This is a genomic window from Halogranum gelatinilyticum, assembly GCF_900103715.1.
GTDB lineage: Archaea > Halobacteriota > Halobacteria > Halobacteriales > Haloferacaceae > Halogranum > Halogranum gelatinilyticum.
Window position 1 is genome coordinate 1 of the sequence record NZ_FNHL01000002.1, and the last position, 55,162, is coordinate 55,162.

The window sequence follows — 55,162 nt, forward strand, 5'->3', positions numbered from 1 at the left end:
CCGAGGCAACGAGGCGTTCAGCCCGCGAGCACTAACAGTCCAAGCCACATTCATACCGCATGGGAACCCGTGTCCGTAAACGGGTCCAGGTGCTAACTGGAATGCACGAACACATTGGTTGTCAAAGCGAATCCGATCCGATCCTGGTGTTAACTACGGTTCGATTCCGTAGATCGGCATTCGGACGGCCACAGCGGTGAGGTTCCACCCGTACCCATCCCGAACACGGAAGTTAAGCTCACCAGCGTACGAGCAAGTACTGGAGTGCGAGAGCCTCTGGGAACACCCGTTCGCCGTCCACCATTCATACTTTAGCCTCCGACGCAGTGCGTCGGGGGCTTTCTTCATTTATACAGAGAGCGGCAGCACTATCGAGAGCGACAGCACGAGCGCGAGTAGTTCCTTAGCGACAGCATCGCAACCGCGACGATACCGCGCCGGCAACGACATTACAACACGACAGCACCGCGCCAGCGACAGCACCGCGACCGCAACACCGACAACACAGCACCGCCCCAACGACAGCAGTAGAACGGGTGACGACCCCATCGCGCCTGCGGCGCGAAGGGGCCGCCGGCTTACCGGTCCCGTCGTCGTTCGAGTTCCGTCTCGAAGTCGTCGACGGAGCGGTTCGCGAGCGACGCTGCGGTCGATAGCGAGATGTCGAAGCGGTCGAACGCGACGAGTGCACCCGCGACGAGCGGTTCGTTCCGGTCGGTCGGATCGGCCGTCGCCAGTCGGTCGCGGCCGTTGGAGCCGTCACCATCGAGGTGGAGACTGAGGAGACAGGAGAGCATCGCCGCACCGGAGAGCGACAGCTCTCGGTCGCCGCGCCTGTGTGTCCGTTCGAGCGCGCCGACGAAGGCGACGTAGTCGCTGTTGCCGGTCGGAGAGAGGAGCGCGCGTTCGAGCGCGGCGTCCTGTATCGCGCGGATAGGCGAGGCTGCCGTTCCGGCCGAGAGGTCCTGAGAGAGCGAGTCGTCGCCAGCGTCCATATCGGCTTCAACGGTGTCGAGCCTGGAAACAGCCACGGTTCAGGCGAACTCGGGGCAGCATCGGTGAGGTTGTGGAGTCGGATTCACTCAGTGTGATCCGGTTCGCGCAGCGAGTGATCGACGACCGTCCCGTCGGGGGTGAGCGTCACCGTCCCGAGTCGGACCGAGTCGCCGGGCTCGGCCGTCGAGGCGATCTCTTGGAGTACCGTCTGTTGGTCGAGCTGTTGCCAGACGACCTGTTCGACGAGTCGTTGGAACTCTTCGGGGTCGGTCCACTGCGAGTCGATATCCGAAGGCACCTGGACGAGAAACTGGAGATCAGTGTCGGTGACGCCGATGCCGACGCCGAAGGTGTCGCCATTCATACCCCACACTTAGCCGGGGATGTTCAAAGGCGCGTCGGGAAGGAATCACTGCCAGGGGTCGCCGACACCGGCGAGCGTGGGTCTCTCACGCACACGTCGCACAGGTAGAATCGCTTTTCACCGTCGCTCGTCCAGGGCGAGTAATGAGTTACAAGATCGGCCTCGTCGGCAAGCCCTCTGTCGGCAAGTCGAGTTTCTTCAACGCGGCGACGATGAACGACGTGCCGGAGGGTGCGTATCCGTTCACGACCATCGACCCCAGCATCGGGGAGGCGTACGTCCGCGTCGAGTGTGCGGCACCGGACTTCGAGGAGTCGTGTACGCCGAGCGTCGGCTACTGCGACCACGGGATGCGGTTCGTCCCGGTAAAGCTCGTCGACGTCGCGGGTCTCATTCCCGGCGCGCACGAGGGCAAGGGGCTCGGGAACCAGTTCCTGACCGACCTGAACGAGGCGGACGTCCTCGTCCACATCGTCGACTTCTCGGGGAAGACCGACATCGAGGGCGAGGCGACGGAGGGCCACGACCCCCGTGACGACATCGACTTCCTGGAGAACGAACTCGATATGTGGTATCTCGACATCCTGGAGAAGGGTATCGAGCGGTACCGAAGCGGCTACCACGGCGAGGAGAAGCAGATCGAAATCGATCTCGCAGAGCAGATGAGCGCGTTCAAGACGAACAAAGACGAGATCAAGCAGATCATCCTCTCGCTGGGTCTCGACCTCGACCCCGACGAGTGGGAAGACGAGGACCGTGAGGCACTCGCCCGCGAGATCCGCAAGCGGACGAAGCCGATCATCATCGGTGCGAACAAGATGGACACGGCCGAGGCACAGGCCAACTTCGAGGAGATCACGCAGGACCCGGAGTACGAGCATCTGACGTTCGTTCCCGCGAGTGCGCACGCGGAGAAGGCACTGAAGAAGGCCGCAGACGCGGGCGTCGTCGACTACCGCCCCGGCGACGCGGACTTCGACATCGTCGGCGACATCAGCGGCGAGCAGGAGCAGGGGCTCGAGCAGATCCGGGAGTTCATGAACGAGTACGACGGCACCGGCGTGCAGGACGCGCTCGAACGTGCGTTGTTCGACGTGATGGGGGCCATCGCCATCTTCCCCGGCAGTGCCAACGGGTCGAAGGACGAGAAGGGTGTCTTCCGCGACTGTTTCATCCTGCCCGAAGGGTCGACCACCGAGGACTTCGCGTACCACCTGCACTCGGACATCGGCGACGGTCTCCTCCACGGGATGGACTGTCGCGCGAAGCGACAGATCGGGTCGAGCCACGAACTCACCCACCGCGACGTGGTCGAGATCGTCTCGACGAACTAACGAACCACGTTTTGAGAGTTTGATTCGAATACGGTATTCGGTAGTAAGCCGTTCACATTCCTTGTTGAAGAGCTATGTCTGGCGGTTGTGATTCGTGCAGGACTGTCAATCCAGACACCTAGTTAAACAGTACTGTCGTTGTTTTGGAATCTGTCTAGCAACAACCATCATTGTTCCTCGTGGTGACGTTACAGACATAGGTGTGTAATCACACACTCACGAAACGGCGTCCTCGATAGACCACCGTTCCACTGTGCGGAACGATGGTTTCGATGACGGTTCGACTATTTTCGCGTGAATGTGTGACACAACCACACGAACGTCGGATTCGTCCTCGTCTCACTCACGATAGCGTGGTTCCGGTGTCTCCGACGGCCGCGAAACGAGCGTTGACCGCTGTTCGATTCTGCGGGATGGTTTTGCCGTCTCTTCCGGTTGTTCGTCGTCGAGATTCCGGGTGAAAGTCCTGAATTCGACGATAGCGGCCGTCTCGTCAGCGGTCGGCGACTCGGCTAGCCGGCAACACTGTCCGCAGACGTTCGGGCAGACAGAACGGCTTATTGGGGCTTGATACCCCGTTTTAACGCCGTTTTCCGCCGGAAGGCCGCCAAATGTGTACCGAATTGCGTCCCGCCATGCGGAACATTTAGTAGGTGGTAGTCGAGAGACCACAGTCACGATGAACGCCCAGACGAACACCGTCTCGTCGGTAGAACGCGCCCTCGACGTGGTGGAACTGCTCCGTGAACGGGGGACCGCTCGGTTATCGAGCGTCGCTCGCGAGCTCGATCTCTCGAAGAGTACCGCACACCGCCACCTCAAGACCCTCGAGAGCCGAGGCTACGTCGTCGAGACCGACGAGGGTTACGCCCTGAGCCTCCAGTTTCTCGACCTCGGCGAGTTCACTCGAACGCGACGGCCAGCCTACCAGCTGGCGATGGAGAAGGTCGACGAGTTGGCCCACCGGACCGACGAACGTGCGCAGTTCATGGTCGAAGAGCACGGCCGCGCGGTCTACGTCTACCGGAAGACCGGCAACCACGCGGTGAAGGCGGATTCGTACCCCGGCAAGCGCGTCCCGGTCCACGCGAGCGCGGCCGGACTGGCCATCCTCTCGAAGCTCCCGCGGTCACGCGTCGAGGAGATCATCGACCAGCACGGGTTGGAGGCACTGACGCCACAGACCATCACCGACCGCGATACGCTCTTCGCCGAACTCGACACGGTCCGTGAGCGCGGCTACAGCATCAACGACCAGGGAACGATCGAGGGGCTGCGCGCGATCGGCGCGCCCGTCACCGACGCCGACGGCGAGGTTATCGGCGGGTTGAGCATCTCCGGTCCCATCAATCGGATGCGTGGCGAGCGGTTCGAGGAGGAGTTCCCCTCGCTCCTGCTCGGGGCGACGAACGAACTCGAACTCAATATCGCCTACCAGTAGGTCTCTCTCGGCCATTATCGTCATTTCACGACCTTGCTCGCCCCGACGACAGTGGCTGGTGGGCACCGCCACCGAGGGGCGAACGGTTAAGTCCCTGCCTTGGGACAGTCGGGTGTATGCTTGACGGCTATGAGATGCACGATTTGACCCAACCGTGGTCACAGGACACGCCCGCGTGGCCGACGTACGACAACCCGAAAGTCTGGTACGAAAAGAGCCTCGACACCGAGAAGGTCAACGGCCAGAAGATCGAGTTCATGAACCACACGGGGACGCACCTCGACGGCGAGAAACACTTCGTCGGCAACGGCCGCGACATCGCGGATATGCCGCTGGACGAACTCGTCGGCGACGCCGTCGTCGCGGACATCTCCGACATGGTCGGCGACTACGACGTCTACACCAGCGAGATGATCGAGGAGGTCTGTGACGTCCAGGAGGGCGACATCCTGTTCATCCACACCGGCTACCAGAAGTACGCCTACCACCGCGAGGAGGCCGACCCCCACGCGTTCTTCTGCAAGCACCCCGGCCCGAACATGGAGTTCGCCGAGTGGTGCCGCGACATGAACCTCAACTACCTCATGCTCGACTGCGGGAGCGCGGACCACCCGATGAACACCATCGTCCGCGACGTGCGCCCCGAGCTCGCCGAGGAGGCCTGCGAGAAGCTCGGCGTCGACGACCTCGACGAGATCTTCCCGCCGGAGGGCTACCAGCTGATGCACACCGAACTCTTCCCGGAGGGCATCGTCCACGTCGAGAACGCCCAGGTTCCCGAGGAACTGCTCAACGAGCGGTGTCAGATCGGGACCTTCCCGTGGCGTTTCGAGGGCGGCGAGTCCTCGGTCTGTCGCTGTGTCGCGTTCACCGAAGCCTAACTCACGACCCCGACATCCTCTCCTTTCTCTCAGCCACGTAGAGACCCGTCTCCGCGCGAAGCTTTATCTGGGAACTCGCGAAACGCCGTGGCATGACCCCAACGAAAGCCGTCGTCCTCGACGAGTGGGGCGGCGAACTGACGACCGACCGTCTCGACGTACCCGACCCCGGCCCTGGCGAAGCACTCGTCGACGTCCGCGCCTGCGGTGTCACCCGGACTATCGAGAACGCGATACAGGGCGGGCTCTCCGACGATCCCGCGTTCACGCCGCGTGTCCCCGGCCACGAGTTCGCGGGCGTCGTCGAGGACGTCGGCCCCGGTGTCGAGACCGTCGACCCCGGCGACCGCGTCGTCTGCTACTTCTATCTCACCTGCGGCAGCTGCGACAACTGCCGCCGCGGCGACACCGCCCGGTGTACCGACTTCGGCGGCTGGCTGGGCGTCCAGCGCGACGGTGCCTACGCCGAGCGGACGGTCGTCCCCGCCGCGAACCTCCTGCCCCTGCCCGACGGGGCGACCTTCGAGATGGGCGCAGTCGCGGCCGATGGACTGGCGACGCCGCTGCACGTCTGCGAGCGCGCGGCCGTCGACGACACCGACACCGTCCTCGTCGTCGGCGCGGCGGGTCGGGTCGGTATCCACCTCTCACAGCTCGCGGCACTGCGCGGTGCCCGCGTGCTCGCGGCCGACGTCGACGCCGACCGGCTGGCCCACGTCGACAGCGTGACACCCGATGCGGTGATGCCAATCGACGCCCGCGGCGACGATGTCGCCGAGCGACTCCGTGCGACCACAGACGGCGACGGCCCCTCTGTCGTCGTCGACACCGTCGGCGACACCGACACGCTCGCGGCGGCCTGGGACGTGCTGGCGATGGGCGGACAGATAGTCTCGCTGACGACTCACCACGACCGCGCGTTCGCCCCGCCGATGAAGGAGTTCGTCGTCAAGGAGGCCTCGTTCCTCGGCTCGCGCTACGCGACGAAGGACCAGGTCGTCCGTGCGGCTCGTCTGCTGGCCGACGGCCGCGTCGACCCCGTCGTCACCGAGCGCGTCGGTCTCGACGAAGTGCCGACGCTCCACGAGCGGATTCGCTCCGGCGAACACCACGGGATGGCGATTCTCGAACCCTAGCTCACTCGGGCCAACAATTTTCTCGCGGCACGCGGTACGGGAGCTATGCACGACCACGACGACATGCTCGCCCGCGAGACGGCGGTCGACCGCGTGCTCGCTCTCCGCGAGGAGTTCCTCCCCACACGACCCACCGAACGCGTCCCGCTCGACGCCATCGGCGGTCGCGTCCTCGCCGAGTCTATCATCGCCGACAGCGACGCGCCGGCGCACAGCCACGCGACGATGGACGGCTTCGCCTTCGACGCGAGCGAGACGTACCCCTTCACCCTTCGTGAGGGCGAGGTCTTTCCCGAGTCCGATCCGGGTGACCTCGCCTCGGGACAGGCCGCCCGCGTCGCCACCGGCGCGCCCGTCCCTCGCGGCGCGACCGCCGTGATCAAGCGCGAGGACGCGACCGTCGAGGACGGGGACCTCGTCGCGGGACCCGACGTCACGGCCGGCACCTACGTCTACGAACGGGGGAGCAACTTCCGCGCGGGCGAGGAACTCTTCTCTCCCGGTGAGCGACTCGGACCGAAAGACGCCATCCTGCTCGGCGACCTCGGCCGCGAGACCGTCGCAGTCTACGAACCGTTCTCGGTCGGCGTCGTCGCCACCGGCACGGAAATTCACGAGGGCGTCAGCAGCGACCTCGACTCGGCGATGTTACAGGGACTCGTCAGCGCGTGGGACCACGAGGCGACGTACGAGGGGAGCGCGCCCGACGACTACGAGCGGGTGAAGGGACTCATCGCGGACACCGCGAGTGCCCACGACGTCGTCGTGACCACTGGGGGAACCAGCGTGGGCCACAAGGACCACGTCGTCCGCGCGCTGGCTGACCTCGGCGAGGTGCTCTTCCACCGTGTCCGTGTCCGGCCGGGCAAGCCCATCGCCGTCGCGCGCCTGCCCGATCACGACGCCGTCGCTATCGCCATCCCCGGCAAGCCACTCGGCGCGCACACCATCGCGACGCTCGTCGCCCGGCCCTTCTTCACCGGCGACGCCTCGTTGCCGACGGTCGAGGCGACGCTCGCTCGCGACGTGGGACTCGGGCCCTCGGGCTTCGACTACGTGGTTCCGGTGGTCCTCGACGCGTCCGCCGGTGCCTCGGCGGACGGGGGATGTCCCGAGGCGATGCCGCTCGGCCACGTCGACTCGCCGCTGTCGGTCTACGACGAGACCTTCGACCCCAGCGTCCTCTCGTCGTCGACGCGGGCGACTCGTGCGGACGGCGTCGTCGTGACGGACGAACCGCTCTCGGCAGGCGACACGGTGCGTGTCGTTCCGTACGCTGCACTGGAGTAGCGTCGGCGGGAGCAAGAAGCGGCGGTCGGTACGGGTCAGGGTAACGCTTTTCGTGGCACGAACGATTGGGACGGTATGGACTCACACGGCTATATCTTGGATGGGGTGCGGGTCGTCGACCTCTCGACGTTCGTCACAGGGGGCTTCTGCTCGCTGATGCTGGCAAACCAGGGGGCGGACGTGATCAAAGTCGAGCGGCCGGAGGTCGGCGACGACATCCGCCACAGCGGCCCGCCGTTTGTCGACGGCGAATCGCCGTACTACTGGACCATCAACTACGACAAGCGGAGCGTCGAACTCGACCTCAAGAGCGACGCGGGCAAGGCCGCACTGTTCGACCTCGTCTCCGAGGCCGACGTCTTCATCCAGAACTTCCGGCCCGGCACGGCGGAGCGACTCGGCGTCGACTACGACGCCGTCACCGAGGTCACGGAAGACATCGTCTACTGCGACATCTCCGCGTTCGGCGCGACCGGCCCGTGGCGCGAACGCCCCGGCTACGACCTGCTCGTCCAGGGGCTGTCGGGCATCATGAGCGTCACCGGCGAGGAGGGTGGCCGTCCCGTCAAGGTCGGCCTGCCGCAGACGGACCTCATCACCGGGATGTGGGCCGCCTTCGGCATCGTCTCCGCGCTCTACCGTCGCCAGCGGACCGGCAAGGGCGAGTATATGGACCTCGGGATGCTCGACGCGACGCTCCCGTGGCTGTCGAAGCAGGCAGGGAAAGTCTTCGCGGGCGAGGAGACGGGCCGGATGGGGACGAAAGACCCCGTGCTCGCGCCCTACCAGACGTTCCGGACGAAAGACAGCCACCTCAACGTCGCCTGTCTGAACCAGAAGCTCTGGACGGCGTTCTGTGAGGCTATCGGCCGACCGGACCTCCCCGAGGACGAGAGGTTCGAGACGAACGCCGACCGGGTCGACGCGATGGCGGAACTGGAAGCCGAAATCGAGGAAACACTGGGCGAGCGCACGACCGACGAGTGGATGGACGTCCTCGTCGAGGCGGGCGTCCCGGCCGGGCCGGTCCAAGAAGTCAAAGACGCCCTCGACAACGAGCAGACCGAGGCCCGGGAGATGGTCTGGACGATGGAAGAGGACGACCGAGAGATTCCAGTCGTCGAGCATCCCCTGAAGTTCCGCCACTCCGAGAGCGGTTTCCGGCAGCCGCCGCCGAAGCTGGGCGAGCACACACGCGAGGTGTTCGCCGAACTCGGCTATGAGGACGAGGACATCGACGTCATCACCGGCGAGACGGACGAAGACTGATAAGCCATGACGTCACACACGTTGGTATGACTGACGACACCGACGTCCCCTCGCCCGCAGTTGCCACGGACGGTGGGACCAGTCCCTCCGACGAGGGAGCCGACGGCTGGGATGCGACACCGCTCGGGAGCTACCGCGCGCTCCGCGCCTCGCTCCGGACGGGACGACCCGCCGCCGTCGCCACGGTGACGAACGTCCAGGGGTCGGCCTACCGACGTCCCGGCGCGAAACTCGTCGTCGCGGGCGACGGCAACTCGACCGGTGCCGTGACCGCGGGCTGTCTGGAGGACGCCGTCGCCGACCTCGCGCGCGCCGCCGTCGACGACGGCAAGGCCCGCGTCGAGCGGTTCGACCTGACGGCCGACGCCGGGGGCGAGGTCTGGGGGATGGGTCTCGGCTGCAACGGCGTCATCGACTTGCTGGTCGAACCGGTCGACGAGAGCCTCGCCCCGGCGGTCGACGAACTCGACGCCAAGCGGACTGTCGTCGTCGCCACCGCCGTCGGCTCCGACTCCTCGGAAATCGCCGTCGGCGACCGGACGACACTCACCACCGACGGCGACCGCGTCGCTCGCGACCGGCCGGGGCTTCCCGACGCCGTCCTCGACGCCATCGCCGACGACGTGGCCGCCCTCCGCGAGTCGGGCGCGTCGGCGACCGTCACCGTCGAGACCGACGCGGGCACAGTCGAGGTCTTCGTTGACACGCTGACGCCCGCGCCCGAACTGCTCGTCTTTGGTCGGCAGCGCGACGTCCCGCCCGTCGCCCGGCTCGGCCGGGAGGCGGGCTTCCGCGTCCGGGTCGTCACCGGCCGTGGCGGGAGTGCCGACGCCGACCGATTCCCCGCGGCCCACGAGGTGCTCCCGACGCGGTCACCCGACCTCGCAAGCCTCGTCGACGCGCCCGCGACGACCTACGCGGTCGTGATGAGCCACAACTTCGTCGACGACCGCCTCGCCCTGGAGTCGCTACTCGACACACCGATACCGTACATCGGATTGATGGGGCCGCGCAAGCGCTTCGCGGAGATGCGTGAGGCGTTCGCCGAGGAAGGGTCGCCCCTCGGCGACGCCGACCTCTCGCGGGTGTCGACGCCCGTCGGTCTCGACCTCGGCGGCGACCACCCGACGCAGATCGCGCTCAGCGTCGTCTCGGAAGTTTTGGCGGTTCACAACGGTCGCACCGGTGGCCGACTCGCCCACCACGGGGGACCGGTCCACCGGCGGGCGACCCCTCCCGGCAGCCACGACTGAGTGCCGCGACACCCCGCGGCCGCGGAAAGGTTTATCATGGTAACTTGCCTCATTCGGAGTATCCCTATCCATGAGTACTGATACACCGGATCAGTCGGCGCGTCCGACCCAGGAGATCTCCCTCACGCTCAACGGCGAGGAGGTCACCGCCGAGGTCGAACCCCGACTGAAACTCTCCGACTTCCTCCGGAACCACCAGGGCCTGCGCGGCGTCCGCGTCGGCTGCGAACACGGCGTCTGCGGGGCCTGTACCGTCTCGCTGAACGGCCGCAACGCGAAGAGCTGTCTCGTCTACGCCGTCCAGGCCGACGGCGGCGCGGTCGAGACCGTCGAGAGCCTCGACGATGACGGCGAACTCCACCCCATCCAGGAGGCGTTCAACGAGGAACACGCCCTGCAGTGTGGCTTCTGTACGAGCGGCTTCGTCATGGCCGCAAAGGAGCTGTTGGAGGAGAACCCCGACCCGACGAAAGAAGAGATCAAGACCGGTCTCGCCGACAACATCTGTCGCTGTACGGGCTACGAGAACATCTACGACGCCGTCCGGCGGGCCGCCGACGAGATGGACGGTGAGCAGGCGGCCGATACGGCAGGTGACGACTGATGTCGCGAGCCGACGCACAGACCGAGTCCCGAGCCGAAGCGAAGCAGGAGGCTAAGCGCGAGACCTTCACCGGGACGGGCATGAACCGCGTCGAGGACCACCGCATCCTCACCGGGCAGGCCGAGTACATCCACGACATCACGCCGGAGGGCTGTCTCCACATGGCCCTCTTGCGGACGACCCACCCGCACGCAACCATCGAGTCCATCGACACGAGCGAGGCGGAGGCTCACCCCGACTGCGCGCTCGTCCTCACGGGCGAAGACGTCGTCGCGAACTACCGGCCGATGCCCTGTGGACTCGACGGCTTCGAGGAGTGGTCGCTCGCGACCGATAAGGTCCGGTTCGTCGGCGAACCCGTCGCGGCGGTCGTCGCCACCGACCGCTACGTCGCCGAGGACATCGTCGACCTGATTCGCGTCGACTACGAGCAACTGGACCCCGTCACCGACGCGAGTCAGGCACTCGAGGACGAGACCGTCATCCACGAAGACGTCGGCACGAACGTCCCCGACGGCGAGGTCATCGAGTTCGGCGACCCCGAGGCCGCCTTCGAGAACGCGGCCCACGTCGTCGAACGCGAGTACTCGTGGGGCCGCATCTCGGGCGTCCCCCTCGAGACGGCAGGCGTCGTCGCCACCTACGACCCGCAGGACGACGAGTTCGACATCGACTGCAACATCCAACTGCACACGCTCGTCGACGACACCATCTACGAGACGCTCGGCTACCCGCCCGAGAAGGTCAGAGTCAACGTCCCAGCCGACATCGGCGGCAGCTTCGGGACGAAGATTGCCATCCACCGCTACTGCTCGTTGGCGTCGATGGCGAGCCAACAGCTCGGCGGCACGCCGGTCAAGTTCGTCGAGGACCGCGTCGAGAACCTCCAGGGCGGCGACATGCACTGTACCGAGCGAGAGTACCGCGTCAGACTCGCCCTCGACGACGACGGCCGGATGCTCGGTCTCGACACGTGGTTCGTCGACGACTTCGGCGCGTTCCCGCGCTACCCGGTCAACCAGGCGCTCAAACCGCTCTCGGTGGTCTCCGGTGCGTACGACGTCCGCGACGTGCGTTACGACTACGACCTCGTCCTGACGAACAAGACGTCACAGACCGCCTACCGCGGCTTCGGCGTCCCGCCACATCTCTACGCGATAGAGATGGCACTCGACGAGGCGGCCCGCGAGCTGGACATCGACCCCGTCGAGCTTCGCCAGCGGAACCTCGTCCAGCCCGAGCAGATGCCCTACACTATCGCCTCGCACAACGTCTACGACTCGGGCGACTATCCGGCGGCACTCGACAGCATCCAGGAGATCGTCGCGGAGAAGGAGATCTGTGAGGGCGGCCTGCTCGACCCCGAGGTCGTCGAGGCCCGTCGCGAGGAGGGCAAGTACCGCGGCGTCAACTACACGCTCCTCATCGAGCCCGGCGTCAGCGGCTCGGACTGGACCGACCGCCAGCGGACCGACCGTGACTCCCTGCCGAGTCGCAAGCGTGAGGAGGTCGCCGAGCTACCCGAACATCTCCGCGCGGAGATCCGCCCCGATGGCTCGGTGCAGGCGTGGCTCGCCGCCGACTCCTCCGGACAGGGCCACCAGACCATCGTCGCCCAACTGCTCGCCGACGAACTCGAAATCCTGCCGAGCGACATCGAGACGGACTACCTCGACAGCGTCGACGGGCCGACCGTCTACGGCTCCGCGGCCTCGCGGATGGCCGTCATGGTCTCCGGCGCGGCGAAGGGCCTCGGCGAGGCACTGAAGGAGAACCTCCGGCAACTCGCTGCGACGGAGTGGGGCGTCGGGTCCGAGGACGTCGTATACCGCGAGGGCGGCGTCGAGCGGGCTGACGGCTCCGACCGCTTCACGCTGGCCGAGTTGGCCGAGCGCGACCGCGGGCTGACGGACCGGTTCACGCGCGCCAGCTACGACTACGAACATCCGGCGACGGAACTGCCGGAGTTCGACGAGGCGTTGACGCGGAAGTATCCGGTCTACCCGACGGCGGCGTTCGCCGCGAACGCCCCCATCGTCGAGGTCGACACCAAGACCGGCCAGGTCGAGATCCTGAAGTTCTACTCGCTGCGCGACTGCGGGACACAGCTCAACCCGACCATCGTCGAGGGGCAGGCCCACGGCGGCATCGCCCAGGGAATCGGTGCGACGCTGCTCGAAGAGTTCGGCTACGACGACTCGGGGCAGCCCCAGGCCGTCACGTTCTTCGACTACCGGCTGCCGTCGGTGAAGAACATCCCGGACGTCGAACTCCACCACACCGAGACGCCCTCGCCGTTCACCGTGACCGGCGCGAAAGGGACGGGTGAGGGCGGGATGATCGACGGCCCGGCCGCCATCGCCTCCTCGATCAACGCCGCGCTCGAACCGCTCGGCATCGTCGCCGACGAGATTCCGGCGACGCCCGACCGGCTGCGCCGGAAGATCCGCGACGCGACCGGCGAATAGCGCGAATAGAACGAACCGCGGGGTTCGCGCGGCTCGCGCGGTTCACGACTCCCTCTCGTTTTTCGTGTCCCACAGCACGCTCGCCGAGTGTCGACGGCGACGAGACGACTGCTGTGCTGTGGCTCAGGAGTCGGGTGAGAACAGGTTTCGGCGTGAAGATGCGTATCGACGTGAGACAGCGTGAGAGTCCGGAAAGAAGCAGCGACTATCCTTCGAGCGACGCTTCGGCGTCGGACTTGGCTTCGAGTTTCGAGGTGGCGGGGACGCCTTCGTCGACCTTCGCCTCCAGGTCGTTGAAGAAGTTATCGACGATTCGGCCCGCGACGCTGCCGAGTGCGCGCTGGCCCATGCTGGCGATGAGTCCTGATGCATTCGCTTGTGCCTCCCACTCGGCCGTCGTCGTCCCGTCGTCGTTCTCGACGAGGCGCATCTCGGCGGTCGTATCGAAGGAGTTGCGGCTGGCGTCGCCGTCGACCTGCATCTGCAGGACCTCGGGACGGTCCGCGCGGACGACGGTCATCTCGACCTCGAAGGTCGGTTTGACGCTGCCGACGCCGACGGCGATTGTCGCTTCCAGCTCCGAGGGTGTGACCAGTTCGATGTGGTCACAGCCCGGCGCGCAGGCAGCGAGGATGTCGGGGTCGGTGAAGTAGTTCCAGAGCGTTTCGCGGTCGTAGTCCGAAGTGAAGTCGCCGTTGAATTCCATCATTGGTGGGTGTCCGTGTCGTCAGTGGTTGCGTTCGTGTACGATGCCTGCAGCGACCGGCGGGTGTACTCGCCAGCCAGTTCGAGTTTGTACTCCTCGTCGGCGTGGAACTCGCCCTGCGGGCGGGCCTCGGCCATCGCCGCCTCCGCCGCGGCGTCGAGGGTCTCGTCGGTCAGGGGTTCGCCCTCGACCGCCTCTTCGGCGGCCTCGACGCGGAGCGGGACGTCCGAGGCGTTCGCGAGCGCGACGCGGGCGTCCTCGACGACCGGCTCGTCCGCCTCGGGGTCGTCGACGCGGACGGACGTGCCGGCACTGATGGTCGGCCACGTCTGCGTCGCGGGCTTCTGTTCGAGGAAGGCCATCCCCGTCCGCTCGGGCGGGAACGGCTCGCGGGAGACGGAGACGCCCGTGATGAGCTCGTCCTCGGCGAGGTCGGTGAACATATAGGCGATGAAGTAGTCCCGCGCCGACACGGTCCGTTCGCCCTCCGAGGAGGTGATGTGGAGGTCGGCGTCGAGTGCCGCCAACACGGTGGGATAGTTGCCCGCGGGGTCGGCCTCGGCGATGCTGCCGCCGATGGTGCCGAGGTTGCGGACGGTCGGCCCGGCGATCTGTTCGGCGGCCTCAGTGAACATCGGCAACGCCTCGGCGAGTGCCGGGTCGCCGGCGAGGTCACGGTGCCGAGTGAGCGCGCCGATGGCGACGGTGTCGTCGTCGACGTCGATGTAGGACAGCTCGTCGAGGTCGTTGATGTCGACGAGATGCTCCGGCGTCGCCAGCCGGTTCGCCATGATGATGCCGAGCGACTGGTTGCCCGCCATCAGCTCGGCGTCGTGGCTGTGTTCGGCGAGGAGCGCGGTTGCCTCCTCGACGGTCGCGGGGCGGTGGTACTCGAAGGTGGCCGGCTTCATCCGACGACCACCCCCAGTCCCGACGGTCGGGAGAGCATTCTCTCCCGGATGGGTGTGTGGCTCATACAGGTACGTGTCGACAATGAATAGCACCTGTATAAGTGTTGCCGTGGCACGGAGTACCAACAGCCATAGCCCGACCGCTGAGACGACAGGCCTCGGAAAAACAGGGGGGTGATGCGGGTCGGGTCGGGCGAGAAAGGTCGAGCAGAGAGTCCCGGCGCGTTACCGTCGCTGGATCGGGAGTTCGATGTGAGTCGGATACTGTGCGTCGTGGTGGACGGTGTTGGTCGCGACCTCGTACTCGCGGTCGCCGTAGAGCGGGCCGCCCGTGTTGTGGTTGACGTCGTACCGCGGGAAGTTCGACGACGAGATGTCCAGCCGGATGCGGTGGCCCTTCTTGAACACGTTCGCGGTCGGGTAGGGTTCCATGTAGAACTCGGCGACGTCGCCGGGTTCGACGAAGTCCGCGTGGTCGCGGTAGCCGCGGTAGCGCGCCCGACAGACCGAGTCACAGAGGTTCAGCGCGAAGCCGTTCGGGAAATCCGGCGACGCAGGATACTCGTCGACGAGCTTGGCCGTGAAGTCGGTGTCCTCCGCATCGGTCGAGCCGTAGACACTGACCCGGATGGGGCCGGTGATGACGACGTCCTCCTCGAGCGGCGGCGTGCGGTAGACGAGCACGTCGTCGCGCTGTTCGAGCGGGCCGTAGGGAGCCTCGGCACCGAAGGTATCGGGTCGCGTCCGCTGGTCGAACCCGCCGCGACCCGTGAGGTCCTGCAGTTTGCGCTGGGCGAGCGGATATTCGAGGATGTTCTCCTCGCGTGGTTCGTACGTGATGTAGGACGAACAGTTGCCGCCGAGCGTCGGCACGGGGTCTTTGGGGTCGAACTCGTAGCTCGTCGACCCGCCGTTTTCGCCGGGTTCGTCGGTCGAGAGTGTCCCGTCGGCGTGGACGTAGTACGACTCGTATTCGGTCTCCGCGGGCGGCCACTCCTCGGCACTCGTCCACTCGCCGCCGTGGAACAGCCGGCCGTCGCGGGCACTGTGGCCGTCGCCGTGACCCATCTCGAAGTACTGGACCGTCGGCTGGTCGTTCCAGGTGTCCTTGCCCTTCAGATAGTGGTCGAAGAAGTCCAGACGGGTCTGCTGGTAGTCCATGAGACACTCCTCGCCGAACTCCAACTCGCCGGAGTAGGACTTGTTCCACGAGGGCAGCGGGTAGGTGTTCCAGCCGTGGGTCCACGGTCCCATGAGGAGGAACTGGTCGCTGTCGCTTCTGGAGGCAAAGGCCTCGAAGTTGTCACAGGTCGCCTTCGTGTAGGAGTCGTACCACGCGCCGGAGTAGACGGTGGGCACGTCGGCACTCTCGTCGTAGTACGCCTCGAAGTTGACGCCGGGCGACTGCCAGAGTTCGTCGTCGGCGTCGGCCTGCGTCATGATGTCGAAGGCCCACTCCTCGTAGTCGGGGATGTGGCGCAGCGGCGACTGGCCGGGCAGGACGGGGCTGTTGGCGAGGACGTCAGCGACGTCGACGTTCGCAAGCAGCTGTTGCACGTCGGGGTCGTCGAGTGCGCGCTTGGCGAAGCCGCCACCGAGGGTGAAGGCCCAGCAGAGCCACCGGAGTTCGAACGCGCCGTTGTGGCGGAAGGTGGCCTTCCGGCCGTTGGCTGCACCTTGGTTGACGAACATCGCCGCCAGATGCGGCGGGTTCTGCGTCGCGAGCGCGCTCTGGACCCACGCGCCGTAGGAGGTACCGATGGTCCCGACCTGACCGTCACAGTAGGGCTGGTCGGCCAGCCACTCGACGGTGTCGTGGCCGTCCTCGGCCTCGTTGACGAAGATGTAGTAGTCGCCCTCGGAGTTGAAGCGGCCGCGACAGTCCTGGATGGCGACGACGTAGCCGCGTTTCGCGAACCACTCGCCGTGGCGTTCCAGTCGCCCCCGTTTGCCGTAGGGTGTCCGGTCGAGGAGGACCGGGAGCGGTTCGTCGACCGGCTCGCCCGTGTCGGAGTCGACCGGCCGGTAGATGTCCGTCGCGAGACGCACGCCGTCGCGCATCTCTACCATCACGTCTAGCTCGGCGTGAACGCCGTAGCTCGGTTCCGCATCCATACCTCCCGCACTCCGACCATATTCAAAAGGGTTTGCCCCGCTCCGCTTATCTCAAAATATCGCAAATGAGAAATTATACGACAAGTTTAAGAGTACTGTTCAAGACCGTTCCCGTGGAAGACATATGCCATCATCCAACACATTCGACACTGTAGACAGTACGAACGATAGACAGGAGGCCGCCGATGAGTGACGGTGAGGAGGCCGCCGCCGACGGCGGTCCCGAAGAATCCAGCTTCATCGAGTACGGTATCGACGAGAAGCCACCGCTCCTCGAGTCGGTGTTCCTCGGCTTCCAACACTACCTGACGATGATCGGGGCGACCGTCGCTATCCCGCTCGCGCTCGCGGGGGCGATGGGGATGTTCGAGGCCGCACCCGGCGAGATCGGCCGACTCATCGGGACGTTCTTCGTCGTCTCCGGAATCGCGACGCTCGCCCAGACCGTCATCGGCAACCGCTACCCCATCGTCCAGGGTGGGACGTTCTCGATGCTCGCCCCGGCACTCGCCATCATCGGCGTCGTCGCTGCGGGAAACCCCTCTGAACCACTGTGGGAAGCGTCGATACTGGAACTCCAGGGGGCCGTCATCATCGCCGGTCTCGTGGAGGTTCTCATCGGCTACTTCGGCGTCATGGGTAAACTGAAGCGATACATGGGCCCCATCGTCATCGCGCCCGTCATCGCGCTCATCGGGCTCGCGCTCTTCAACACGCCGCAGATCACGAACCCGAACTTCGGCGCGCCCGGCTCCGGTCAGGACTGGTGGCTGCTCGGCATCACGCTCGTCTCCATCGTCCTCTTCTCGCAGTATCTCGACAAGTACCACCGCGTCTTCCGGCTCTTCCCGGTCCTCATCGGCATCGCCGTCGCGTGGGGTATCGCGGTCGTCCTCTCGGTGACGGGCGTCTACGCGCCCGGCACGGTGAGCTACGTCGACCTCGGCTCGGCAGCCTCGGCGAGCCTCATCCAGCCCATCACGCCGTTCCAGTGGGGGATGCCCCGGTTCACCCCGGCGTTCGCCATCGGCATGATCGCGGGGATGCTCGCCTCGGCCATCGAGTCGTTCGGCGACTACCACTCGGTCGCTCGGATGGCCGGCCGCGGCGCGCCGTCCAGCCGCCGTATCGACCACGGTATCGGGATGGAGGGTCTCGGCAACACCTTCGCGGGCATCATGGGCACGGGGAACGGCTCGACGTCCTACACGGAGAACGTCGGTGCCATCGGCATCACCGGCGTCGCCTCCCGCTACGTCGTCCAGATCGGCGCGGCCGTCATGATCATCGTCGGCTACTTCGGTCCCGTCGGCCAGCTGTTCGCGACGATTCCGGCACCCATCGTCGGTGGGCTCTACATCGTCATGTTCGGCCAGATCACGGCGGTTGGCCTGTCGAACCTGAAGTTCATCGACCTCGACTCGAACCGGAACGTCTTCATCGTCGGTCTCGCGCTCTTCGCGGGTCTCGCAATCCCCGCCTACATGGGTGCGGTCGGCTCCGCAGCAGCGTTCCAAGAGGGTCTGAGCAACGTCGCCGTCATCGGCGGGATTCTCGGCACGACGGTCGTCGCCAACACGGTCTTCGTCATCGGCTCGACGGGGATGGCCGTCGGCGGCATCATCGCCTTCTTCCTCGACAACACCATCAAGGGCAGCCGCGAGGAACGCGGTCTCGTCGAGTGGGAAATGATGACCGAGGACGACGCGGACTTCGTCCCGTTCTGGCAGCGTGTCACCGGCGACGACGACACACCGCCGTCGCGCGCCGACTGAACGACACACTGTCTTCCCCGCTTTGCGACCCCCTCCCGTATTTCATCCGCCGAGTGCCGTCGGTATCCAACGCTTGTGTTACGTCGCCACCGAAACAGTCAGGACCCTCCCTCGCTGTTGTGTGGAACGATGACAGGGACCGCGCCCGACGGTGAACAGTTCGACTACCGTGCTGACCTCCGCCACGGCGGCTGGGCAGGCGTCACGTCGTCGTCGCTCGTCGTCTCGACCGACGAGGAGTACCACATCGACGCCGAGGCCATTGAGGAGGTCACGGTCGAAGATTTCGACTACTTCGTCGGCCTGCTGGGGGTGGTGCTCGTCGGCTACGGCGTCTACTCGCTGCAGGCCAACGCGCTGTTCGGACTCGCCTTTACCGGGGTCGGTCTCGGCAGTCTCTATCTCACCTACCGGAAGCGCGACCGGGTGCGGATTCGGGTGGTCGGCCGGCCGAAGCCGCTGACCGTCTATCCGGCGTCGACAGGGGCGTTCACCGCGGCGTTGGAGCCGTTGCTCGCTGTCGAGGGTGAGCAGTAACCTCGGCTTCTGCCGTCCTCGTACCGTCTCTCTCACGTCACTGGCCCTCCACCAAGGCATAGGTATAAGTATTGGTACCAAGTCTCGTCACACGATATGTCAGCAGCTGCCGCAGACCTGCGGGTAGTCAACGCCAAAGTCGTCACGCCGTCGGGGACCATCCACGGGGGCGTCGCGTCGAAGAACGGGCAGATCGTCGCCGTCGGCTCCAACCTCCCCGACGCCGACGAGGAGATCGACGCCGAGGGCAACTATCTCATCCCCGGCTTCATCGATCCCCACGTCCACTGGGGGCTGTCGCGCTACGAGTACGAGGACTACCACGACGGGCTGGCGGCGGACTTCGAGACCGAAACCAGAGGGGCAGTTCACGGCGGCGTCACCACCGTCGTCAACTTCCTGCTCCAGCGGGACCCCTACCTCCCCGACATGGACTTCTTCCGCGAGGTCGGCGCGGAGAACTCCTACATCGACTTCGCCTACCACGCCATCGTCCACCAGGACCACCACGTCGAGGAGATCGACGGCCTCGCCGAGGAGGGTATCCGCTCGTTCAAGGTCTTCTTCAACTGGTACAAGAACGCCTCCCCCGAGTTGGGCATCGACCACTCCGACGCCGGCCGCACCTACAAGGTCCTGAAGAAGGTCGCCGACATCCCGAACGGCGTCGTGATGTTCCACGCCGAGAACGAGGACCTCGCTATCGAACGGCGGAAGGAACTCCAAGCGGAGGACCGCAACGACCTGCTCGCGTGGTGTGAGAGCGCGCCGAACATCTGCGAGGCGATGCAGATCGAACAGATCGCCCAGCTCACCGAGTTCACGGACTCGCGTGCCTACATCGTCCACATGAGCACGGGCGAGGGTGTCGACATCTGCGAACGCTACCAGGAGAAGGGCGTCAACATCCACGCCGAGACACTCCCGGCGTTCCTCAGCCACACGAAACACGACGAGGAACTCGGCGTCTGGGGGAAGATTTCGCCGCCGCTGCGCGGCGAGGAGAGCAAGAAACGCCTCTGGGAGGGACTGCGCACGGGCGTCGTCGACTACATGGGCACGGACCACTGCCCGCACAAACTCGCGTTCAAGGAGAAGGACAAGGGCAAGTTCGGCGACGTCTGGGAGGCTATCCCCGGCGACAACAACGGTATCGAGTACTTCCTGCCCGTGATGATGTCGGAAGGCGTCAACAAGAACCGTCTCAGCATGGAGCGGCTCGTCGAGGTCTGTGCCGAGAACAACGCGAAACGCTGGGGTCTCTACCCGCGGAAGGGCGCGCTCGTCGAAGGGAGCGACGCCGACATGGTCATCGTCGACCTCCAGAAGAGCACAGTCGTCGACGACGACTTCTATCACACCCTCGAACCGGGCTACTCGACGTACCACGGCAAGGAGCTGACGGGGCTCCCGACGCACACCATCGTCGGCGGCGAGGTCGTCGTCGAGGACGACGAGCTACAGGTCGAGAAGGGTGGCCGCGAGTATCTGCCGCGCTACGACGAAGGCGTCCCGCTCTGAGATAAGACCTCCAGCGAATCGACCCGCGAGCCGTCCCGTTTTTCCACGCTATTCACTCAACTACACCGACCGCGAGACGCAGGACTGGGCGACTCGCCGACGTCAGAAAGAAGAGCGACCGCTGGTTTCGGTTACCGGTCGGTGCCGAACTCGAACCCGCCGTCGGTCCACGCCGACCCCGCGCTCTGCGACCCGTTCCGTCCGTCCGCGCTCGCTGCCTCCAACTCGAAGTGACTGAGGCCGTCGGCCATCTCGTCGGAGATGTCGCTGACCTCGTCGGCGATGCCGGAGACCTGGCTGATGGCGGTCGTCTGCTGGGCGACCCCGGCGGAGACCTCCTGCATCTGCCCGCTGACGGTCGTACTCCGGGCCGCGAGGTCGCCGACGACGTCGAGGACGACCTCGGCGTTCGTCGCCTGGTTCTCCGTCGCGTTCGCAATCTCTGAGAGTCCCTGGTTCGTCTCGCCGATGGCGTCGGTGATGTCGTCGATGCGCTGGACGACGTCGTTGACCGCTTCGGCTCCGGCTTTGACCTCCCGGTTGCTCGTCTCGATGGCGTCGGAGGTTTCGCCGATACCCACCCGGAGGTCGTCGACGATGTTCGCGATGTCGGCGACGGCTTCCTTCGACTCCTCGGCGAGGGACTTCACCTCGTCGGCGACGACCTTGAAGCCAGCCCCGTCGGTGTTGGCGCGGGCGGCTTCGATGTTCGCGTTGAGCGCGAGCAGGCTGGTCTGGTCCGCGATCTTCGCGATCATCTCGGTCATCTCGTCGATGGCCTCCATGCGCGACTCCAGCGACTGGACGGTCGCGATGTTCTCCTCGGAGGCCTCGATGGCGGCTTCCATCCGTTCGATGGCACTCTCGGCCTCTTCGGAGCCTTTCACTGCCGTCTCGGCTGCCTCGTTGGCGCGGACGTCGATCTCCTGGGTCGACGCGGTGATCTCCTCGATGGAGGCCGACAGCTCCGAGACGCTGTCCTCGGCGACGTCGGCCTCGTCGGTCTGTTTCTCGGCCAGCCGCGTCACCTGCTCGCTGGACTCGCCGATCTGTTCGGCGGAGGCCATCGTCTCCTCGGTCTGGGTAGCGATCTCCTCGGAGATGACGGCGAGTTCGTCGGCACGGCCGCGCGTCTCGTCGAGGAGTTCGCGGGTGTTCTCGACGGCGATGGTGAGGTCGCGTGCCATTCCCGCGAACTCGCGGTGGACGTTCCGGATCGCAGGGAAGTCCGCGTCGGGTTCCGGAATCTCGGGGTCGATAGTGAAGTCCCCGTGGCTGAGGCGGTCGAGACTCTCCTCCAGTTCGCCGACGACGGCCGACTGGTAGCGTTCGAGCTGTTCCTCGCGGGCTTCCATCGCCAGCCGTTCGGTGATGTCCTCGTTGAACTCGATGGCTCCGACGACCTCGCCGCTCCCGCCGAACAGCGGGAACACGTTCCGACTCACCGGGACTTCGTCGCCGTCGACGACGACTGTGTCTTCGAGGTCCTGGACCGCCTGGCCGGTGTCAAGCACCTCGCGCATGACCGAGTTGTCGGCCTCGCCGTAGTCGAACAGACAGTCGCCGAGCAGTTCGCCCGGTTCGCGGTTGAACAGGTCGCGGCACGCCTGGTTAGAGTGAGTGAAGTATCCCTCGTCGTCGACGACGAAGATGGGGCTGTCGAGACCCGCGAGGATGCTCTCGACGACGGACTCGCCGGTGAGACTCCCGAGTCGGCCGACGTCCGGCACTGCCTCTACGTCCGTCGTCTCGATGACGTTCGCCCTGCTGTTCGTCTGCCCGTCAGCTGGCTGCTCCGAACGGAGTGCCGCGAAAATTCCGAACATAGTCGTTTGTTACCCGTTGACGAGTCGACCACATACTTAAATTCCGGCGTCAAAATATCTCGTATGATAACGCGCCCGGTGTGGTCACGCGACCTATACTCAGAAACACAGAATAATTTGGACAAAAATTGTGTCGTGATGCCCTAATGACGAGCAGCAACAGTCCACCCCGACAGCCGCAGCCACCGGCCGTCGGCGTCCTCCTCGCTGCGGGGCTCGGGAGCCGCTTCGAGGGCGGGAACAAGCTCCTCGCGGAGCTGGACGGCGTCCCGGTCGTCCGACGCGCTGCGGAGACGCTCCGTGCCGCGGTCGACGGTCCCGTCCTCGTCGTCGTCGGCCACGACGCGGAACGCGTCCGAGCGGCACTCGACGGCCTTGACGTCCGTTTCGTCGACAACCCCGACTACGAGCGGGGGCAGGCGACGTCCGTCGCCGCGGCAGTGGCCGAAGTCGACGGTCTCGACGTCCCCGATGGGGCGTCAGAGCAACCCACGCACGTGGTGTTCGCACTCGGCGATATGCCCGCCGTCCGGCCGGAGACGGTCGAACGCCTCCTCACCGTCGCCCGTGACCGCGAGGCCGGTATCGTCGTCCCCACCCACGAGGGACGCCGGGGCAACCCGGTCGTCTTCCACCGACAGCATCTGTCCAGTCTGGCGGCTCTCGACGGCGACCGCGGCGGCCGGACCCTCTTCGAGCGCGAGGCGGTGACCCGTCTCGCCGTCGACGATCCCGGTATCCACCGCGACGTCGACACCGCTGCCGACCTCGACAGCGTCGACGATGGGCAGTGAATTATGTAATTAGTTCTGTTTTGTAGAGGCTGGCAGTGGTTCCGTATAGGTCACCGCCCGAGAGGTTCGGGGTCGACCCGTCACAATATTTAATAATCGCCACCGGGTCGGTAGGGTATCCATGGAAGACTTCGACCAGCTCGTCTCGTCGTTGACCCCACGCGAGGAGAACAGCGCGATCAAGTCCTACCAGAACACGGTCGCCGTCGCGTGTCCGGCGTGCGAGGAACCCTTCGACGACATGGTCGTCTGCAAGGAGCCGCCGACGAGCCTGAATCTGAGCAGGACGCTCGATCTCTGCGTCGACGTTCACGACGAACAGGCGGTCATCTTCACACACCAGAAGTAGCTGGGTGCCGAGTCGGCACGCGTACTTGCAGCACCGAAGAATGGTCGCTGCTGGTCGTTCCTCGTCGAATTTCGTCGAATTTCGTCGGAAGAGCCGAGCAGTCGCCCGGTACGTTCCCTGCTTCGACCCTTTCGAAGGTATTCGAGAAACCGAAAGCAGCCGCTCAGGGGTAGAGAATCGGAGAATGCTCCGTCAGGGATTCGAACCCTGGTCATCACCGTGAGAGGGTGATATGATTGGCCGGACTACACCAACGGAGCGTGTCTTACTACATCACAACGTATCGCCGATAGGGTAAAAACAGTTCCGTTTTCTGGACGCTGTGTGTCGGATTGCCGCGCTACTCGTCGTCGAACGGCGAGCGCGTCGCGTCCGGTTCGTGGCCCGCGAGACTGATGACGTTCTCCCGGCCGACGCGGAGCTTCGAGATGGTGCCCGCCTCTTCCATCTCCGAGAGGAGCATACTCACCTTCGACTTCGACCAGCCGGTCTCGTCGACGATGTTGACCTGCTTCATCCGCCCGCCGTTGTCTTCGAGCATCGAGACCACGCGGTCCTCGTCGGTCAGCAACTCTTCGTCGGAGACCGCGGCTCCGGCGGTACCCGACGCGCCAGCCGCGGAAGCCGCGCCGGCCGTGTCGCCCGCGGACGCCGTCGGCTCCGCAGTGGAGACCGAGTCGCCAGCGGCCTGGTCGACCGTCTCCCGTCGGCGGAGATACCACGCGGCCGCGCCGCCGACGGCGACGAGACCCACGAGACCGACGATCCACAGCCCACCCGACCCGGACGTCGGCTCCGGCGTCGTCGGGGCAGGGGTGGTCGTTGTCCCGTCATCCCCTGTACCGCCGCCACCACCCGCGTCCGTCGAGAGAGGCACGAACACCACGCGCGGCCGGTTGTCGGTGAACTCGCGTTCGCCCTGCCAGGTCACGGAGTCGCTGGCGGCCAGGGAACTACTGTTCGACTGCGTCCCCTCGGGCGATACCGAGTCGAACTGGAGGTCGCCTCCGGGGCTAACGACGAGCGACTGCTGGGGGCCGAGATAGAGTCCGCCTTCGAACACGTCGCCGACGATGACCCGGTCACCCTCCTGGGCGGCGAAGTTCGTCCACGTGAACGACATCTCGACGACACCGATGTCGTTGCCGAGACTCGTCGTCACGAACGCCCGTCGGTTGAAGTCGTTCGCCGTCATCTCCCGGCCGGTCAGGTTCTCACCACCGGCGACGAGGTCTGACGACTCCGCCTGGAACCGCGTGTACAGCGGCGTCTCGTTGGCGTTGAACTCCGTGGCGAACGACTCGAAGTTCTGCTGTTCGGTCTCGTTCGTCAGCGTCCGTTCGTAGTGGAACGTCCACCGTGCGGAGCCGTTTTCGAAGACAGTCAACTGTACCTCGTTGCGGTCGAACGACTCCTGAACTGCGACGTTCGGTGCGTCTCCGGATGCGTCCGACGCCACAGCGTCGACGGATGCTGCCCCGACGGGGACGAAACAGAGGCAGACGACGAGTAGGGCTGTGGCCAGACCGCGATAGTCCATCTGTTGGCCCAACACAGAGCCAGTCAAAAGACCTTTTGACGTGAGTTCACATATACATCCGGTCGTCCGGGCGGGTCTCCTCTTCGGCGGCTTCGACCCGTGCGGCCAGGTCGCGGTAGTACTGGTCGACCTCTGCAGCGAACGATTCCAGCGGGCTGGCGTCGACGTCGAGTCCGTACAGGGTCCCGACCGTCTCGACGAGCCGAATCGCCCCGTCGACGTCCGGGACCCTCGTGTGAACCGGTGTGACGAACAGGCCGACTCGAAGCGGCGAGTCGATGCCGCGACTCATGAGACTCGCGTTGATTCCGTCCAACGACCCACTTGCCATCGGCTCGAACCGGCCGTCACCGAGGCGGTAGTCTCGGTAGTCGTCGGTCGCGACGTAGAGGACACCGTGGTCTTGGTGGGGGAACGGGGCACCCGCGAGGACGGTTATCTCCTCGACGGCGTTGGCGTCGGCCCAGTCGAGAATCGCCGCCCCGAAGCTGTCGGCGACGCCGACGGGGACGAACAGGTCGTTGACGAGGATCGTCACGTCGAGGTCCGGCCGAGAGAAGAGCCGTGAGTGGTGCCGTGGCCTACCGTTCTCGAACGGGGTAAACGCTGGCAGCCCCTCGGCAACGATGTGGCCCGTCTCGGTCAGTTCGAACTGGTCGACGAGAAAGCCGGTCGCGATGAGTCCGGCGAGGCCGAAGCTTGCGAACCCAGCGACGAGCGTCCCCGACGGCTCGCTCTCGTGTCGAATCTCGAAGCTCGGACTGTGTGCTGGCTGATCCATACTCCGCATACATCACCGAGCGACCATTTGCTTTTCCCGGTGACGCCTCCCTGGGGACCGGACCCGCCGCGCCGACCCGCGGATGGCGTTATTTCCTCCGAGCGCGTACAGTCGTCCGCTACGGCAGGATGACGAGATGACACGGATAGACGAGGATGGTACGGAGACGCCGCCAAGCACGAGGAGGGACGGAATTCCGGGGCGACGACGCCGTCTCGGCCTCTTTGCGGGCCCGCTCGCCTTCCTCGTCGTCGTCGCTGGCATCGTTCCGACGACACTCTCGTCGCCTGCGGTTGCCACCCTCGCAGTCACGGCCTGGGTGGCCATCTGGTGGCTCTCGGAGGCCGTCCCCGTCGCCGTGACGAGCCTCCTGCCCGTGCTCTTGCTCCCACTCGTCGGTGTCGAACCTGCCGGAACCGTCACAGCCGCCTATGCCGAACCGGTCGTCTTTCTCTTTCTCGGTGGCTTCCTCCTCGCGCTCGCCATCGAGCGGTCGGGTCTCCACCGACGACTCGCGTTCGTCGTCCTCTCACGGCTCGGGACGGCGACGCGACGGCTCGTTCTCGGCTTCATGCTCGTCGCCGCGTTCCTCTCGATGTGGGTGTCGAACACGGCGACTGCGATGCTCCTCGTCCCGGTCGGGTTGGCGGTCGTCGCCAATCTCGGTGGAACGGAGACGGACGGACACACCGAACGAGAACGGGGCGACGACCCGGCTGTCGTCACCCCGGCGGCCGTGACGACGGAACGGCCGAATTCGAACGTCGCGACCGCGCTGATGCTCGCCATCGCCTATGGAGCCTCCATCGGCGGGGTTGCGACACCCATCGGGACGCCGCCCAACGCCATCCTCGTCGGCGTCGCCGCAACCGCCCTCGGCGTCGAGATCGGCTTCGGCCAGTGGGTCGCGTTCGCCCTCCCACTGGTCGCCGTCTTCCTCCTCGCGACGTGGTGGCTCTTGCTCCGGCTCCTTCCGCCGGAGACCGACGACCTCGCCGACGCGACGGCCTCGCTCAGGGAAACCGTCGGTGACCTCGGCCCGCTTGACCGCAGCGAACGGGCCGTGCTCACGGTCTTCGCTCTCGTCGCTGGCGGCTGGCTCACCCGGCCGTTCCTTCTCGCGCCCTTCGTTCCGGCCGTCTCGGACGTGACCATCGCGCTCGTCGGTGGCGTCCTCGTCTTTCTCGTGCCAGCTCCGAGGGGCCGTGGGCGACTGCTCTCGTGGGAGGACACTGCCCGCTTACCCTGGGGCGTGCTGTTACTCTTCGGAGCGGGGTTCGCGCTTGCGGGGGCGTTTCGCACGAGCGGTCTCGACGCGTGGGCCGCAACGCGCATGGCACAGGTCGCCCCGGAGAACCCGGTGCTCGCCGTGCTCATCGTCGCGACAGTCGTGGTCTTTCTGACCGAGGTGACCTCGAACACGGCGACTGCGTCGCTCTTGCTCCCGATTGCCGCCTCGCTCGGCGAGACACTCGGCACGGGATCGTTCGCACTCATGGTTGTCGTCGCCGCGACGACCTCCTTTGCGTTTATGCTACCAGTGGCGACGCCGCCGAACGCCATCGTCTTCGGGAGCGGCTCGGTCACGCTCCCGCAGATGGCCCGTGTGGGCGTCTGGCTCAATCTCCTCGGTGTCGTGCTCGTCACCCTCGCAGTGACTCTGTGGTTGCCGCTCGTCTTCCCGTAAGTCAGCGGACGTGGCTCGTGTCGATAGCGTCGACGAGTCGTTCGCTGGCCAGGGCGACGAGGACGACGACGGGGACGAGCGCGGCAACCGACCCGGCGGCCGCGAACGTCGGCCCGGTCTCCTGAAGGTTGACGAGTGCCGGTGCGATGGGTGCCCAGTTGTCGACCTGCCCGTCGTTCATCAGATACGAGTAGAAGAACTCGTTGTAGACCTGGATGAACGTCAGGACCGCTGCGGAGGCCAGCCCCGGTCCCGACAGCGGGAGCACGACCCGCCAGAGCGCGCCGAGGCGGGTCGTCCCCTCGACGCGGGCGGCGTCCTCCAGCGTGTCGGGAATCTGCTGGAAGAACGTCGTCAGGACGAAGATGGCCAGCGGGAGCGTCAGCGCGCTCAGGGGAAAGACCACGCTCCCGGCGGTGTTGTAGACCATCGGCGGCCGCAGACCGAAGAGGGTCACGTTGCCGGTGAACAGCCGAAACAGCGGGACGAGAAACGCCGCCGGCGGGAAGTAGGCGATGCTGAGTGTCGCGAGCATCAGGACGCGCCGACCGGGAAACCGCAGGCGGCCGAAGACGTAGCCCGCGAACGTCGCGACGACGAGGACGACGACCGTCGTCGCGGCCGAGAGGACGACGCTGTTGACGATGTAGTAGAGAAACGGCGAGCGGCCGAAGGGGTCCAAGAGATACAGGAAGTTGACCGGCGTCACCGTCTCCGGAAAGAGGCCGAGCCCGAAGGCGGCACCCGGTGGTGTCACCGAGAGCACCAGCAGCCAGTAGAGCGGAAACCCGAACGCGACGAGGAAGAACCCGATGACGACGGCCCGGAGCAGCCGGTAGGCCGCACCGGGATACCGGATCGCGTTGGCGACACCACGCTGGAGGACGTTGCCTCCGTCGTCGGCTTCTACCATGCTACTCGACCGTACCGTGACGGATGTGAAAAACGTACGCTATCCAGAGATTCGGCCGTCTCACGATTCGCGGGGAACCGGCGAGCGACGACCGACGGAGGTGAGGTTCTGTCGCTGACGGCCGTATTAACGAACCCGCTCGCCAGCGGCGACGACGGCCGCAGGCTCGCGCCACGCGCTCGCGTCCTCGGTCGGGTCGGCGTCGAGGACGACGAGGTCGGCGTGGTAGCCCTCGGCCACCTTTCCGAGGTCGTCAACGCCGAGCAGGTCGGCCGCCTCGACCGTCGCGGCTCGGAGTGCGTGTTCCGGCGTCAGCCCCCGGTCGACGAGCAGTTCCATCTCCTGGGGAATGTCCGCGAAGAAGTTGAACGGCGTGCCCGCGTCCGTCCCCATCGCGATGGAGACACCGGCGTCGAGGGCGTGCGCGAAGGCGTCGGCGTGGGCGTCGATGGCCTCGTCGGCCTTCCTGACCGCCGACTCGGGGATGCCCGCCTCGACCCCGTTCTCGACGATCCCGACGAGCGCGGCCGTCGTGGGGACCCAGTAGGTTCCCTGCTCGGCCATCAGTTCCGCCGTCTCACGGTCCATGAACGTCCCGTGTTCGATGCTCGAGATACCCGCGCGGACGGCGTTGTCGATGCCGTCTTTTCCGTGGGCGTGTGCCGCCGTCGGGACCGCTTTGCCGCTCGCGGCGTCGACCAGCGCGGTCAGTTCCTCCGCCGTGAGTTCCGGCAGGCCGGTCTCTGCACCCTCCGTGAGCACGCCGCCGGTCGCCATGCATTTCACGACGTCTGCACCGCGCTTCAGCTGTTCGCGGGCCGCCTTCCGGACCTCGACCGCACCGTCGGCTTCGCGGCCGAACCAGTGGCCGTGGCCGCCCGTCATGACGACGTTCTGTCCCGCTGCGAGAATCCGGGGACCGTCGAGGACGCCCGTCTCGACGGCTCGTGCGGCGTCGAGCGCGAGCGAGTCGCGCGCGCCGAGGTCGCGGACCGTCGTCACGCCCGCGTCGAGGGCGTCTCGGAGGTTGGCGGCGACGCGGTAGGCGGCGGTCGCCTCGCTCTCGCCTTGGACGGTGCTCACGTCCGGGCGGCCGTCCATGCCCAGATGGACGTGCGCGTCGACGAGTCCCGGCGCGACGAACTGCCCCGAGACGTCTGTCTCTTCGTCTCCTTCCTCGACGTCGTCGCCGACGGCGACGATTCGGCCGTCGTCGACCGCGACGTCCACCTCGCGAACCCCGTCGACGTCGACGACGTGACCTCCGCGTAGTACGTGCATGGGGTGTGTGTTCACACCCCGGTGCCTAAAGCCGCCGGTCCCGGCAGGGGAAACTCGCAGGCTCGCCACGTGTGGTTGTTTCTCATGGAACGAGCACTCGACGGTCAGCGGACTCGACCGCTACCGCCAGAACAAGTGTCGGGACAAGTTCGCCGACTGGTAGGAGGGGAGGGAGTAGGGAGTGCTCAGTCGGTGTCGCCAGTGCTGTCAGCGTCCCCAGCGTCGACGACCTCGCCGATGCGGACGCTGTCACCGACCGAGAGGCTCTTGCCCCACTCCGAGGCGGGGACGACGGTGTTGAGCATGACGCGGAAGTGGTGGTCGAACCAGTCGCCGCCGCTCCAGGCGGGCATCGTCTCGCGTCGTCGCTCGATGAAGGTCTCGCGGAAGTCCGGATACTCCGCGCCCGTCTCGGGGTCACGGCTCGGGACGACGCAGCGCTGACAGGGGTTGACGCCCTCGAACCGGACGTCGCCGATTTCGAAGGCGACACGGCTGTCGCGGTCGGCGAAGAGACGGTCCTCCCAGAAGGCGGGGACGCCGTCGATTTCGAGGTTCGCCCGGAGCCGTCGCCGCATCCCGCTCGGGGTGATGCCGTCGTACCACGAGGCCAGTTCGCGTATCGTGGCCGTGCTGACGAGCGTCGGTCCCGATGCGTCGGTGTCGTCGGGGAAGCCACCCGCGCGGTTGCGGCGAAGCTCGACGGGTTCGCCCAAGAACTCGGTAAGCCAGCCGGTCAATTCCTCGTTGTCGGCGTTGAGCTGGAACGTCGCCCGCTCGCGGTCGGGGGTGGAAAGGGTAATCTCGTCGCGCTCGCCGTCGACCGACGACCGCATTCGGTGAATCTCGCGGGCGCGCTTCCCGTTGACGTACGCGCCCTCGCTATCGAACAGCGCGAACTCACGGTCTCCGGCCAGCCCACCGTTCTCGACGAGGTCGACAGTCTCGACCGACTGGCCGTCGAGTGATTTCACCGGAAAGGTCGTGATACGGCGAAGGGTCGGGGTCGCGTCGGCGGTCACGTTACTCGTCGTCGCTCGGCTCGTCCGTGTCGACGTCGTCGAGGTGTGCGGCGATCTCCTCGGTCGTGAGTGCCTGGAAGCCCTCCTCCTCGGAGATGGTCGCGACGCTCAGACTCTCGGCCTCGGCCTCTTCGAGTTCGCTCATGAGCGCGCCGACGGCGACGCTCACGCCGTCTTCGAGGGTCAGCTCTTCGGAATACTCCTCTTCGAGGAAGTCCTGAATCGTCTCGCGGCCACCGCCGATGGCGACCGCCTTCCACTCGTGGGGCGTGCCGGAGGGGTCGGTCCCGAACAGCCGCGGACCGGTGGCGTCGATGCCGCCGACGAGGAGGGCCGCACCGTACGGGCGGGTGCCGCCGCGCTGGGTGTTCTCCTGGATGAGGTCCGTGATCTCCTTCGTCAGCGTCTCGATGCCGATTGCCTCGCCGTAGCGCAGGCGGTTCGACTGGGACTCACGGCGGGCGAAGTCGACGAGCTTGCGAGCGTCGGCGACGTGGCCGGCACTTGCGGCACCGACGTGCTCGTCGAGCTTGTGGAGCTTCTCGATGCTCTCTTGTACCATCAGTGAGGAACCGGCACGGCTCTGGGCAGCGAGGACGACGCCGTCGGAGGTGCGGACGCCGACGCTCGGCGCGCCGCGCTTGACGGCTTCGCGGGCGTACTCGACCTGGTAGATACGGCCGTCCGGGGAGTACAGCGACGTCCCACGGTCGTAGGCCTGCTGGTCGTTGCGGTTCATCGCTCGGCCTCCCGTGTCTGCTGTCGCGTCGCGGTCGTAGTCATCACCACGCCGTACGCCCTCATCTCGGAAAAACCCTTGTAAAGGGGGAGACGTGTCCGCGTCGCTCGCGACGGCGTTGTCGCGGGCTGTCGTGGCTCCCCGTCTCGCCGCCGTCGCCGACTCCTCAGCGTTTCGCGTCTACCGAATCGACCACGTCAGCGTCCGGCGCGTTCGTCTTGACACTTTCGAGCCCCTGTTTCGCCTTCTGCTTGGAGGCGTAGCCCTCACCGCTCGTCGCGATGATGTTGCCGTTCGCGTGCTTCAGTCGCCACCGGTACTCGCCCTGACTGTCGACGAACAGTTCGAAGGTCGCGGCCATACCGTGAACTATGTGTCCACATCGCATAAACTAGTGACGGCCAGGTCGGACGCGAATCCCGTCGCCCACGGCTGTCTGTCGCCGGTGAAGACAAGGCGTCGGTCTCCGCCACTGCGTCAGTCAGAAAGGTCCCGACTGCTCAGGGCGCGAGGCGGTTCTTCCGGTTCCGCATCTTCTCCTCGTAGTAGTCGAAGGTGACCGGACACCACTCCGCGGCGAGGTCCAGAATCTCCTCGGTCATCTCGCGGATTTCCCACTGAGCGTCGGCGGCGGCACGCATGTCGGCGACGTGCATCAGCATCCGCGCGTTCATCGACATCACGATGTTGACTTTCGAGCCGATGGGCAGGACGAACCGGGCGTCTTCGGGTGGCATCCCGAGGTCCAAGAGTTCCTGGTAGTCCTCGACGGAGCGTTTGACCGACTGCCGGAAGACCTCCTCGCGCTTTGCGATGGTCTCCTCGTCGACCGCGCCGCCCTTCTGGTTGCGGCCGACCCAGTTCGGGTCTGAGGCCGACGGCGGCGTGACGACCATCTCGCCCTCCGCGACGCGCTCGGGGTCGACGTCGTCGAACGAGACGTAGCGCATCGACTGCACGTCGAAGCTGACGTGGCGGTGGCGCGTGATCTGCGCCATGCAGGCGCGGCTGACGCCCTTGATGGCGAACGTCGCGCTCGGATGCTCGAACGGTCCGAAGTGGCCGTGTTGCATCAGATGGCCGATGAGCGTCCGCTTCTTCTCCTCCATCGTCTCGCCGTCGACCGAGGCCATCGTCTCCTCGAACGACAGGTCGGGGTTGAACTCGCTCATGTAGTCGTTGCGCGCGCCCCGGCAGATGAGTTCCTCCGGGTCCGGCGTGGCTTCGAGCAGGCGGACTTCCATATGGGGGCAAGTCTCAACTGTGCGGTCAAAACTCTACCGTGAACTTTCGACGGCCGCGCCGACAACGCCAAACCACCCCCGGCCGTACCGTCGGCAATGATTCACAACATCGCCCAGGGCGTCCAGGCGTTCACCAGCAACGCCTTCCTCGTCGCCGGCGACCGGACCGTCCTCGTCGACACTGGCGCGAACTTCGACGCCGTCTCCCACCTGCAGGGTGACGTCGACAACCTCGACGCCATCGTCCTCACACACACCCACCCCGACCACGTCGGCAACGTCGACGCCGTCCGCGACGCCTTCGACGTCGACGTCTGGGGCTTCGACGCGTCGCACCCGATGGTCGACCACGCAATCGCCGACGACGAGGAGGTCGAAATCGGCAGCAGAAGCTACCGCGCGCTCCACACGCCGGGACACAAGAACGACCATCTCTGTTTCCTCTCGTCGGACGGTGAGGTGCTGTTCGCGGGCGACCTGGTGTTTCAGAACGGCGGCTTCGGCCGAACCGACTTGGAAGAAGGGAACCGGGACCTGCTCGTCGAGAGCATCGACCGCGTGCTGGCAACCGCCGACGAGTCACTCGGCGAGCTGCACGTGGGCCACGGGCCGAGCGTCGTCGACCAGCCGTACCGGCACATCGAACAGGCCGCGCAGGCGGCGCGGCTCTACTGAGTAGTCGGATTCTGGCGCGCTACTCGTCTTTCAGTCCGTAGTAGCCCGGTTCGTCCTCGGCCGGTGGTTCGGCGACGACGAGTTCGTCGGCGTTGCGCATGACCCACGGGATGGCCCAGTCGAGCAGGATGTCCTCGGTGCCGACGTCGATTTCGGCGTCGGGTTCGAGTCCCTGCAGGAGCCGGGCGATTTCGTAGACGCTGTACATCATCCCCTCGTCGAGCAGCTCCTCGGGCGTGTAGAAGTCACACGGGTAGAGCTGCTCGAAGTCGTCTTTCGGGCGCGGCATATCCGGCGGTACGGGAGAACCGTGGAAAACCCTGCTGTTCGCGTGGTCCGAACCGACCCTGCCGCTCGCGTGGCCCGGCACCACGGTCGGGTAGGGGAGACTCGGCCGAACCTTTCACTCGTGCATAACAATCGTTATCACGCGGGACCTAGAGGATGGGGTATGGGTGAGGCGACGGCGACTCTCGTCGCAACCGTTCGCACCTTCGGCGGAGAGGCATTGCGGGACGTGTGGCTGTTCGACCAGTGGACCCACCAGAAGCTGTACGCCCGCGACGACGTCGAGGACCGCCTCGACAACCTCGACGTCACGAGCTTTATCGACAACGAACGCTACGGTTACATCACGCGCGACACCTACGAGTCGCTCTACTACGCAGACTACGACTACACGGTCCGCGGCTTCTCTTCCTTCGAACTCTTCCGGACGTTTCTCACGGACGACGACGCCCGCGTCGGCGTCCTGGCCAGCTTCGACCGCACCGAGGGCGGCTACGACTTCGGCACGCTCTCGGCGGAGGTTCAGGCGATCCTCGACGAGTATCCGGTGAGCGAGTTCACGCCGGTCGACGAGTAGACGGCGCGGTGGCTCCGTGGGCGAGTTCGCGGCGTCTCGAAAAATATGACGGGGTGTTGGTCGCGTGAGCGACCGTTCGGCCTTACTCGAAGAGTTCGACAGCCTGCTCGTAGCGCGCGCTCGGCTCGTTCCAGTCGACGACGTTGAAGAACGCCTCGATGAAGTCGCCGCGTGCCGGGCCGTAGTCGTAGTAGTACGAGTGTTCCCAGACGTCGAGCGCCAGAATCGGGTGGCTGCCCCAGAGCGCGCCCTGGTCGTGCTTGTCGACGACCACGTTGCGCAGCTGGTTCGAGAAGCTGTCGTAGACGAGCAGTGCCCAGCCGCCGGCGTTGCCGGCTGCGGCTTCGAACTCGCCCTTCCAGGCCTCGTAGGAGCCGAAGTCCTCGGCGATGCGGTCCGCGAGGTCACCCGACGGCTCGTCGCCACCCTCCGGCGACATGTTCTGCCAGAACAGGTCGTGAAGGATGTGGCCACAGCCGTTGTGGGTCACGTTGCGGAGCGCGCCCGCAGAGGAACCGAAGTCGCCTGCCTCACGGTTCTCGGCGAGCGTCTCCTCGGCGCTGTTCCAGCCGTTGACGTAGCCCTGGTGGTGGGTGTCGTGGTGCCACGTCAGCACCTGCTCAGAGATGTTCGGCTCCAGCGCGTCGTACTCGTACGGGAGTGGGTCAAGTTCGTAGCTCATGATAATTTACCTCCGGAAAGAGGATGGGTCGGAATCCTGTTAAAGCTTGAGGAGACGCCTGTTACCACCCCACACGACCGAATTCGCGTCCGGCGATCTGTCGCTCAGACCGTCGAGACGCGCACGTCGAACCGCCGGTCGTATTCGATCTCCGTGGCGACCCGCTCGGCGGTCTCGGCGTCGCCGAACCGTTCGACCAGATGCAGCGCGAGGTCCAGTCCCGAGGTGACGCCGCCCGCCGTCAGGAGGTCACCGTCGTCGACGACGCGGGCGTCCACCACGTTCGCACCCGACTCCCGCAGGTCGTCGACGGCACTCGCGTGGGTCACGGCGGGTCGCCTATCCGTCAGGCCCGCTCGCGCCAGCAACATCCCGCCGGTACAGACCGAGGCGACGGTGACGCCCGCCGCGTGCAACGTCGCTGCCGCGTCGGGGACGACACCGCGCTCGGCCTCGGCCCACGCGCCCGCTTCGCTCCGGGTGTTCCAGCCGCCACCCGGCACGACCAGCACGTCAGGGCGGTCGGTCTCGGGGTCGAGCGTCCCGTCGACGCCGACGCGGAGACCGTGGCTCGCGGTTACTTCGTCAACTCTGTCGAGCGTGACGAGGCGAGCCGAGAGGTCCGCACCGAGGGCACTGGCAGTCTGAAACACTTCGTAGGGGGCGATGGCGTCGAGTTCGTCGAACCCCTCGTAGAGCAGGATGGCGACGTCGGTCATACGCTCTCTGCGCGGGTGAGGACGAAACCAGTTTCGGCGGTCAGGCCTGCTGGGTGCTCTCGTTCCAGGCGAACTGCCACAGCTCCCCTCCCGTGTCACCGTCGTTCTCGACCGTCTCGACAGTTTCGCCGTCGACGCGGAGTTCGACGCGCTCGTAGTCGGTCGGGAGCGACGCCGCGAACTCGAGGATGCTCGCCGTCGTGCAGTCCGACGAGTCGCTCTCACTTCCGCGGCGGTCGTCGCGCTCGACGACCGAGAGGTCGAGGACGTAGACGCCGGGGCGGTGGGTATCGAAGGAGACGTTCAGTTCCTCGTCGGCGTCGTGGACGACAGTGAAGTTCGCGGTGAACGTCCGAGAGGTACCGGTTGCGACCTCGTGTGCCCAGCCGGTGTCGGCCTGTTCGGGTGCAGTACAGCTCCCGCCACCATAGGAGTAGGAGTGCGGGGGACTCGTCGGGTCGGGCCCGCGGTCGGCGTTGGCCGGTTGGACGTCGAACGCGACGAGTCCGACAGCGCTGGTGAGGAGCACGCCGACGAGGAACGCGAGGAGGAGCGACGACTCGGGGACTGACGTGGAGGGCTTCATACTCCGACCCTCACACGGCCGTAAAAAGAACGTGTCGGCCCTCCGACCCGTCTCCGACTAGTCGTCTTCGTCGTCGCCGCGGGCCTGTTTGTACATCGAGAGTGCCTCCTCGCGCCGCTCGGAGTGATCGACGATAGGGTGCGGATAGTCGGGGGCGACCCGCTCGCGTTCGAGGTCGGTTATCTCGTGCCACTCGTGGATGGTGTTGGCCGTGACGTCCCGGAGTTCGGGGACGTACTCCTTGATATACTCCGCCTCGGCGTCGTACCGCTCGCCCTGCGTCATCGGGTTGAAGATGCGGAAGTACGGCTGGGCGTCCGTCCCCGTCGACGCCGCCCACTGCCAGCCGCCGTTGTCGTTGGCGGTGTCGTGGTCGGCGAGATACTCACAGAAGTGCGCGTAGCCCTCCCGCCAGTCGATGAGCAGGTCCTTGGTCAGGAACGAGGCGACGATCATCCGCACGCGGTTGTGCATGAACGCCTCCTGCTTCAGTTGGCGCATCCCGGCGTCGACGATGGGGTAGCCGGTCTCCCCTTCCTTCCACGCCTGCAACTCCTCGGGGTCGTTGTGCCACTCGATGTCGTGCTCGTACTCCTTGTAGTTCTGCGAGACGACTTCGGGGTTGAAGAAGAGGACGTGCGTGTAGAACTCCCGCCACGCGAGTTGGGACTGGAACTCCTCGATTGATTCGAGTTCGTCGGGTTTCTCGTCGTCACCCTCGCCCTCGCTTTCCTTCTCGCCGTCGTCTTCTGTGCCAGCGTCGACGTCGAGTGCGCGCTTCGCCTGCTCGGTCGCTTCGTAGACCTCCCGCACGCCGATGGTGCCGAACTTCATGTGTGGGGAGAGCCGCGACGTCGCGTCCTTCGTCGGATAGTCGCGGTCCTCGCCGTAGCGGTAGATGCCGTCCTCGCAGAACGCCGCGAGCAGGTCGCGGGCCGCCTCGGTACCGGCCGCTTGGACGTCCGCCTCAGGTTCCTCGAAGCCCAACTCCCCGATGGTCGGGAGTTCCCGGGTGTCGAGGTCACTGGCGTCGACGAGCTGCTCGGCTGTCGGCGGCTCGTAGGGGTCGGCCTTCTCGTGCGTCCGCCACTTCTTCCAGAAGTAGGTGTAGACGGAGTAGGGGTCGCCCGCGTTGGTCGTGATGGAGCCGGGTTCGTGGTGGATGGCGTCGTGGACGACCTCGCGGGCGACGCCGGCGTCGTCGAGTGCCTGCCGGACCGCCGCGTCACGCTCGCGGGCGAGACCGGTGTAGTCCTTGTTCCAGACGACCCGGTCGACGCCGTACTCCTCGGCGAGGTCGGGAAGCACCTCCCGTGGGTCGCCGTGGGCGACGACGAGGTCGCTGCCGTGGTCGCGGTACCACGCTCGTAACTCGGCGAGGGCGTCGAGCATGAACCGTACCCGTGGCGGTGCCGCGTGGGCCAGCACGTCGTCGTCGAAGACGAACACCGCGAGGACGGGACCGGCCTCGGCGGCCGTCGCGAGTCCGCGGTTGTCGGCCGCCCGCAGGTCACGGCGGTGCCAGTGTAGCTGCATACCGGTGGCACGGACGGCCCGGAGGTTAAGCTACCGAACCCGGTGGTCTGTGGCCGTCGCTGATAGCGTTAAGTCGGCTGGCGACAACAGTCCGGAAATGAGTGTTATCGTCGAGTTCACTGTTTCGACCGACGATTTCCTCTTCGGCACCGCGCTCGCGACGGCGGAGGGGATGGAGCTGACGCTGGAACGCATCGTCCCCACCGACGCCGCCCTGTTACCCTTCCTCTGGGCCACCGGGGCGGACTTCGAGGCGTTCGAACGCCACGTCCTCGAAGACTCCCACGTCTCGACACTCACTCCGCTCGACCGTCTCGGCGACAGCGTCCTCTACCGCATCGAGTGGGACGCCGTCGACGACCTCGTCTCCGGCATCGGCGAGACGGGCGGGACCATCCTCGAGACCCGCGGCAACAGCGACAAGTGGGCTTTCCGGGTACGGTTCTCCGATCACAACACGCTGGCGGACTTCTACAACCACTGTTCGGACTACGAGATTCCCATCCATCTCGAACGGGTCTACACGCTGACCGCGGACTTCGACCAGGGCCACCAGTTCGAACTCACACCCGAACAGCGAGAGGCCCTCGTCCTCGCCGTCCAGCGAGGCTACTTCGACTCGCCGCGGAAGGTGTCGCTCGCGACGCTCGCGCCCGAACTCGACATCTCCCAGCAGGCGCTCTCCTCACGGATTCGCCGGGCGAACGAGAAGATTCTCAGACGTGCGTTGCTCCGGTCGGTGGAAGGTCCCGAGAACGGCCACGGTCTCGACCGCTGATAAATGCGTTGTGCCAACAACAGTCGGTGATAGGTGGCTGTGGTCCGAGCACCCAGACGGGGGTGCAACGACCCCGATGGGGGGATAGACCCCACGACACAGCGTTCACCGGTTCGCGTGCCAACGGCCGGTTCGACTGTGTCTTTTCACTCGCCGGTCAGTGCCTCGCTGGCGGGGGCGAACTCGAGTGTCGTCCCAAGGCCTTCCTCGACTGCCTTCTCGTAGAGTAGATACGCCGCTGCGACGGTCTCGATGCCCGTTCCGCCGCTGTCGAAGACGGTGATCTCCTCGTCGTCGGTCCGACCCTCGATCCGCCCAGCGACGACCTCGCCGAGTTCGCCGTGGACGTGGCTCTCGTCGACGACGCCCTCGTCGACGGCGTGGATGAACGACCCCGCGTCACTGGTCGCCCGCGCTTCGAGGTCGAAGACGTATTTCGCGCGCTCGACGGCCGTCGTGTCGAGTTCGCGCTTCTCGGGGTGGTACTGGCCCATCGCGGTGACGTGGGTGCCCGGTTCGAGCAGGTCGCCGTCGAACACCGGCTCGCTGGCGGTCGTCGCGGTGACGACGACGTCCGCGTCCTCGATGGCGGCCGCACTGGAGGCGACCGCGGCGACGCTCGCGTCGAGACGCTCGTTCATCCCGGCGGCGAACGCCTCGCGGCTCTCCTTCGTCGGCGAGTAGACCCACACGGTGTCGAGGTCCCGAACCGTGTCGATGGCGCGGAGCTGGCCGCGGGCCTGCGCGCCGCTGCCGATGATGGCGACCGTCTCGGCGTCCTCGCGGGCGAGCGCGTCGACGGCGACGCCACCGGCCGCGCCGGTCTTGAACGGGTTCATGCTCGCGCCGTCCAACAGGGCCAGCGGTTCGCCCGACTCGGCGTCGAACAGCGGCGTCATGAACCACGCGTCGCCCGCGCCGAAGCCAGCGTCGTACATATAGCCGCCCATCGCCCCCGTGTCGGGGAGGACTGCGGCGTAGGTGGTCAACATCCCGGCCGGGTCGTCGTTGACCAGCTTGGTCCGGGGTTCGGCGGCCGCACCGTTGCCTCGCTGTCGGTAGCCCTCGCGGACGGCGTCGACGTACTCGGCGGGTGTCGCGAGTCCTGCCACGTCCTCACTCGTCAAAAACAGCGTCTGCGTCATGGCTCACTCGTCGAAAGCCAGCGATAAAAACCGTGTGGGCGGCGGAGAGCCGAAACGTTAGTCAGCGTTGACCGGAGGGGACTGCGTCGGCTGCGGGGTGGCGGTCGGCTGTGGAGCGGCCGTCGCCGGACCGTTTACGAAGAGTGCGTGTCCGACGACCAGCCCTGCCACGCTCGCCCCGGCAGGGACGGCCACCGTCAAGGGCAAGCCCACGATGCTGAGAGCGGCTGTAATTCCGAGCAGCGCGAGCGGGATAACCCCAAGCACATAATCATAATATCCGGTCATAATACAATACAAACTATGGACAGAGAGTATATAATTCTTTCCCGTAGCTGAGAGGGATGTGCTGTATCATCACTGGGTAACTTCCTCATAAGTTATGAGGGCTGACGGTCGACTCACAGCCGGTGACACGGCTGATATCGGGCAGCTCGAGACAACCGCTTCTGAGCGCGAATTTCCGCTCCGCAGACCGGCAAATGTCGCCGCCGTCTGCCGAAAATGTGTGGGCCAGTGCCGTGGTGTGTGACAACAGTGCTGTTCGCGGAGGACGTTTCGCTGTGCCATCACTTCGTGTCGCGAGTCCGAACTTTGCCCACATCGGAGTCTTAAACCGGCGCGTCGTCCGACCCCACAGCAGTGAACCGGAACGACCGTTCCATCGTCGGGCTCGTGATGCTGGCTCACGGGATGGTACACACCTACGAACTCTCCATCCCCATCTTCGTCACGATCTGGCTGAGTCAGTACGAGGTCATCGACCTCGGTATCGCACAGTTCCCCGTGACCACGGCGACACTCGGTGCCGTCGTTACCGCGGGCTACGCACTGTTCGGACTCGGCGCGCTCCCCGGCGGCATCGTCGTCGACCACGTCGGCTCGCGGCGACTCATCTCGGCCTGTCTGCTCGGGATGGCAGGCTCCTTCTTCCTGCTGGGTCTCGCGCCCTCGCTGCTCGTGGTTGCACTCGCGCTCCTCGTCTGGGGAGCCTCGGCCAGCGTCTACCATCCCGCGGGTCTCGCGCTCCTGAGTAAGGGTGTCGAGGAGCGCGGCACCGGCTTCGCCTACCACGGCATCGCGGGCAACCTCGGCATCGGACTCGGCCCGCTCGTGGCGGCCGTTCTCCTCCTCGTGCTCGACTGGACCACGGTCGCGCTCGTGTTGGCCGTCCCAGCACTCGTCGCTGCCGCCTACGCGAGTCGCGCCGAGTTCGACGAGACTGCCGCCGTCGCCGCCGACGGCGGTGAAGACGGCAACGCAGGCGACGCGGGCGACGCGGGTGGCTCCAAGGCGAGCACGGGTGTCTCGTCGCTCGGCGAGTTCGTCTCGGAGTCTCGGCGGCTGTTCACCGGCAGTTTCGTGCTCGTCTTCCTCGTGGTGATGTGTTCGGGACTCTACTACCGCGGCGTCCTGACCTTCCTCCCCGGTCTCCTCGCGGATCTCCCCGGCTTCGACCCCATCCCGCTCACGGCACTCCTGCCGGAGTCACTGCTCTCGGTGCTCGGCGTCTCCGGCTCCGGCGGCCGCCCGCTCCAGCCGGAGAACTACTTCTACTCGGGACTGCTCATGGTCGGCGTCCTCGGCCAGTACGTCGGCGGCAAGCTGACCGACCGCGTCTCCGTCGAGTACGGCATCGCTGGCTCGTTCGGCTTTCTTGCACTCCTCGCGCTCGTCTTCCTCCCGGTCGCCAACATCGGGCTGGTCCCGCTGCTCGCCGTCGGCAGCCTGCTCGGCTTCACGCTGTTCGTCGTCCAGCCGCTCTACCAGGCGACGGTCGCCGAGTACACCCCCGCCGGAACGCGCGGACTCTCCTACGGCTTCACCTATCTCGGCGTGTTCGGCATCGGCGCGCTCGGCGGCGTCATCGCGGGGACCATCCTGACCTACGCGACGCCGACGGTCCTCTTTACGACGCTCGCGGCCATCGCGGCGGCCGCGGCTGTCCTCGGCATCGTGCTGTCGCGGACGGGCTGAGTGAGACAAAAGAAGCGTCGAGCGTTCGCGCTTACGTGATTACGTGACTTCTACGTGGCTTCTACGTGACTTTGAACCAGAGCGTGCGCCAGACGGCGAGTCCGACCGAGCCGACGACGATGAGGACACCGGCGAAGATGGCGGCCCCGACGGGCGTCGTGGCGTTGCCGGGCAGCAGATACCAGATCGGAATCCCGACGACTGCGGCGGGTATCCACGACCGAATGGCGAGCGGGACGGCCGCCTTCGCGGACTCGGCGGCACCGGCGGAGTACGCACCCACGAGCGGGGCGAAGACGACCCAGGTGACGAGGAAGGGGACGAGCGTGTACGCCAGTTCGGCGGGCATCCCGAGGACGGCCGTCCCGTTGTGACGGACCGCGCCGAAAGTCAGCAGTGCGACGAGCACGACGAGGTCCCCGACGGCGAGCGGCAGGGCGTCGCCATCGAGGCGTTTCTCCAGGAACGACTTCTGCGAGTTGGCCATACCGTCCGTTCCGACCCGACGCTAATTATTCTCCTGTTTTCACGCCGACCACCGTATAGCCGAAGCCGCGGTCCAGAATCCGGGAATCCAACCCGGCGGCGTCGACCGCTCGCGCGAGGTCGTCCGGGCCGGTGAAGAGGGAGTTCATCCGAGCGACGCCCTCGGTCCACTCGACGACGCGGCCGAGCGGATGGGCCGGGTCGAACTCGCGGACGACGAGCACGCCGCCCGGTTTCAGGACGCGTTCGGCGTCGGCGAGCACCGTCCGTTGCTCGGGCATATGGTGGAGAGCGTCGACGACCGTGACGGCGTCGACGGCTTCGTCGGCGACGGGCAGGCGTCGGGCGTCGCCGCGGACGCAGCCGAGACCGCGCTCTCGAGCGCGTGCGAGCATCCCGCGGGAGACGTCGACGACGGTCACCTGCCGGTCGGGAGCGTCCATGGCGACCGCCGCGCGGCCGCTGCCGCCGCCGACGTCGAGAACGTGTTCGACGGGGCGTTCCGCTCGGCTCAGGCCGTCGAACAGGGCGTCGCGGTCGGCGGCGGGCATCCCAAGGTCGTAGAGATGAGCGATGCGATCGAAGAACCCCACGTCACCGGGTCCGTACATGACACACCGTGGTGTCCGGCGAAACAAAGCCTTGCCCTCTTATCCGTCGAGAGCAAACCGTCCGGTATGGAGTACTGCCTGCTGGGTTGGCCGGAGGACGAGCCGACGCTCAGGCTCGACTACCGGACGTTCAGCTACGCGGGGAAGTTCGTGATGTCGAACACGGGCAAGGCGGTGGTCAGAGACCCCGACGCAGACGCCGACGGGACGGCGACGACCCCGACCGACGCCGCCGCGACGGTCGACCCGTCGGTCTTCGAGAGCGACGTCCGTGCGGCCATCGCGTTCAACGAGGACCGAACCGACCCCGGCGTCCTCTGGCTGCGCTACGTCACCGTCCACGAGGACTACCGCGGGCAGGGACTCGGCCCGAAACTGGCCGCGTTCGTCGCCGAGGAAGCCGAGAAACGGGGTTACCGACGGCTCCGGATCGCCGTCAACAACCCCTTCGCGTACCAGGCGATGTACAAGGTCGGCTTCGCCTACACGGGCCGACAGACCGGGCTCGCCGAACTCGTGCTCGAACGACCCGGCGAACCGGACCGGCCCACCTACCAGTGCGGTCTCGACGTCTTCCGGGAGAGAGACCTCGCGGACGCCGAACACGACTTCCTCGACGCAAAGGAGGGCGTGGAACCACCGGCTATCGCCGACGGCCGTGGGACCCGCCTCGACGACGACCGTGAGACCCACGTTGCCGACGACTGTGAGGGACACGTCGGCAACGGCTGTGATGGCCGCGTCGCCGACGACGGTGAGACCCCACCTCGGTGACGACGTGTCCGGCGTGGGTGGCCACGACGACTCGGGGAATTAAAGCGAGCGAGTCCCCAAAGACGGCCAATGGGAAACGCGGACTTACGTGACTTGGCGGCACTCTCGGCGGTCTCGTTCGACGACCTCGGCGGGAGCGTCGTCGCCGTCGACGCGCACAACTGGCTCTACCGGTATCTGACGACGACGGTCAAGTGGACGAACTCGGAGAAATACACCACGAACGAGGGCGAGGAGGTCGCGAACCTCATCGGTCTCGTCCAGGGACTGCCGAAGTTCTTCGAACACGACCTGACGCCCGTCTTCGTCTTCGACGGCGGCGTGACGGAGCTGAAAGACGCCGAGGTCGAGGCCCGTCGCGAACAGAAGGAGAAGGCCCAGGAGAAACTCGACGCGGCCCGTGAACGCGGTGACGCCGTCGAGGCCGCCCGGATGGAGGCACGCACCCAACGACTCACGGACACCATCCACGAGACGACTCGCGGCCTGCTCGACCGCCTCGACGTTCCCTACATCGAAGCACCCGCCGAGGGCGAGGCACAGGCCTCCTACATGGCCCGCACGGGCGACGCCGACTACGTCGGCAGCGAGGACTACGACACCCTCCTCTTCGGCGCGCCGTTCACGCTCCGCCAGCTGACGAGCAAGGGCGACCCCGAGCTGATGGACCTCGACGCCACCCTCGACAAACACGACATCACCTACGAACAGCTCGTCGACATCGCCATCCTCGTCGGCACGGACTTCAACCCCGGCATCAAAGGAATCGGGCCGAAGACAGCGTTGAAGACGGTCAAGGAGCACGGCGACCTCTGGGGCGTGTTGGACGCGCGTGATCTCCACATCGACCACGCCGACCGCATCCGCCAACTGTTCTTGGACCCCCCGGTCACCGACGACTACGACGTCGACCTCGACATCGACCCGGACATAGCGGATGCACGGGCCTACGTCACCGAGGAGTGGGAGGTCGACGCCGACGAGGTCGCGAAAGGCTTCGAACGTATCGAGGAGTCACTGGTCCAGACGGGACTCGACCGCTGGACCTAGTTCCGAAACTCGACGGACACCGCGTCGGCGACGTCACCCGACGTGCGGACGTAGCGATTTTGCTCACCGTTCTCGCCGCGCTCGACCGTGAACAGGTGGATCGAGACGACGAGTCGCCCCGAATCCAGCGTCGCCCGCAACACCGGCCCGGTACTCGTGACGACGACGTAGGGCGGGGCGGGGACGGGCTGTGCGCGCAGGTGGCCACCGGCCGCGTCGACCGCGCCGGCGAGCACCGTCGGCAACTGCTCGAGCACCCCTGCACGTCGCAGGGTCGCCTCCAGCGGTCCCGCAACTGCCTCACGGTCCGTCGTCGACGACCCGTCCCAGCCGGCGGCGACAGCATCGGCGCAGTCGCTCGCGACGGTGAGCAGGTCGGCGTGCTCGGCGAGCAAGTAGGTACGCGCGGCGTCGGCAGCGTCGGTCACGTCGTCGGCTGCGTCGCCTCGGCGGATAACTCCTCCTGCCGAGTCCCGAAGCCTTTCGTGTCGACCACCTGAACGCTCCCCCGATGACCCCGAGACAGAAACAGCGCCTCAGCGGCATCGGTATCCTCGTCGTGAGCGCGCTCGGACTGCTGTACTTCGGGCTGACAGCCGGTTCCGTCCTCGTCCTCGCGTTGCTCGCCGCGCTGGCGACCGTCGGCGGCGGGCTGGTCGCGGACAGTCCGCGGCTCTACCAGGTCGGTCTCGTCGCTGCGGCGGTGTGCTCGCTCGCCCTCGCCGCCAGGCAGTATCTGACGTACGGCGTGACGCTCTTGGCCGTCGAACTGACTCTCCTCTCGGTCGTCGGTGTCGTCCAGACCTACCGGTCCTACCGGGCGACCGCCTGACCGCTCGCCGTCGCCGACCCGTCTCGTTTTTACGGGGAGAGGCCCTTTTCGCGAGCATGGATCTCTCGGAAATCGAGCAGCTCATCGAAGCCGGTATCGAGGACAGCGAGGCGACGGTCTCCCAGCCGCGCAGCCCCGACCAGAACCACGAGGACGCCCACTTCGCGGCGGTCGTCGTCTCCCCCGCCTTCGCGGACAAGAGCCTCGTCCAGCAACATCAGATGGTCTACGACGCGCTCGGCGACCACATGACGACGGACATCCACGCGATGGAGATCAAGACCTACACGCCCGAGGAGTACGAGCAGCACGCCTCGTCCGAGTAGGTTTTTTCAGGCCCCGCCACGTCGCTCGAACCCATGGACGACGCTCTCGCCGACTCCCGGTTCGCCGACCCCGTGTGGCTCCGCGAACACCGGGAGGCGGTCATCGACTTCTACTATCCGACCTGCATGGACGACGAGCGCGGCGGCTACGTCGCGCAGTTGACCGAGGAGACCGGGGAAGTCTACGACGGGGATGCAAAGCATCTCGTCGCCACCTGCCGGTTCGTGGTCAACTTCTGTCGGCTCGCTCGCGACGGCGGTCCCGACTGGGCACTCCCGGCGGCCGAACACGGCGTCGACTTCCTCCTGAACGCCCACCGCGCCGACGACGGCGGCTACCACTGGCTCCTCGACGGGACGGAGCCGGTCGACAGCCACCGGTCGGCCTATGGCCACGCCTTCGCCCTGCTCGCGCTCGCGGAGGCGACGAGCGTCGGCATCGACGGTGCCCGCGAGGCACTCGACGAAACCTACGAGGTCGTCGACGAGCACTTCTGGGAAGCGAGTCAGGGACTCTGCCGGAGCGACCTCGACGCCGACTGGGAACCCCAAGAGTCCTACCGCGGCCAGAACGCCAATATGCACGCCTGCGAGGCCCACCTCGCGGCGTACGACGCCACGGGCGACGAGCGGTATCTCGACCGCGCGACGCGCATCGCCCGGCGGCTCACCGTCGACCTCGCGGGCGAAACGGGCGGTCGCATCTGGGAGCACTACACGACCGACTGGACGCACGACTTCGACTACAACCGCGACGACAAACGCCACCAGTTCCGGCCGTGGGGCTACCAGCCGGGCCACCACGCCGAGTGGGCGAAGCTCCTGACCGAACTCTCGCACCATACCGACGCTACGTGGCCGCTCGAACGCGCCGAGGACCTCTTCGCTCATACTGTCGGCGACGGCTGGGACGACGAGCACGGCGGGCTGGTCTACACGCACAACCCCGACGGTGAGACCATCGTCGCCGACAAGTACGGCTGGCCGGTCGCCGAGGCTATCGGCGCGGCCGCCCGCCTCGCCGACGCGACGGGCGAGGAGTGGTACGTCGAGTGGTACGACCGCCTCTGGACCTACGCCGTCGAGAACCTCGTCGCGCCCGGTGGGAACTGGTACGCGAAGCTGACGCCCGACAACGAGCCGGTCGACACCGACGACGGTCCGGCCGTCGAACCGGGCTACCATCCGGTCGGGGCGGTGGAGGCGTCGCTGGCGGTGTTCGACGAATAAAAAAAGCGAGCCGTTCAGCCGGGCTACAGTCGCGGCTCGGACGACTCCATCTCGGCGAGCGAGCGGTTTCTGAGTGCCATGCCCGTCTCGCTGTCGAAGATGTGGATGGCGTCTTCGGAGAAGCGTGCGACGACGGGCTGTCCCGGCTCGACCGAGCGCATCCCGCCGACCGTGGCGACGAACGAGTGTTCTTCCTCCGGCGAGAAGGAGAGATAGACGTTGTTCTCGTTGCCCATCGGCTCGACCACGTCGACGACCGTCTCGAAGTCGTGGCTGTCGGTCGCCTCGCTCACGACCTCGATGTCTTCGGGACGGATGCCGAGCGTGACGTGGCTCGCGTCGCCGACGGCCTCACGGGTCTCGTCGGAGAGCGGGTAGGCGAAGTCGTCGCCGACGATTCTGTCTCCCTGCACCTCCATCTCGAAGAAGTTCATCGACGGCTCGCCGATGAAGCCCGCGACGAAGCGGTTCGCGGGTTTGTGGTAGACCTCAAGCGGCGTGCCGACCTGCTGGAGTTGGCCGCCGTCGAGGATGGCGATACGGTCGCCCATCGTCATCGCCTCCGTCTGGTCGTGGGTGACGTAGACGGTGGTCGTGTCGAGGTCCTCCTGGATGCGCTGGAGTTCCGTCCGCATCTGTGCGCGGAGCTTCGCGTCCAGGTTCGAGAGCGGCTCGTCCATCAGGAACACCTCGGGTTCGCGGACGATGGCGCGGCCGAGTGCGACACGCTGCTGTTGCCCACCCGACAGCTCGCCGGGCTTGCGTTCGAGCAGCTCGTCGATGTCGAGCATCGCTGCGGCCTCGTCGACCTGGCCCCGGATGGCGTCCTTCGAGAGGTCCGTCGACTCTTCGAGACCGAAGCTCATGTTCTGGCGGACGCTCATATGTGGGTAGAGCGCGTAGGACTGGAACACCATCGCGATGTCCCGTTCCTTCGGGCGTTTGCCCGACAGGGAGGTCGTCCCGAGGCGGATGTCGCCTTCGGAGATGCTCTCCAGCCCGGCGATCATCCGGAGCGTCGTCGACTTCCCACAGCCGGAGGGACCGACGAGGACGAGAAACTCCCCGTCTTCGATGTCTACGGAGACGCCGTCGACTGCGACGACGTCGTCGAAGCGTTTCGTGACCGAATCGAGTGTGAGTTCTGCCATTAGGTTTCACCTGCGACGCCTTTCGCGAACTGTTCACCGAACAGGACGTAGATGACGAGCGTCGGGAGCGCCGCGACGAACGCGCCCGCCATCTGGACGTTGTACTGCTGAACCATCGACCCCTTCAGCGTGTTGAGGGCGATGGTGACCGGTGCGTTGGCCGGGTCGCTCACGAGTACCAGCGCGAACAACAGGTCGTTCCAGATATTCGTGAACTGGTAGATGAGTGCGACCGCGAACATGGGTTTCGACAGCGGCAGGACGATCTTCCGGTAGATGCGTGCCGGCGTCGCCCCGTCGAGCCGTGCGGCCTCCAGCATCTCCGTGTCCAAGGAGAGGTAGTAGCCCCGGAAGAGCACGGTACAGATGGGGATGCCGTACGCGGTGTGTGTCACCGCGAGTTCGACGAGACCCGCGCGCTCGGCGACGAACGGGATGAACGACAGCAGACTGGCGACGTCGACCATCGCCCAGAAGCGCGTCAGCGGCACCAGAACGGACTGGTACGGGATGAACACGCCGGCGACGAACAGAGAGAGGACACCGACCTGGTACTTCCAGTTCAGGTTGGTCATGCCGTAGGCCGCCATCGAGCCGAACAGTGCCGACAGAACCGTCGCCGGCACCGCGAAGAGGAGGCTGTTGAACAGCCCCGGCGCGAGCCGGTCGAAGGCGTTGCCCCACGGCTCGAAGGTGAAGCCGCCAGCCGGTGGCGGCGCGAACGGCGTCGTACTGAAGAACGCGTCCTGCGTCTTCAGTGCGGTCATCAGGCCCGTTTCGAGCGGGGAGAGGTAGAACGCCACCATCACGAGGAGGACGGCGTAGACGCTCACCCGGCCGAGGTCGAGTTGTTTTGGATCGAAAGACGTACTCATAGTTCACCTCGCTGGTACTGCCGGTAGAGGTAGGGTGCGATGACGCCGAGTGCCATCGCGAAGAGGACGGTCGCGATACCCGAGCCGTACGACCAGTTGGTCGACATGAACGCCTCGCGGAACATCATGACCGAGAGGATGTCCACCGACGGGCCGGGGTTCGGACCGAACATCACGAACAGGAAGTCGAAGGCCTTGAGCGCGAACACCATCAGGACGACGGCGGCGCTCGTGGTCGACGACCGCAGCTGCGGGATGATGACGCGCCAGTACATCCGAACCGTCGACGCGCCGTCGACCTTGGCGGCCTCGTACTGGTCGTCCGGGATGGCCTGTAGACCGGCCAGATAGACGACCATCGCGTAGCCGGAGAACTGCCACATCAACGCGAATATCACGGCTCCTAACTTGAACTGCGGGTCTGAGAGCCACGTCTGTGTGAACGCGCCCAATCCCACGGCCCGAAGCGTCTCGTTGACGAGGCCGATGGTCGGGTTGTACATCCACGACCAGAAGATGGCCGTGACGACGAATGAGAGGCTCATCGGCAGCAGGTAGATGACGCGGAACGTGTTGTCGAAGCGGACGCCCTGGTCGATGAGAATCGCCAGGAGGAGGCCCAACACGAGCGTCACGACCGTGAACGCGACGAGCAGTGCGACCGTGTTACGGGTGGCGACGAAGAAGTTCGACGTCGGGTCGGCGAGTTCGCCCGCCATCCGGACGTACACCGAGAGGTCGAAGTTCGAATACTCGGGCTGGCCGAGTCCCTCCCAGTCGGTCAGGGAGATGACGCCGTTCCACACGACCGCGCCGTAGACGAACAGCACGACGAGGAACGCAGGCGGTCCCCAGAAGGGCAGCGACTGGACGAACTCGCTGTCGAGGACCGAGCCGCTGTCGCTGTCGCTCTCGGCCGCCATCGCCGACTCGGCGACGCCGCCGTCGGTTCGGACCGCGTCACCGTCGTCGGTTCGAACGTCCGCACTGCCGGTCACGCGCTCACTTCCACCGTCGCCGTCGCCGACGCTGGCACGGATGCGACTGCACGCACGAAAGAAAGGTCGGAACATGGGGCCGCGTTAGACGTCGAAGGCGGCGACGAGTTCGTCGTAGGTCCGGTCGACGTCGCCGGACTCGAGGAAGCTCGCGAACGCGCCTTCGATGTTGCTCTTGACCTCGGGTCGCACCGCCGTTCCGTGGGCGATGGTCGCCGGCTGTTCGTTGGAGTTCGAGAAGTCCTCGCTCTGGGTCTGCAGGAACGGACCGAACTCGTCCATCGAGACGTCGGTCCGCGGCGGGATGGAACCCTTCCGCGTGTTGAACCGGACCTGCGCGTCCTTCGTCCCGCAGTAGGTCAGGAACTTCTCGGTCAGGTCGGGCGAGGGGTTGTTCGTCGGGTAGACGAACGAGTCGATGACGAGCGAGTAGACGCCCGACGTGCCGGGGAACGAGGTGTTGCCCCAGTCGGTGTCGTACTCGAAGTCCGAGGCTGCGTTGTACTGGCCAGCAGCCCAGTCACCCTGGTGGATGAACGCGGCCTCGCCGTTGACGACCATCGAGTTCCCTTGGTCCCACGAGATGGAACCGGAGTCCTCGGGGTAGTGCTCGCTGTACTGGTTGAGCCGTTCGAGCGCGGCCTTGACCTCGTCTTCGAGGCTCTCGACGTCGCCGTTCGTGAACGTCTCGAAGGCACCGACGCCCTGCTCGCCGATGAAGATGGTCTCCCAGAGCTGGACCGTCGACCACGGCGACTGGGTCTGGTGGGCCATCGGGACGGCGTTCGTCTCCTGGGCGATGGTGTCGAGTGCGTCCGCCAGCTGGTTCGGGTCGTTGATGCTCTCGGGGTCGACGCCCGCGCTCTCGACGACCGACTTGTTGTAGAAGAGGTTGTTCAGTCGGTGGATGTTGATGGGCACGGAGACGTAGTTCTCCGTTCCGGCTCGCGCCACCGACTTGACGCCGTCGAGGTAGGCGTCCTTCATGTTGTTCTGTCCCCAGACGCTGTCGCTGATGTCGGTCAGCAGGTCGGCGTCGGTGTACGGATACAGTGCCTTACCGGGCCAGATCTGGAAGGTCGACGGCGGATTCTCGTTGAGGACGCGGTTCTTGATGACCGTGTCCAGCGCGCTGCCCGCGCCGCCGGGTGCGGGGTTGTTCTCGACTTCGGCGTCCGGATACTCCTCCTGGAAGCCTTCGAGGAGTGCCTGCAGTGCCTCCTGCTCGCCACCGGCGGTCCACCAGTGGACGATTTCGAAGGTGTTGCTACCGCTGCCGCCGTCGCCACTGCCGCCGTCTGTGTCGCCGTCGCCGCCGTCACCGTCCGTGGCTCCGCCGTCGCCACCGTCGCCACCATCTCCGCCGCCTGTACATCCTGCGAGTCCTGTCATACCGGCCATCCCCGCCACGCCAGTCGCCTTCACGACCGAGCGACGAGAAAGCCTGTCAGTGTCTTCGTCTGTCATTGTTATTCAACCGTGTGTCCCGTTCTCACTAAACTGACAGCCACACTTAAGCATTGCTGAAATTAACACGATTCCGAGTAGCACATTTTGCTCCGGTGTTGAGAGAATAAGTCTTTTAACGCCTTAGACGCCCATTTACGGGCGTATAGGCGTGTTACGTGATGTTTTCTCACACGTTTCTGCCGGGCCGCCTCTCGGCGTCGTTCGGGCGGTCAGCCGGTCGGCCAGTGGTGCCACTACGCGCCGGTACCGATGGCTTTTACGCGGCTTGTTCCGTGGTGTCGCGCATGAGCGAGGACTTCAGAACCGAACGTGATAGCCTCGGAGAGATGCAGGTACCCTCGGACGCCTACTGGGGTGCCCAGACCCAACGCGCGGTCGAGAACTTCCCCATCTCCGGTATCACCTTCGGCCGACGCTTCGTCCGCGCGCTCGGCGTCGTCAAGAAGGCGGCTGCGCAGGCGAACCGCGACCTCGGACTCGTCGACGACGACAAGGCCGAGGCCATCATCGAGGCCGCCGACGAGGTCATCGCCGGCGAGCACGACGACCAGTTCCCGGTCGACGTCTTCCAGACCGGCTCCGGAACGTCCTCGAACATGAACGCCAACGAGGTCATCGCCAACCGCGCCGCCGAGATCATGGGCGCGGAGATCGGCGACCGCGTCGTCCACCCGAACGACCACGTCAACTACGGCCAGTCGTCGAACGACGTCATCCCGACGGCGATGCACGTCTCGGCACTCGAAGCCGTCGAGAAGGACCTCTTCCCCGCGCTCGACACGCTCCGCGAGGCACTCGAAGCCAAAGAGGAGGAGTTCGACGACGTCGTCAAGACTGGCCGGACACACTTGCAGGACGCCACGCCCGTCACGCTGGGCCAGGAGTTCGGCGGCTACAAGACGCAGGTCGAGAAGGGGCTGGCCCGCCTCGACTACGTCCGTGACCATCTCGGCGAACTGGCCCTCGGCGGCACCGCCGTCGGCACCGGTCTCAACACCCACCCCGAGTTCCCGGCCAAGGCGGCCGAATACATCTCCGAGGAGACCGGCGTCGCCTTCCGCGAGGCCGACAACCACTTCGAGGCACAGGCCGCCCACGACGCCATGAGCGAGGCCCACGGCGCGCTTCGCACGGTCGCCGGCAGCCTGAACAAGATCGCCAACGACCTTCGACTCCTGGCCTCCGGCCCGCGCAACGGTCTCGGCGAGATCGAACAGCCGGAGAACCAGCCCGGCTCCTCGATCATGCCCGGCAAGATCAACCCCGTCGTCGCCGAGGCAGTCAATCAGGTCCACAAGCAGGTCGTCGGCAACGACGCCGCCATCTCTGCCGGTGCTGCGGAGGGCCAGATCGACCTGAACCTCTACAAGCCGGTGCTCGCGCACAACTTCCTCGAATCGGCACAGTTGCTCTCGAACTCCGCCGACGTGTTCGCCGAGCGGTTCGTCGCGAAGCTCGAAGCCAACGAGGAGCACTGCGCCGACCAGGTCGAGCGCAGCATGGCACTGGCGACGGCACTCAACCCCGCCATCGGCTACGACAAGGCCTCGAAGGTCGCAAAGAAGGCACTCGCCGACAACAAGACGGTGAAGGAGGTCGTCGTCGACGAGGGCTATCTGAGCGAGGAGGAGGCCGAGGACGTGCTCGACCCCGAGAAGATGACGCACCGGGGCATTCTGGGACAGGACGACTGAGCGACACCTGAAGGCACGCGTTTTATCGCGTGCCACTCAGCAGCCGCGGAGGTGAGGACGACTAAGCGACGCCACACTGGCGCGCGTCTCGTCGCGCGCCTCGTGCAGTCGCGGTGGTGAGGACGACTAAGCGACACGCGTCCTTGCGCGTCTCGTCGAGCAAGACGCGCCAGTCGCAATGGTGAGTGTGACCAAGCGACACCCCACCACCGCGCGCGACAGCTAATTTCTCTCTCCGCCGTCCGTCCGAACCGGCGGGATGTGCAGTATGCTAGCACGTCTTGAAACATCGTAATCGGGAGGCGGCGTAGACCTTCGGTTTTGTCCGCTAGAGCGGCAACAAGCGACATTTTGAAGGCACGCGAAGTAGTTCTTTCAGGTATGCCTGGGGTGAACCTCCATCGGGAGACAAAAGGTCGGGAACTGCTCGTATGCCGAAAGTGTGGAACACGCTTCCCAGAAGGGAAGGCGACACAGGACGGCTGGTACTATCGCTGTCCCGAAGACGGCTGTGACGCGGAGGGAATCGGCGAGGGGCTGCGCCGACTCCGCGCCGACGAAGCCTAAGCACAACCGGCCTTCGGCCGCGAACGACGCCCACCACGTGGGGGAGACGCCGGTGGGTTCACTTCTCCGTTTTCCGACCCCGTAGTCCCCACCAGTTCACCCCGCTTCGCTCCCTGACTCCCGACGTGCAGACTGAACCATTTTTACTCCCCCCGCGCACAACCAGAGACAATGACCGAGTACGATTACGAGGAGCTCGGACTCGTCGCGGGGCTGGAGATTCACCAGCAGCTCGACACCGCGACGAAGCTCTACTGCCAGTGTCCGACCGACCGACGTGAGCCCGAGGAGGCCACGCGGGCGTTCACCCGCTATCTCCATCCGACGAAGAGCGAACTCGGCGAGATCGACGACGCCGCGCTCGAAGAGAGCCGCGTCGACCGCGAGTTCGAGTATCTCGCCTTCGACTCTACCTGTCTCGTCGAGGAGGACGACGAACCGCCGCACCACATCGACGACGAGGCACTCGACGTGACGATGCAGATCGCCGCGATGCTCGATATGTCCGTCGTCGACCAGGCGCACGTGATGCGCAAGCTCGTCGTCGACGGCTCGAACACGTCGGGCTTCCAGCGCACGACGCTCGTCGGCCAGGACGGCCAACTCCAGACGAGCGACGGCCCGGTCGGCGTCGAGGACCTGCTGCTCGAAGAGGAGTCGGCGGGCCGCGTCGAGGAGACCGACGACGGCGTCCGCTACAGCCTCGACCGACTCGGCATTCCGCTCGTCGAGATCGGCACCAGCCCGGACATCTCCTCGCCCGAGCAGGCCCGCGAGGCCGCCGAGCGGATCGGGATGCTCCTGCGCTCGACCGGAAAGGTCAAGCGCGGTCTCGGCACCATCCGCCAGGACGTCAACGTCTCTATCGCCGACGGCGCGCGCGTCGAGATGAAGGGTGTTCAGTCGCTCGACGACATCGAGGACCTCGTCCGGCTCGAAGTCCAGCGACAGGTCGAACTCCTCGAAATCCGCGACGAACTGCAGGCCCGCGACGCCCACGTCGGCGAGACGCAGGACGTCACCGCGACCTTCGAGGGCACCGAGAGCGGCGTCATCAAGGGCGCGCTCGACGGCGGGAAGGTCACGGCCGTCCCCCTCTACGGCTTCGACGGACTCGTCGGCCACGAACTCCAGCCTGACCGCCGCCTCGGCACGGAGTTCTCCGACCACGCCAAACGCCACGGCGCGGGCGGCATCTTCCACACCGACGAACTGCCAGCCTACGGCGTCACGGCCGAAGAAGTCGACGCGCTGAAGGAAGCGGTCGGCGCGGGCGACGACGACGCGGTCGCCATCGTCGCGGCCGACACCGAGACGGCAGAGCTGGCCATCGAGGCGGTCAAAGAGCGCGCCGAGAC

Annotated in this window: 55 protein-coding genes, 1 tRNA gene and 1 rRNA gene (1 of these 57 cut by a window edge); 28 read left to right on the forward strand and 29 right to left on the reverse strand. The window is 66.0% G+C overall.

The genetic code is table 11. The features are described 5' to 3' along the window. The first annotated feature begins 180 nt into the window (after positions 1 to 180). A 5S ribosomal RNA gene (rrf, locus tag BLR57_RS06485) occupies positions 181 to 302 on the forward strand. Positions 303 to 578: 276 nt separating this feature from the next. Here the strand turns inward: rrf and BLR57_RS06490 are convergent. After that, positions 579 to 995 (reverse strand): hypothetical protein, encoded by a 417-nt coding sequence (locus BLR57_RS06490; protein ID WP_089695595.1) that lies wholly within the window; start codon positions 993 to 995, stop codon positions 579 to 581. A gap of 83 nt (positions 996 to 1,078) precedes the next feature. Continuing rightward, positions 1,079 to 1,360: a DUF8124 family protein gene (locus BLR57_RS06495; RefSeq protein ID WP_089695599.1), complete on the reverse strand. Its 282-nt coding sequence runs from the start codon at positions 1,358 to 1,360 to the stop codon at positions 1,079 to 1,081. Between the two features lie 143 nt (positions 1,361 to 1,503). Between BLR57_RS06495 and BLR57_RS06500 the strand changes: the two genes are divergently transcribed. The 9 genes from BLR57_RS06500 to BLR57_RS06540 all read left to right on the forward strand — a co-directional run bounded on the left by BLR57_RS06500 (position 1,504) and on the right by BLR57_RS06540 (position 13,036). Beyond that, positions 1,504 to 2,694 (forward strand): redox-regulated ATPase YchF, encoded by a 1,191-nt coding sequence (locus BLR57_RS06500; RefSeq protein WP_089695602.1) that lies wholly within the window; start codon positions 1,504 to 1,506, stop codon positions 2,692 to 2,694. 679 nt (positions 2,695 to 3,373) lie between these two features. Then, a complete protein-coding gene (locus BLR57_RS06505; RefSeq protein WP_089695605.1) occupies positions 3,374 to 4,135 on the forward strand; it encodes an IclR family transcriptional regulator in 762 nt (253 codons plus the stop codon). Between the two features lie 116 nt (positions 4,136 to 4,251). Then, a complete protein-coding gene (locus BLR57_RS06510; protein WP_089695609.1) occupies positions 4,252 to 5,016 on the forward strand; it encodes a cyclase family protein in 765 nt (254 codons plus the stop codon). A 92-nt stretch (positions 5,017 to 5,108) separates the two neighbouring features. Beyond that, positions 5,109 to 6,152 carry an alcohol dehydrogenase catalytic domain-containing protein gene (locus BLR57_RS06515; protein WP_089695612.1) on the forward strand — a complete coding sequence of 348 codons (1,044 nt, stop codon included), beginning with the start codon at positions 5,109 to 5,111 and terminating at the stop codon, positions 6,150 to 6,152. Between the two features lie 45 nt (positions 6,153 to 6,197). Continuing rightward, on the forward strand, positions 6,198 to 7,442 hold the full coding sequence (locus BLR57_RS06520) for a molybdopterin molybdotransferase MoeA (RefSeq protein WP_089695616.1): 1,245 nt from the start codon (positions 6,198 to 6,200) through the stop codon (positions 7,440 to 7,442). 75 nt (positions 7,443 to 7,517) lie between these two features. Next, entirely contained in the window at positions 7,518 to 8,711 is a 1,194-nt protein-coding gene (locus tag BLR57_RS06525) for a CaiB/BaiF CoA transferase family protein (protein WP_089695619.1), read from the forward strand. A 26-nt stretch (positions 8,712 to 8,737) separates the two neighbouring features. Beyond that, positions 8,738 to 9,964, forward strand: a complete 1,227-nt coding sequence (locus tag BLR57_RS06530) for an XdhC family protein (RefSeq protein ID WP_089695622.1) — start codon at positions 8,738 to 8,740, stop codon at positions 9,962 to 9,964. A 70-nt stretch (positions 9,965 to 10,034) separates the two neighbouring features. Further along, entirely contained in the window at positions 10,035 to 10,568 is a 534-nt protein-coding gene (locus BLR57_RS06535; protein WP_089695625.1) for a (2Fe-2S)-binding protein, read from the forward strand. Next, complete coding sequence (locus tag BLR57_RS06540) at positions 10,568 to 13,036, forward strand: xanthine dehydrogenase family protein molybdopterin-binding subunit (protein WP_089695629.1); 2,469 nt, start codon at positions 10,568 to 10,570, stop codon at positions 13,034 to 13,036. The genes BLR57_RS06535 and BLR57_RS06540 overlap by 1 nt, the downstream gene beginning before the upstream one ends. Positions 13,037 to 13,241: 205 nt before the next feature. Here BLR57_RS06540 and BLR57_RS06545 read toward each other — a convergent pair whose 3' ends face one another. The 3 genes from BLR57_RS06545 to BLR57_RS06555 form a co-directional block, all read right to left on the reverse strand. After that, on the reverse strand, positions 13,242 to 13,745 hold the full coding sequence (locus tag BLR57_RS06545) for an SRPBCC family protein (RefSeq protein WP_244509944.1): 504 nt from the start codon (positions 13,743 to 13,745) through the stop codon (positions 13,242 to 13,244). After that, complete coding sequence (locus tag BLR57_RS06550) at positions 13,742 to 14,653, reverse strand: FAD binding domain-containing protein (RefSeq protein ID WP_089695635.1); 912 nt, start codon at positions 14,651 to 14,653, stop codon at positions 13,742 to 13,744. The genes BLR57_RS06545 and BLR57_RS06550 overlap by 4 nt, the downstream gene beginning before the upstream one ends. A 225-nt stretch (positions 14,654 to 14,878) precedes the next feature. Beyond that, a complete protein-coding gene (locus BLR57_RS06555; protein ID WP_089695638.1) occupies positions 14,879 to 16,768 on the reverse strand; it encodes a CocE/NonD family hydrolase in 1,890 nt (629 codons plus the stop codon). 185 nt (positions 16,769 to 16,953) lie between these two features. Here BLR57_RS06555 and BLR57_RS06560 point away from each other — a divergent pair, with 185 nt between their 5' ends. The 3 genes from BLR57_RS06560 to BLR57_RS06570 all read left to right on the forward strand — a co-directional run bounded on the left by BLR57_RS06560 (position 16,954) and on the right by BLR57_RS06570 (position 20,601). Next, the gene (locus BLR57_RS06560) at positions 16,954 to 18,543 is read left to right on the forward strand and encodes a uracil-xanthine permease family protein (protein ID WP_089695641.1); all 1,590 of its coding nucleotides are present in this window, start codon (positions 16,954 to 16,956) and stop codon (positions 18,541 to 18,543) included. 129 nt (positions 18,544 to 18,672) lie between these two features. Continuing rightward, positions 18,673 to 19,080, forward strand: a complete 408-nt coding sequence (locus tag BLR57_RS06565) for a hypothetical protein (protein WP_089695645.1) — start codon at positions 18,673 to 18,675, stop codon at positions 19,078 to 19,080. 96 nt (positions 19,081 to 19,176) lie between these two features. Next, positions 19,177 to 20,601 carry a dihydroorotase gene (locus tag BLR57_RS06570; RefSeq protein ID WP_089695647.1) on the forward strand — a complete coding sequence of 475 codons (1,425 nt, stop codon included), beginning with the start codon at positions 19,177 to 19,179 and terminating at the stop codon, positions 20,599 to 20,601. Positions 20,602 to 20,732: 131 nt separating this feature from the next. Here the strand turns inward: BLR57_RS06570 and BLR57_RS06575 are convergent, their stop codons facing one another. Next, positions 20,733 to 22,427 (reverse strand): methyl-accepting chemotaxis protein, encoded by a 1,695-nt coding sequence (locus BLR57_RS06575; protein ID WP_089695650.1) that lies wholly within the window; start codon positions 22,425 to 22,427, stop codon positions 20,733 to 20,735. A 146-nt stretch (positions 22,428 to 22,573) separates the two neighbouring features. Here BLR57_RS06575 and BLR57_RS06580 point away from each other — a divergent pair, with 146 nt between their 5' ends. Continuing rightward, positions 22,574 to 23,221 carry a nucleotidyltransferase family protein gene (locus tag BLR57_RS06580; RefSeq protein WP_089695654.1) on the forward strand — a complete coding sequence of 216 codons (648 nt, stop codon included), beginning with the start codon at positions 22,574 to 22,576 and terminating at the stop codon, positions 23,219 to 23,221. 121 nt (positions 23,222 to 23,342) lie between these two features. Further along, positions 23,343 to 23,570 (forward strand): DUF7385 family protein, encoded by a 228-nt coding sequence (locus BLR57_RS06585; protein WP_089695657.1) that lies wholly within the window; start codon positions 23,343 to 23,345, stop codon positions 23,568 to 23,570. Between the two features lie 185 nt (positions 23,571 to 23,755). Here BLR57_RS06585 and BLR57_RS06590 read toward each other — a convergent pair. The 3 genes from BLR57_RS06590 to BLR57_RS06600 form a co-directional block, all read right to left on the reverse strand. Continuing rightward, a tRNA-Glu gene (locus tag BLR57_RS06590) sits at positions 23,756 to 23,830 on the reverse strand. An 80-nt stretch (positions 23,831 to 23,910) separates the two neighbouring features. Beyond that, entirely contained in the window at positions 23,911 to 25,110 is a 1,200-nt protein-coding gene (locus BLR57_RS06595) for a helix-turn-helix transcriptional regulator (protein ID WP_089695661.1), read from the reverse strand. A 46-nt stretch (positions 25,111 to 25,156) separates the two neighbouring features. Further along, entirely contained in the window at positions 25,157 to 25,891 is a 735-nt protein-coding gene (locus BLR57_RS06600) for a proteasome assembly chaperone family protein (protein ID WP_089695664.1), read from the reverse strand. Positions 25,892 to 26,027: 136 nt separating this feature from the next. On the opposite strand from BLR57_RS06600, the gene BLR57_RS06605 reads away from it, so the two are divergent. Continuing rightward, positions 26,028 to 27,578 (forward strand): SLC13 family permease, encoded by a 1,551-nt coding sequence (locus BLR57_RS06605; protein ID WP_089695666.1) that lies wholly within the window; start codon positions 26,028 to 26,030, stop codon positions 27,576 to 27,578. Between the two features lies 1 nt (position 27,579). Here BLR57_RS06605 and BLR57_RS06610 read toward each other — a convergent pair whose 3' ends face one another. The 6 genes from BLR57_RS06610 to thyX form a co-directional block, all read right to left on the reverse strand. Further along, entirely contained in the window at positions 27,580 to 28,491 is a 912-nt protein-coding gene (locus BLR57_RS06610; RefSeq protein ID WP_089695669.1) for a carbohydrate ABC transporter permease, read from the reverse strand. 126 nt (positions 28,492 to 28,617) lie between these two features. Then, positions 28,618 to 29,772 carry a metal-dependent hydrolase family protein gene (locus BLR57_RS06615; protein WP_089695672.1) on the reverse strand — a complete coding sequence of 385 codons (1,155 nt, stop codon included), beginning with the start codon at positions 29,770 to 29,772 and terminating at the stop codon, positions 28,618 to 28,620. 185 nt (positions 29,773 to 29,957) lie between these two features. Then, on the reverse strand, positions 29,958 to 30,794 hold the full coding sequence (locus BLR57_RS06620; RefSeq protein ID WP_089695675.1) for an MOSC domain-containing protein: 837 nt from the start codon (positions 30,792 to 30,794) through the stop codon (positions 29,958 to 29,960). 1 nt (position 30,795) lies between these two features. Continuing rightward, positions 30,796 to 31,533, reverse strand: coding sequence for an archaeal proteasome endopeptidase complex subunit alpha (gene psmA / locus BLR57_RS06625; RefSeq protein ID WP_089695678.1), 738 nt, complete (start codon positions 31,531 to 31,533; stop codon positions 30,796 to 30,798). Positions 31,534 to 31,699: 166 nt separating this feature from the next. Then, on the reverse strand, positions 31,700 to 31,894 hold the full coding sequence (locus tag BLR57_RS06630; protein WP_089695682.1) for an HVO_2922 family protein: 195 nt from the start codon (positions 31,892 to 31,894) through the stop codon (positions 31,700 to 31,702). Positions 31,895 to 32,033: 139 nt separating this feature from the next. After that, positions 32,034 to 32,777 (reverse strand): FAD-dependent thymidylate synthase, encoded by a 744-nt coding sequence (gene thyX / locus BLR57_RS06635; RefSeq protein ID WP_089695685.1) that lies wholly within the window; start codon positions 32,775 to 32,777, stop codon positions 32,034 to 32,036. A gap of 96 nt (positions 32,778 to 32,873) precedes the next feature. Here thyX and BLR57_RS06640 point away from each other — a divergent pair, with 96 nt between their 5' ends. Further along, positions 32,874 to 33,452, forward strand: a complete 579-nt coding sequence (locus BLR57_RS06640) for an MBL fold metallo-hydrolase (RefSeq protein WP_089695689.1) — start codon at positions 32,874 to 32,876, stop codon at positions 33,450 to 33,452. A gap of 19 nt (positions 33,453 to 33,471) precedes the next feature. On the opposite strand, the gene BLR57_RS06645 is transcribed toward BLR57_RS06640, so the two are convergent. Further along, a complete protein-coding gene (locus BLR57_RS06645; protein WP_089695690.1) occupies positions 33,472 to 33,741 on the reverse strand; it encodes a DUF5827 family protein in 270 nt (89 codons plus the stop codon). Between the two features lie 162 nt (positions 33,742 to 33,903). On the opposite strand from BLR57_RS06645, the gene BLR57_RS06650 reads away from it, so the two are divergent. Then, a complete protein-coding gene (locus BLR57_RS06650) occupies positions 33,904 to 34,317 on the forward strand; it encodes a DUF7522 family protein (protein ID WP_089695694.1) in 414 nt (137 codons plus the stop codon). A gap of 82 nt (positions 34,318 to 34,399) precedes the next feature. On the opposite strand, the gene sod is transcribed toward BLR57_RS06650, so the two are convergent. From sod to BLR57_RS06670, 4 genes are all read right to left on the reverse strand, one after another. Beyond that, positions 34,400 to 34,999: a superoxide dismutase gene (gene sod, locus BLR57_RS06655; protein WP_089695697.1), complete on the reverse strand. Its 600-nt coding sequence runs from the start codon at positions 34,997 to 34,999 to the stop codon at positions 34,400 to 34,402. A gap of 104 nt (positions 35,000 to 35,103) precedes the next feature. After that, a complete protein-coding gene (locus BLR57_RS06660) occupies positions 35,104 to 35,718 on the reverse strand; it encodes a DJ-1/PfpI family protein (RefSeq protein WP_089695699.1) in 615 nt (204 codons plus the stop codon). A 40-nt stretch (positions 35,719 to 35,758) separates the two neighbouring features. Continuing rightward, on the reverse strand, positions 35,759 to 36,304 hold the full coding sequence (locus BLR57_RS06665) for a hypothetical protein (protein WP_089695702.1): 546 nt from the start codon (positions 36,302 to 36,304) through the stop codon (positions 35,759 to 35,761). 57 nt (positions 36,305 to 36,361) lie between these two features. Beyond that, a complete protein-coding gene (locus BLR57_RS06670) occupies positions 36,362 to 37,840 on the reverse strand; it encodes a cryptochrome/photolyase family protein (RefSeq protein WP_089695706.1) in 1,479 nt (492 codons plus the stop codon). Positions 37,841 to 37,937: 97 nt separating this feature from the next. Here BLR57_RS06670 and BLR57_RS06675 point away from each other — a divergent pair, with 97 nt between their 5' ends. Continuing rightward, positions 37,938 to 38,618: a helix-turn-helix domain-containing protein gene (locus tag BLR57_RS06675; RefSeq protein ID WP_089695709.1), complete on the forward strand. Its 681-nt coding sequence runs from the start codon at positions 37,938 to 37,940 to the stop codon at positions 38,616 to 38,618. 146 nt (positions 38,619 to 38,764) lie between these two features. On the opposite strand, the gene BLR57_RS06680 is transcribed toward BLR57_RS06675, so the two are convergent. Beyond that, a complete protein-coding gene (locus BLR57_RS06680; protein WP_089695712.1) occupies positions 38,765 to 39,763 on the reverse strand; it encodes an ornithine cyclodeaminase family protein in 999 nt (332 codons plus the stop codon). Between the two features lie 57 nt (positions 39,764 to 39,820). Beyond that, positions 39,821 to 40,051 carry a DUF8015 family protein gene (locus tag BLR57_RS19965; protein ID WP_089695714.1) on the reverse strand — a complete coding sequence of 77 codons (231 nt, stop codon included), beginning with the start codon at positions 40,049 to 40,051 and terminating at the stop codon, positions 39,821 to 39,823. 354 nt (positions 40,052 to 40,405) lie between these two features. Here BLR57_RS19965 and BLR57_RS06690 point away from each other — a divergent pair, with 354 nt between their 5' ends. Next, positions 40,406 to 41,740, forward strand: a complete 1,335-nt coding sequence (locus BLR57_RS06690) for an MFS transporter (protein WP_089695716.1) — start codon at positions 40,406 to 40,408, stop codon at positions 41,738 to 41,740. A 61-nt stretch (positions 41,741 to 41,801) separates the two neighbouring features. Here BLR57_RS06690 and BLR57_RS06695 read toward each other — a convergent pair whose 3' ends face one another. Together BLR57_RS06695 and BLR57_RS06700 are read right to left on the reverse strand one after the other, a co-directional pair. Then, on the reverse strand, positions 41,802 to 42,227 hold the full coding sequence (locus tag BLR57_RS06695) for a DUF3054 domain-containing protein (RefSeq protein ID WP_089695718.1): 426 nt from the start codon (positions 42,225 to 42,227) through the stop codon (positions 41,802 to 41,804). 25 nt (positions 42,228 to 42,252) lie between these two features. Then, the gene (locus tag BLR57_RS06700) at positions 42,253 to 42,837 is read right to left on the reverse strand and encodes a class I SAM-dependent methyltransferase (RefSeq protein ID WP_089695720.1); all 585 of its coding nucleotides are present in this window, start codon (positions 42,835 to 42,837) and stop codon (positions 42,253 to 42,255) included. Between the two features lie 66 nt (positions 42,838 to 42,903). Between BLR57_RS06700 and BLR57_RS06705 the strand changes: the two genes are divergently transcribed. Then, on the forward strand, positions 42,904 to 43,611 hold the full coding sequence (locus BLR57_RS06705; protein WP_089695722.1) for a GNAT family N-acetyltransferase: 708 nt from the start codon (positions 42,904 to 42,906) through the stop codon (positions 43,609 to 43,611). A 69-nt stretch (positions 43,612 to 43,680) separates the two neighbouring features. Further along, the gene (gene fen, locus BLR57_RS06710; RefSeq protein WP_089695724.1) at positions 43,681 to 44,661 is read left to right on the forward strand and encodes a flap endonuclease-1; all 981 of its coding nucleotides are present in this window, start codon (positions 43,681 to 43,683) and stop codon (positions 44,659 to 44,661) included. Here fen and BLR57_RS06715 read toward each other — a convergent pair. Then, positions 44,658 to 45,089: a DUF7988 family protein gene (locus BLR57_RS06715; protein WP_089695726.1), complete on the reverse strand. Its 432-nt coding sequence runs from the start codon at positions 45,087 to 45,089 to the stop codon at positions 44,658 to 44,660. The two genes, fen and BLR57_RS06715, sit on opposite strands and share 4 nt — an antisense overlap. An 83-nt stretch (positions 45,090 to 45,172) precedes the next feature. On the opposite strand from BLR57_RS06715, the gene BLR57_RS06720 reads away from it, so the two are divergent. The 3 genes from BLR57_RS06720 to BLR57_RS06730 are packed head-to-tail and all read left to right on the forward strand — an operon-like array spanning position 45,173 to position 47,049. Further along, a complete protein-coding gene (locus BLR57_RS06720) occupies positions 45,173 to 45,493 on the forward strand; it encodes a hypothetical protein (RefSeq protein ID WP_089695728.1) in 321 nt (106 codons plus the stop codon). A 56-nt stretch (positions 45,494 to 45,549) separates the two neighbouring features. Beyond that, positions 45,550 to 45,819: a BolA family protein gene (locus tag BLR57_RS06725; RefSeq protein ID WP_089695730.1), complete on the forward strand. Its 270-nt coding sequence runs from the start codon at positions 45,550 to 45,552 to the stop codon at positions 45,817 to 45,819. A 33-nt stretch (positions 45,820 to 45,852) separates the two neighbouring features. Next, the gene (locus tag BLR57_RS06730; RefSeq protein ID WP_089695731.1) at positions 45,853 to 47,049 is read left to right on the forward strand and encodes an AGE family epimerase/isomerase; all 1,197 of its coding nucleotides are present in this window, start codon (positions 45,853 to 45,855) and stop codon (positions 47,047 to 47,049) included. A gap of 23 nt (positions 47,050 to 47,072) precedes the next feature. Here the strand turns inward: BLR57_RS06730 and BLR57_RS06735 are convergent, their stop codons facing one another. Genes BLR57_RS06735 through BLR57_RS06750 form a run of 4 tightly spaced genes read right to left on the reverse strand, consistent with a single transcriptional unit; the run spans position 47,073 to position 51,540 of the window. Then, positions 47,073 to 48,200, reverse strand: a complete 1,128-nt coding sequence (locus BLR57_RS06735) for an ABC transporter ATP-binding protein (protein WP_089695733.1) — start codon at positions 48,198 to 48,200, stop codon at positions 47,073 to 47,075. Further along, positions 48,200 to 49,075, reverse strand: a complete 876-nt coding sequence (locus tag BLR57_RS06740) for a carbohydrate ABC transporter permease (protein ID WP_089695736.1) — start codon at positions 49,073 to 49,075, stop codon at positions 48,200 to 48,202. The genes BLR57_RS06735 and BLR57_RS06740 overlap by 1 nt, the downstream gene beginning before the upstream one ends. Then, the gene (locus BLR57_RS06745) at positions 49,072 to 50,148 is read right to left on the reverse strand and encodes a carbohydrate ABC transporter permease (protein ID WP_211603177.1); all 1,077 of its coding nucleotides are present in this window, start codon (positions 50,146 to 50,148) and stop codon (positions 49,072 to 49,074) included. Before BLR57_RS06745 ends, BLR57_RS06740 begins: the two co-directional genes overlap by 4 nt. 9 nt (positions 50,149 to 50,157) lie before the next feature. Further along, positions 50,158 to 51,540: an ABC transporter substrate-binding protein gene (locus BLR57_RS06750; RefSeq protein ID WP_089695738.1), complete on the reverse strand. Its 1,383-nt coding sequence runs from the start codon at positions 51,538 to 51,540 to the stop codon at positions 50,158 to 50,160. A gap of 287 nt (positions 51,541 to 51,827) precedes the next feature. Between BLR57_RS06750 and BLR57_RS06755 the strand changes: the two genes are divergently transcribed. From BLR57_RS06755 to gatE, 3 genes are all read left to right on the forward strand, one after another. Beyond that, positions 51,828 to 53,237, forward strand: coding sequence for a class II fumarate hydratase (locus BLR57_RS06755; RefSeq protein ID WP_089695741.1), 1,410 nt, complete (start codon positions 51,828 to 51,830; stop codon positions 53,235 to 53,237). Positions 53,238 to 53,618: 381 nt separating this feature from the next. After that, the gene (locus BLR57_RS06760; protein ID WP_089695743.1) at positions 53,619 to 53,804 is read left to right on the forward strand and encodes an HVO_2901 family zinc finger protein; all 186 of its coding nucleotides are present in this window, start codon (positions 53,619 to 53,621) and stop codon (positions 53,802 to 53,804) included. A gap of 171 nt (positions 53,805 to 53,975) precedes the next feature. After that, positions 53,976 to 55,162, forward strand: the 5' portion of a protein-coding gene (gatE, locus tag BLR57_RS06765; RefSeq protein ID WP_089695746.1) for a Glu-tRNA(Gln) amidotransferase subunit GatE. The gene runs 679 nt beyond the window's last position; 1,187 of the gene's 1,866 nt are visible here — the first part of the coding sequence; the start codon lies at positions 53,976 to 53,978; its stop codon lies beyond the right edge, outside the window.

Excerpts from the sequence above, each read along its gene's own strand:
- BLR57_RS06520 (WP_089695616.1), top strand. The coding sequence starts at position 6,198 with ATGCACGACCACGACGACATGCTCGCCCGCGAGACGGCGGTCGACCGC.
- BLR57_RS19965 (WP_089695714.1), bottom strand. The coding sequence starts at position 40,051 with ATGACCGGATATTATGATTATGTGCTTGGGGTTATCCCGCTCGCGCTG.
- BLR57_RS06550 (WP_089695635.1), bottom strand. The coding sequence starts at position 14,653 with ATGAAGCCGGCCACCTTCGAGTACCACCGCCCCGCGACCGTCGAGGAG.
- BLR57_RS06700 (WP_089695720.1), bottom strand. The coding sequence starts at position 42,837 with ATGTACGGACCCGGTGACGTGGGGTTCTTCGATCGCATCGCTCATCTC.
- BLR57_RS06725 (WP_089695730.1), top strand. The coding sequence starts at position 45,550 with ATGGATCTCTCGGAAATCGAGCAGCTCATCGAAGCCGGTATCGAGGAC.
- BLR57_RS06705 (WP_089695722.1), top strand. The coding sequence starts at position 42,904 with ATGGAGTACTGCCTGCTGGGTTGGCCGGAGGACGAGCCGACGCTCAGG.
- BLR57_RS06755 (WP_089695741.1), top strand. The coding sequence starts at position 51,828 with ATGAGCGAGGACTTCAGAACCGAACGTGATAGCCTCGGAGAGATGCAG.
- thyX (WP_089695685.1), bottom strand. The coding sequence starts at position 32,777 with ATGGAAGTCCGCCTGCTCGAAGCCACGCCGGACCCGGAGGAACTCATC.
- BLR57_RS06660 (WP_089695699.1), bottom strand. The coding sequence starts at position 35,718 with ATGACCGACGTCGCCATCCTGCTCTACGAGGGGTTCGACGAACTCGAC.
- BLR57_RS06740 (WP_089695736.1), bottom strand. The coding sequence starts at position 49,075 with ATGAGTACGTCTTTCGATCCAAAACAACTCGACCTCGGCCGGGTGAGC.
- BLR57_RS06510 (WP_089695609.1), top strand. The coding sequence starts at position 4,252 with ATGCTTGACGGCTATGAGATGCACGATTTGACCCAACCGTGGTCACAG.
- BLR57_RS06555 (WP_089695638.1), bottom strand. The coding sequence starts at position 16,768 with ATGGATGCGGAACCGAGCTACGGCGTTCACGCCGAGCTAGACGTGATG.
- BLR57_RS06720 (WP_089695728.1), top strand. The coding sequence starts at position 45,173 with ATGACCCCGAGACAGAAACAGCGCCTCAGCGGCATCGGTATCCTCGTC.
- BLR57_RS06565 (WP_089695645.1), top strand. The coding sequence starts at position 18,673 with ATGACAGGGACCGCGCCCGACGGTGAACAGTTCGACTACCGTGCTGAC.
- BLR57_RS06490 (WP_089695595.1), bottom strand. The coding sequence starts at position 995 with ATGGACGCTGGCGACGACTCGCTCTCTCAGGACCTCTCGGCCGGAACG.
- BLR57_RS06695 (WP_089695718.1), bottom strand. The coding sequence starts at position 42,227 with ATGGCCAACTCGCAGAAGTCGTTCCTGGAGAAACGCCTCGATGGCGAC.
- BLR57_RS06665 (WP_089695702.1), bottom strand. The coding sequence starts at position 36,304 with ATGAAGCCCTCCACGTCAGTCCCCGAGTCGTCGCTCCTCCTCGCGTTC.
- BLR57_RS06750 (WP_089695738.1), bottom strand. The coding sequence starts at position 51,540 with ATGACAGACGAAGACACTGACAGGCTTTCTCGTCGCTCGGTCGTGAAG.
- BLR57_RS06730 (WP_089695731.1), top strand. The coding sequence starts at position 45,853 with ATGGACGACGCTCTCGCCGACTCCCGGTTCGCCGACCCCGTGTGGCTC.
- BLR57_RS06560 (WP_089695641.1), top strand. The coding sequence starts at position 16,954 with ATGAGTGACGGTGAGGAGGCCGCCGCCGACGGCGGTCCCGAAGAATCC.
- BLR57_RS06675 (WP_089695709.1), top strand. The coding sequence starts at position 37,938 with ATGAGTGTTATCGTCGAGTTCACTGTTTCGACCGACGATTTCCTCTTC.
- BLR57_RS06760 (WP_089695743.1), top strand. The coding sequence starts at position 53,619 with ATGCCTGGGGTGAACCTCCATCGGGAGACAAAAGGTCGGGAACTGCTC.
- BLR57_RS06735 (WP_089695733.1), bottom strand. The coding sequence starts at position 48,200 with ATGGCAGAACTCACACTCGATTCGGTCACGAAACGCTTCGACGACGTC.
- BLR57_RS06500 (WP_089695602.1), top strand. The coding sequence starts at position 1,504 with ATGAGTTACAAGATCGGCCTCGTCGGCAAGCCCTCTGTCGGCAAGTCG.
- BLR57_RS06585 (WP_089695657.1), top strand. The coding sequence starts at position 23,343 with ATGGAAGACTTCGACCAGCTCGTCTCGTCGTTGACCCCACGCGAGGAG.
- BLR57_RS06610 (WP_089695669.1), bottom strand. The coding sequence starts at position 28,491 with ATGGTAGAAGCCGACGACGGAGGCAACGTCCTCCAGCGTGGTGTCGCC.
- BLR57_RS06595 (WP_089695661.1), bottom strand. The coding sequence starts at position 25,110 with ATGGACTATCGCGGTCTGGCCACAGCCCTACTCGTCGTCTGCCTCTGT.
- BLR57_RS06570 (WP_089695647.1), top strand. The coding sequence starts at position 19,177 with ATGTCAGCAGCTGCCGCAGACCTGCGGGTAGTCAACGCCAAAGTCGTC.
- psmA (WP_089695678.1), bottom strand. The coding sequence starts at position 31,533 with ATGAACCGCAACGACCAGCAGGCCTACGACCGTGGGACGTCGCTGTAC.
- BLR57_RS06575 (WP_089695650.1), bottom strand. The coding sequence starts at position 22,427 with ATGTTCGGAATTTTCGCGGCACTCCGTTCGGAGCAGCCAGCTGACGGG.
- fen (WP_089695724.1), top strand. The coding sequence starts at position 43,681 with ATGGGAAACGCGGACTTACGTGACTTGGCGGCACTCTCGGCGGTCTCG.
- BLR57_RS06640 (WP_089695689.1), top strand. The coding sequence starts at position 32,874 with ATGATTCACAACATCGCCCAGGGCGTCCAGGCGTTCACCAGCAACGCC.
- BLR57_RS06645 (WP_089695690.1), bottom strand. The coding sequence starts at position 33,741 with ATGCCGCGCCCGAAAGACGACTTCGAGCAGCTCTACCCGTGTGACTTC.
- BLR57_RS06670 (WP_089695706.1), bottom strand. The coding sequence starts at position 37,840 with ATGCAGCTACACTGGCACCGCCGTGACCTGCGGGCGGCCGACAACCGC.
- BLR57_RS06505 (WP_089695605.1), top strand. The coding sequence starts at position 3,374 with ATGAACGCCCAGACGAACACCGTCTCGTCGGTAGAACGCGCCCTCGAC.
- BLR57_RS06605 (WP_089695666.1), top strand. The coding sequence starts at position 26,028 with ATGACACGGATAGACGAGGATGGTACGGAGACGCCGCCAAGCACGAGG.
- sod (WP_089695697.1), bottom strand. The coding sequence starts at position 34,999 with ATGAGCTACGAACTTGACCCACTCCCGTACGAGTACGACGCGCTGGAG.
- BLR57_RS06495 (WP_089695599.1), bottom strand. The coding sequence starts at position 1,360 with ATGAATGGCGACACCTTCGGCGTCGGCATCGGCGTCACCGACACTGAT.
- BLR57_RS06745 (WP_211603177.1), bottom strand. The coding sequence starts at position 50,148 with ATGTTCCGACCTTTCTTTCGTGCGTGCAGTCGCATCCGTGCCAGCGTC.
- BLR57_RS06680 (WP_089695712.1), bottom strand. The coding sequence starts at position 39,763 with ATGACGCAGACGCTGTTTTTGACGAGTGAGGACGTGGCAGGACTCGCG.
- BLR57_RS06615 (WP_089695672.1), bottom strand. The coding sequence starts at position 29,772 with ATGCACGTACTACGCGGAGGTCACGTCGTCGACGTCGACGGGGTTCGC.
- BLR57_RS06530 (WP_089695622.1), top strand. The coding sequence starts at position 8,738 with ATGACTGACGACACCGACGTCCCCTCGCCCGCAGTTGCCACGGACGGT.
- BLR57_RS06515 (WP_089695612.1), top strand. The coding sequence starts at position 5,109 with ATGACCCCAACGAAAGCCGTCGTCCTCGACGAGTGGGGCGGCGAACTG.
- BLR57_RS06600 (WP_089695664.1), bottom strand. The coding sequence starts at position 25,891 with ATGGATCAGCCAGCACACAGTCCGAGCTTCGAGATTCGACACGAGAGC.
- BLR57_RS06650 (WP_089695694.1), top strand. The coding sequence starts at position 33,904 with ATGGGTGAGGCGACGGCGACTCTCGTCGCAACCGTTCGCACCTTCGGC.
- BLR57_RS06535 (WP_089695625.1), top strand. The coding sequence starts at position 10,035 with ATGAGTACTGATACACCGGATCAGTCGGCGCGTCCGACCCAGGAGATC.
- BLR57_RS06540 (WP_089695629.1), top strand. The coding sequence starts at position 10,568 with ATGTCGCGAGCCGACGCACAGACCGAGTCCCGAGCCGAAGCGAAGCAG.
- BLR57_RS06630 (WP_089695682.1), bottom strand. The coding sequence starts at position 31,894 with ATGGCCGCGACCTTCGAACTGTTCGTCGACAGTCAGGGCGAGTACCGG.
- BLR57_RS06525 (WP_089695619.1), top strand. The coding sequence starts at position 7,518 with ATGGACTCACACGGCTATATCTTGGATGGGGTGCGGGTCGTCGACCTC.
- BLR57_RS06545 (WP_244509944.1), bottom strand. The coding sequence starts at position 13,745 with ATGATGGAATTCAACGGCGACTTCACTTCGGACTACGACCGCGAAACG.
- BLR57_RS06580 (WP_089695654.1), top strand. The coding sequence starts at position 22,574 with ATGACGAGCAGCAACAGTCCACCCCGACAGCCGCAGCCACCGGCCGTC.